We start from the raw sequence: 57,671 nt of genomic DNA on the forward strand, positions 1-57,671 counted from the left end.
AACCCTTTGAGGAAAGACTCGTTCAGCCATTTTTGGGGACTGCTGGTGGATTGAAGGAAATCATAGATTTTGTAGACTTGCTGGCGCAGACCTCGTTCATCCTTGCCACGTCCAGCAAAGTTTTTCACTAATCGACTAAATTTCTCTTTATTTTCACCTTGGTAATGCTCTTCAAAAACCTGATGAAAAACTTCGTTCTTTAAGAGTAACTGTTCACTTTCATTTTGCAAAATACGGAAGTTCGGTGCGATATCAATCAGATAGCCATGTTTGCCAAGGAATTTTTGCGTGAAGGAGTCCATGGTTCCGATGGCAGCGTTTGGTAGATCTGCCAACTGGCGTCCCAAGTGTTGTTTGAGATCAACATCATCGGTTTCTTGGATTTGTTGGCTGATTTTTTTCTCCAAGCGCTCTTTGAGTTCAGTAGCAGCCTTGACGGTAAAGGTCGAGATAAAGAGTTGGCTGATTTCCACGCCACGTGCTAATTGGTCCAGAATACGCTCTGCCATAACAAAGGTCTTCCCTGAACCAGCAGACGCTGAAACAAGGATATTTTGCCCTGCGGTATAAATGGCTTCGATTTGCTCGGCTGTTTTCTTTTGTTCCTTGTTCGAACTCGCTTCTGCTTCTTGCAATTTTTGAATCTCTTCCTCAGTTAAAAAGGAAATGGGCTTCATCGATTCAACTCCTCTCTCATTTTCTCAAACCAAGCTTGCTTGAGCTTTTCTCCAACCAGACGCTTGCCATCAGCTAAGTCCAACTTCTCTAGGAAACGTGCTTGTCCTAAGTGATAATTGGCTTCAAATCCAGTGATGGCTTGGTGTTGCTGAACGTACGGGGCAATACTTCTGCCATTCTCTGTGTATGGATTGATGGCAAACTGGCCTTGTAAAATCTTCTCAGCTGCCTTTTTGTACAGATGGGCATTGTAATCCAGTAAGAGCTGGAATTCCTCGTCTGTCAGCTGATTAGCCTTGTTTTTGTTATAAAACTCTCCCAAATGACTACTTTCTTTTTCTAAAAAGAGACCTTGGTATTTCATAGACTTGCTAACTTCTGCTACTGCTCCTGCCAGACTTTTAACAGCTAATAAAGATTGGACAGGTTCAGCCATTTCCAAGTACATAGCGCCAAAAAAGTTCTGCTCCCCTTCTCTTTTTAAGGCAGCAAGATAGGTTGGCAACTGGGAATTAAGCCCATTAAAGAAATGAGGAAACTGGAACTGAGTTAAACTAGACTTGTAGTCTACCACTCCTAACGCTCCATCAGCTTTCAGGCGGTCAATGCGGTCAACCTTGCCTCGCACATGGACACTCCGACCATTATCCAATTGAATAAAGGCTTGATCTTTACCACCAAATGCTGCTTCCTCTTGGATGGTTTCAATGGCTGGATTATGCCGAAGGATATGGCCCGTAGTTCGCGCGACATCAAGTAGAACTTCCTTGGTAAACTGGGCTTCCAAACTTTCTTGATAAATGGCTTCAAATTCCCGTTCTTGACTAGTTTCTTGAATAGCTTGCTCCAAACGCTGGTCAAATGGATTTTCAGCAGGTAGTTTCAAGGCATGCTCAAAAATGCGGTGCAAGAAATTCCCGTGACTGCGAGCATCTGGACGAAGCCGCAATTCTTCCTGCAAACCTAAGACATAACGGAGGAAATAACTGTATTCATTGCGGTAAAACTCAGTCAAACCAGACGTAGACAGGTAAAACTCTTTGTCAGCGGGATAGAGAGCCTGCAAGGTCTCTTTCTCTAATGGCTTGCTGCTTGGGCTAGTTGGGAGTGCTGGATTTGTAAGACCTTTTTGGTCAAGTTTTTTCCCCATCACACGCGCCAGAACCTTGACAAAGGTCAAATCTTGCTCAGTATTACTTGTCTCGCCCTGCTGATGATAGGCAACCAGACTAGACAAAAGGCTGTGATATGAACCCATATCATCCTTAGACAGACTTTTTTGATGAATCTTCTTCTCTATTCGGCTAAATCCAAAACTCACCAGTTCCTGAAGATAGGCCGATTCCTTGCTCTCATTTTCATTGAGGAGACTTGGAGCTGACAAAATCAACTGATTACGGGCAGCATTGACTAAGGAAAGCATGGTGTAGCGATTTTTCTTGAGGTTTTCACTACTTGCAATCAGTAATTGTGCTCCCTCTTCAGTCGCTTGGTTTAGGCTTTGTCTTTCTTCGTCTGTTAACAGGCTGGTGTTTTGCGCAATTTTTGGTAAATGATCCTGAGTCAGCCCAATGGCATAGACAAAATCAGCCGTTAAGGGCGCAATCAAATCGTAACTCTGCACCAGAACGGTGTCAACAGTTGCTGGAATGGTGCGATACTGGGACAAACTCATTCCAGAATGGAGCAAGGCTAGGAAATCCTCCAGACTAACTTGTGAACCAGCAAAAACCGTCGCAAATTGTTCTAAAACATGACAGAAGGCTTTCCAAACTTCGGCTTGTCTTTCCTGTTCAAGAGCTTCCATGGTAGCTGTCAATTCTTGCATCTGCTTGCTTAAAGCAGCATTTTTTAGAAAAGTATTCCACTTTTGCAAGAGATTTTCAGTCTTTTGCTTCCGACTGGCAAATAAGGTTTCAAGTGGTGACAAAATACGCAAACGAAGAGTATTTAAATGAACTAAATCAAATTTTCCATGGTGGGATTTAGTAAATGTTTGCTGAAAAGCTGGCAAGCCATTGATGCCAAGATAGCGGAGATATTGCTCAAAAGTATCAATATCCGCTTGGCTAAGGTCAGTATACAGACCAGTTCGGAGGAGATTAATCAAATCCTCCTGACGGAAACGGTAGCGTTTCAAACGCAAAATAGATTCGACATACTGGGTTAAGGGATGATGGGCCATGGATTCACTTCTACCAAGATAGAAAGGAATCTGGTACTGCTCAAAAATGGTTTTCAGCGATAACTGGTAAGAAGCCACATCACCCAAGAGAATACGAAAATTCTTGTAACTTAATTCTGGATGGTCATGTAATTTCTGACGAATAGCGCGAGCCACCAGCTCCAACTCCTCTTTTTGCATCAAACAAGACCAAATTTGCAGATTTTCACGGTCTTTCTCATCAACCTCCAATGTTAATTCTGAAAAGTCATAAGAAGACTCCAGCAAACGAGAGGCCTTGTCAAAACTATCCATTTTCTCATGTGTCTGAGAACGATCCTGAGCAGGTGTTTGGTATTTTGCCCCCAAATGATGAAGAAATTCCACACTGGCTTGATAGAGATTTCCTTCAGTAAACGGACTGGTATAAGCTTTCTTGCTTGCATAGGCCCCAATGACAATCTCGGCACCTTTTCGGTGGAGTAGATCCACTACACGCTCTTCCTCGGCAGAAAAACGGGTAAATCCGTCAATGACTAAGGCAAGTTGACTGAAATCACTACTTACCTTGTCATTCTCAATAGCCTCAATCAAATGAGATAACTGACTTCCCTGAGCCAACTGACCTTGATTGAGATAGGCTGTTACTTTCTCAAAAATCAAGAGTAAATCTGCTCGCTTATCCTCATCTGTCAGACTTTCCAAGTCCAAAAAGCTCATCTGAGCAGTCGTCATCTCATGATAAAGTTCAATCAACTGCTGGATAAATTGAGGATCCTGCTTAATTGCACCATAAACACGTAAGTCCTTGGGATCGAGTTCCGCAAGGCACTTATAAAAAGCCATCCCAAGCCCGATGTCATCTAGACTAGTTTTAGTCGGCAAGTCATTTAAAACCAGGTAACGAGCCATTTGAGTGAAACGCGTGACGGTAATCGCAAAAGAAGCCTGCTGGGACAAGCATTCCAGCACGGCGCGTTCTTTTTCAAATGAAAGAGAGTTGGGGGCGATGTAGAAGACCCGCTTGCCAGCAGCAACTAGCTCTTCTGCCTCTCTGGTTAAAATATCTGTCAAAGAAGTCCGAATATCAGTATAAAGTAATTTCATCTCTGCCTCGTTTGGTTTATCAAAGTTTCTTACTCTATTATAGCAAAGTTCGCTTCACAGTCCAAATCCAAAATTCTAGTTGACAATCATTTAATTAGCAAATCAATCATGCTTCATCATCCACTTTCATATGCTGAAAGATATGGAGGAAAAAGTCTTTGGAAACTTCAAAATGCCCATAACGGAGTCGAGAAGTATAGTCTTTCCATTCAGGATGTTGTCTGGCTATTTCTATGGAACAATCTTTGACTGGTAGATAATACTCGACATTTCTTCTAAAGGGAAAGAATCCTTCAAATTGCTCTACTTGATAGGCCTTGTCGTCTATAATTTTACCTACGGCCACAAAAGCCTGTAACTTATCTTGACCGTTCATATCGTATTTCGGACTATAGTATAAAAGATAGTCACCTTTTTTCATACGGTTTAAGGGGCCGCCCTTTCCATGACAGACCTGACAAAAATTCCCTTCAACTCCTCTTAAAACATGGTTCTTTGAAACAACTCCGACCCAATATCTAGGCATTTTTATCCTCCAACTCTACTAAAAAACGATTAAAAACTTCTCTATCGTTAGATAGTTTTTCAAAAAATTCTTCATCAACACCTTCTACTAAAGGCAAAGCTTGATTGACCTTCTCCGCACCAGAATTCGTCACTGAGACAAGTTTTGCCCGACTATCCTTTGGATGTTGATCGCGTCTAATGTAGTCTTTCTTCTCCAGTAGTCTAACAATCTGAGAAACCGTCATGACATCCATACCGGTGAACCGAGCAATATCAACTTGCGTTACATATTCCTCTCTATTAGACAAAAACAAGAGCGAGGTTAAAACGATAAATTGAGGCAAAGTGAGACCAACTGATTTCAAGACTCTTTTTAAATTACTTTCCCACTTGTTGTAGACTTTAATGAACAGAAGACCTGTAGACTCTGTTTCATCATTTTTGTAAATTGAATTAAAGTGATACTTTGACATTTTTTCTCCTAAAATATTAAGTATACATATTATATAAGATTTTATTTTCTTTTTCAAGAAAAGGAAGCTTGAATTTTACTATTCTGTCAGACATTTTATAGTCTATATGCTATAATAAAAGCAAAACACATAGAAAAGGAAGTCTTATGATTAAACTACTAGCCTTGGATATGGACGGAACCCTCCTTAACGAAGCCAAGGAAATCCCTCAAGCCCACATTACTGCCATTCACCAAGCCATTGAAAAAGGTGTCAAATTGGTTCTCTGTACAGGTCGCCCGCTTTTCGGTGTCCTCCCCTACTATAAAAAACTAGGACTTGACCTCCAGAACGAGTACGTCATAGTCAATAACGGTTGTTCAACCCACCAGACCAGTGACTGGAGTCTAGTGGACTGGCAAGAACTCAGTCCAGCTGACATCGAATACCTCTATGACCTAGCAGAAAAAAGCGACGTCCAGTTAACTCTTTTTGATGAGAAACATTATTTTGTCCTCGGTGGTAAGCCTAATGAAATTGTTCAAAATGATGCCAAGCTCGTCTTTTCAGACCTGACTGAAATCTCCCTTGAGGACGCGACTAGTGGCAAGTATCGGATGTTCCAAGGCATGTTTTTAGGAACAAAAGAGCAAACAGACGATTTTGAGCAGCGGTTTGCTGAGGAACTCTGTCAACGATTTAGCGGTGTTCGTTCGCAGCCTGTCATTTATGAAGCCATGCCACTTGGAACGACAAAGGCTACTGCTCTTTCTCGACTAGCAGAGATTTTGAAGATCGAGCCCTCAGAGATTATGGCCATGGGCGATGCCAATAACGATATCGAAATGCTTCAGTTTGCAGGACTGGGCATTGCAATGGGAAATGCCAGTGACCATGTCAAATCCCTTGCTAATGACGTTACAGCCAGCAACGAAGAAGACGGCGTTGCGCGTGCGATTGAGAAGTATATTTTATAATTGAGAAGCCCAGTTCATATCAACTGGGTTTGGTTTTTTTAGAATCACAAAACTTTAGAAACTCTTTAGAAACACTTGAGCTTTCTTTGATTTCTATAGCTTATACTAAAGTTAGAAAAATAAACTAAAAGGAGAAAATCATGAAAACAGTACTCGAAATTCATGGACTGACCAAACAATTTGGCCAACAAGCTATTCTTCAAGATCTTAGTCTAACCATAAAAGAGGGAGATATTTATGGACTAATCGGAAAAAACGGAGCTGGTAAAACTACTCTTATTAAAATCATTACACAATTATTGTTTGCGGACAAAGGTACAGTTTCCCTCTTTTCTAGCAAAGAACAAAATGAGTGGACCAAAGCTTTATCTCGAGTGGGTTCTGTTATCGAATCACCTGTAGCCCATAATCACTTAACAGCCTATCAAAATCTGAAATATTATTGTATGATTCGTCATATCCCAAATGCTGATAAGGTGATTCATGAGACTTTGGACTATGTTGGCTTGTCAGATACAGGGAAAAAAGTCTTTCGTGATTTCTCACTAGGAATGAAACAAAGGCTTGGCATCGCCATTGCCCTCCTATCCAAACCTGACTTCCTTATTCTTGATGAACCTATTAATGGTCTCGACCCAATTGGAATCAAAGAATTTCGTCTCATGATCCAGCGGCTCAATCAAGAAAAAGGCATAACCATCCTCATCTCTAGCCATATCTTGTCAGAACTCTATCTCTTAGCTAATCGCTTTGGTATTCTGGATCAAGGTAAGATTATCCGTGAAATCAGTAAAGCTGAGTTTGAAACACTGAGCGAGGATTATATTGTGCTTAAAACAAGCGACAAGGAAAGAGCTTGTCAGGTATTGAAAGAACAAATCAAGCTCCAGTTTAAGGTTGTAAACCCTGAAAATGAAATCCATATCTTTGGTAATGAACAAGATGTCAAACAGATTCTCAAGCAACTAACTTTGTCCGATGTTGCTATTGATGAGATTTACTTTGCCCGTCAAAACCTAGAAGAATACTTCACCCAATTGGTAGAATAGGAGAAAAATCATGATACATACCATTCAAGCAGATTTTTACCGTCTTTTCCGCTCCAAAGGATTCTGGATTACAGAATTCATTCTCTTTGTACTTATGTTACTGGGTGCTACTATTGGCGCTACAGGGCATCTAATGTCAGTTCAGGCAGCACCACCTGAGCTTCCTACCCATGGTTGGAATGGGATAGAAGCTCTAATCAACGCGTCAAATAACGGCTCAAACCTCGTTTTCCTCTGTATTATTCTAGTGTGTTTAGTTCTTGGGGTTGATCTAATCGGCAAGCTTTATAAAAATAGTTTGACAGTTGGTGTTTCTCGTACAGAATTTTTCCTTGCTAAATTCTTTGTACTAGCAAGTATCGCTCTCTTACAACTGATCACCAGTCTTGTGATTGCCTTTATTCCCGCGACTCTACTAAATGGACTTGGTACGATACCTGATGGTTTTGTTACTAATCTCCTCTTGACGATTTCCCTTCAATTTCTATGCCTACTCGCTTGGCTTTCGATTGTATCCTTTATTCTCTACCTAACTCATTCTTATCTTGCCGTATTTATTGGTTATCTGATTAGCTCTATCGTCCTTTCTATTCCAATTCTTGTTTTCCCAGACATTGAAATTCTACGATATTTAATTCTAGATTTTGCCTATGCTATGACTACTAATAGTCAAGCTATTCTCTATACCATCACGGTTTGCGTAACAGTCATACTTTTCTTCTCTTTCAGTGGACTGATTATTTTCAAGAAAAAAAGCTTATAAAAAGGACCTCCTCTAGGATATAGAGGAGGTTTCTTCTGTTAAAGATAGATAAAGACCGAAAACCATTCTCCATCAGTGGCTAGCTTCATTTCCGCTCCAAGAAGATGAACCAATTCCTCAGTAATATAGAGACCTAAACCAGAGGATTCTTCAGTATCCGACATATTTTCAGAATAAAAACGATTACTGAGATTGTCTATATTCTTGATAGATTTTTTGACAAGATTATCAATTTCCAAAACAAGCCTATTGTCTTCCTTTTTCAAAGAAAGTCGAGCCTTCTCCTTGCCGTGCTTGAGAACATTTCCAAGGAGGTTTTGTATAATTCGATCAAGCAAATCCTCATCAGTCGTCGTTTTCAATCCTGGTTCAACATTAAAATCAAGAACAATCTGTGAAGATTGAAAAACGTCGTAATAAGCTAAAGTCTTTTTCGTTATAAAAGTTGATAAATCAAGTTCTTCCAGTTTCGGTTTGACTGCTCCTTCCATCAAATGACGGTATTCGAGGAGGGCCTCCAACCGTTTGGAAACCAAATCCTGATGATGGGCTATTTTATTTAAGGTTTCTGAACTATTATCGGGGTGTTTTATTAGTTGCTGAGTATATCCTGAAGCGATTGTCAAAGGTGTCCGAATATCATGAGCGATGTTACTGATTGCCATATCTAGGGTGCGTTTTTCACGCTTCATGATTAGCTGATTTTGCTCCACTTCTTGAAATAGATTCTCAATTTGGTTATGTAGACGCAAAATGGTCTTTGAAAAGAAATTTACACCGATCCTCTTCATGCTACCAGAGCGAATCTTTTCTTCGATTTGTCTGCTTAAATCTTTAATTGCTATATGATAGCGAATCAAAGAAATCGCCAAAATAATGTTAGTAAGGAGTAATATTGATATCAAAATGTAATTCATTATTTGTCTCCTTTTAATCGAACACCAACTCCCCAAATGGTTTCAATGTACTCATGATTTGGATCCAGTTGATGCAGTTTTTTACGGAGATTGCTTAGATGGGTGTTGAGCGTATTGTCTCCTGGCAGGTAACTTTCTTCCCAAATCAATTCATAGAGTTCTTCTTTGGTGAAGATTTTTTTAGGATGCTGGAGTAACATTTGGAGAATCTGGCACTCTTTCTTTGCAAGGCGAATGGTTTCAGTTGCGTTACTTATTTCAAAACTATCCGCATCGAACTGGATATTTTTAAAGTTTTGTACAAGGTTATCAATTTCTCTTCGATCTTCTGACTGATGTTCACCACTTTGGCGTAATTGCACGGTGACTCTGGCAAAGACTTCGTCCAAATCAAAAGGTTTTACTACATAATCATTGGCACCATCTAAGAGATATTGGCTGATGAGCTTTTTATCACTCAAAGCAGTGAGCATAATGACTGGAGTCTGGCTAGTTTGTCGAATAGCTTGCAAGACTTGGTCGCCATTTTTCCCAGGGAGCATGATATCTAGCAAGACGAGATCGATGCCACCTTTGTCAAATTGCATGATACCTTCTGTCCCAGAAAATGCTTGAATCACCTCATGTTCCTCTGAAAGAAGGGTTCTTAAGATTTCCTGGATTTCATTATTATCTTCAACTACAAGTATGTTCGCCATAAACCTCGTCCTTTCTAAAACTATTATAACATGTTTTGTTGGGAATTCCAGATACAGAAAAACTCCTCTCACATTTTAAGCAAGAAGGAGCTAATGAATATTGAAACTATTTAACCAAATAAGCAATCAAAGTTATGATCCATAAATGTACTGGGTAGAAAATATAAAAGAAATATTTATTCCAACTGGTTTCTTGTCCTCGCTGTCCATTATAAAGTGCCATAAAAGGAAAGACAGTGATAAAGAGCCAGTCAGAATTGTAAAGCATCATTTCCAAGGTTTGGTACCATGTGTCGTAAATTTGGATGGAAGTCACTAACAAGAAGGCCCACAGAAAGGCATATAGGAGATTTCGCAATCCCTTGCGATTTCGACAAGAGTAACTAATCAAGAGAAATGGTAGCATGGTGATGCCACCCTCAGTAAAAAGGCAACCGAAAATCAAGAGCCCAGCAACTCCAATCCGACGCCACAACTTTTCTTTTTGATCCATCTCTTTTCGAGGAAAACCAAGCCAAAGCATGGTTACACCGATGGCCAAAGTAAAGAAAATATTATTATTTACCATTACTCCTTTAGATGCAAATAGGGCGTTGAGTAGGCTATTTCCAGCAAACATGATAAGTGCCCAACTCCAAAGACGGATGAGGTAGTTTTTCAAATTTCGAGTATGGATGAAGCCTTCCATAGCCATATACGCAAACCAAACTCCCACACAACGGGTCAAGGCGTGAAAGATACCTTCCCACAGAGGAGAAACGATCCCGGTAATATGCGGGATATGGTCTAGAACCATCACTGCCACCATCAGGTACTTCAACTGCGTCGCACTCCATTTTTTCATAATAAACCTCTTTCTTTTTGATCTACATAGAGTATAGCATACATTTCCACGTATAATCGTACACCCAGCTTACATTTAAAAAGCCTATCTTACATTTTTGTAAGACAGGCGTGAATATCAAAAATTTATGATGAAATTTACCTTCTAGTCCGTAATTCGTTGGTACATTTCGGGTCTTCTATCACGAAACAGTCCCCAGTTGAGGCGCTCGCTTGCTCCCTTATCAAGGTCATAAGTTGCTAACAGAACAGCTTCTCCTTGTCTTTCAGCTCTCTCTAGAATAGCTCCTGTTTCATCCGTCATAAAGGAGGAACCATAGAAGTCAAGACTAGAACTCTGTCCGCCATTTTCCTCACTAGGAGTGACTTCTTCCAAGCCATAGCGATTGGCTGCAATAACTGGGACAATATTTGCTGCTGCGTGCCCTTGCATGGTACGTTGCCAGTGACCACAACTATCCGTATCTAAGATAGGTTCCGAACCAATAGCTGTTGGGTAAAAGAGTAATTCTGCCCCATTCAACGCAAGACAGCGCGCTGTTTCAGGGAACCATTGATCCCAACAGATGCCGATCCCAATTTTAGCGTAGCGAGTATCCCAGACCTTGAAGCCTGTGTTACCAGGCGTAAAGTAAAACTTTTCTTGATAATAATGGTCATCTGGTATGTGGGTCTTTCGATAAACGCCCAGCACTTCTCCATCTGCATCAATGACGGCGATTGAGTTATACAAGACATTGCCATCTTTCTCGTAGAAACTGATGGGTAAAACGACCTTTAGCTCCTTGGCAATGGTTTTAAAATGCTGAATGGCTGTATTTTCTATCACCGACTGGGCATACTGGTAGTAGTCATACTGGCGTTCCTGACAGAAATAAGGGCGTTCAAATAATTCAGGCAAGAGAATGATTTGTGCGCCTTGGTCTGCAGCTTGACGTACTAAATGCTCTGCTGTTTGGATATTTGTCGCCACATCCTTGGCGCATTGCATCTGGATCGCTGCAACTTTAACATTTCTCATCTTTTTCTCCTATTCTGGGATTTGTTGGGTGATACAGTGAATATTGCCACCACCTAAGAGAATATCTCTGGCTGGAATTCCTACGACCTTACGGTCTGGGAAACACTTGCTGAGGATATCTACGGCCACTTGGTCGTTTTTATCTTGAAATTGGGGAACAAGGACAGCCTTGTTGGCAATATAGAAATTGACATAGGAAGCTGCAAGACGTTCACCTGCATAACGCTCTTCTTCCCCTTCTTCATAGATGTAGCCTGGCAAATCCTCTTCGGTTACAACTTGTCGAACTGCAGGGATAGGCAATTTATGAATGGTGAAGGGACGCCCTTTTGCATCCGTTTCCTTCTCTAAAAGCTCTAAATCAGCTGCTGACATGGCATACTGAGGATCATTTTGATCATCTGTCCAAGCCAAGACAAGCTCTGCAGGACCAACGAAAGCGGCAACATTGTCAACGTGTTCATTGGTTTCGTCCTGATAAATACCATAAGGTAGCCAAATAACTTTTTCAGCACCAAGGCACTCTAATAAGGTGTTTTCAATTTGCTCTTTAGACAGGTGGGGATTGCGTCCAGGACTGAGTAAGCAGCTTTCAGTCACAAGAATGGTTCCTTGACCATCGCTGTGTATGGCTCCGCCTTCCAGTACAAAAGGTTTAGCATTGTAAACAGGTATCTCTAAGAGTTTTGCAAAACGACTGGCTACTTGGTCATCCTCTTCATAATCTTGATAAAGACCATCGACAGCGCCACCCCAGGCATTGAAAGACCAATCGACTGCCAATTTTTCTCTTTTATCATTGACGAGAATGGTCGGACCTGTATCACGCGCCCAGGCATCATTTGTCGGGATATCTAAATAAACAACCTTGTCTCCAAGATAGGATTGGGCTTCAGATAGATGGTCCTGCTCTACCAAAAGATAAACTCTTTCCCCTTCTGCTATGGTCTTGATAATCTGGCTAAATGCTCTTTTGGCAGCCTTTCCTTGGAAGGGCCATGAACCTGGTCGAGTCGGCCATATCATGAGGGTACCATGATGGGGTTCGTACTCTGCTGGCATACGATAGCCTGCTTTTTTCGGAGTTTCTATCATGATAATCTCCCTTTAAAGTCTTGATAGCCGAAGGTTTTGACTAAGCTGCAGTCACCTTGCTCGTCCATGAGATAGAGACTTGGCAAGCCAATACCGTTAAAGGTATTATTTTTGACAAAGGAGTAAATAGCCATGTCTTCAAAGTAAAGTCTGTCTCCAATCTCAACTGGATTTTCAAAGCTATAATCACCAATCACATCACCCGTCAGACAGGTATTAGAAGAAAGTCTATAGGTATGGGCTTTTTCCTGAGCCTCAAAGCCGTTTCTCAAAGGTGGTCGATAAGGCATCTCAAGTACATCAGGCATATGGCAGGTCGCGGAGGCATCTAAAACCAAAATATCCATACCGTTTTCGACAATGTCCAATACTTCAGTTGCTAGATAACCCGCATTGAGAGCAATAGCTTCTCCCGGCTCGATATAGACTTCAAGATTGTAAGTTTCTTGGATACGCTTGATTTCAGAAATTAGCAAATCCACATCATAGTCTTCTCTAGTGATGTGGTGTCCACCACCCATATTGAGCCATTTGACCTCATGTAAATAAGGACCAAACTGCGCTTCGACTGCTTTCAAAGTTGTCTCTAAATCATCTGCCCCCTGCTCGCAAAGGGTATGAAAATGAAGACCATCCACCAAGTCCAGCAAATCACTAGGAATCTTGTCTATAGTGACTCCAAAACGGGATCCAGGTACACAAGGATCATAGAGCGCGTGATCACCTTGGGTAGAACATTGAGGGTTGAGGCGCAAACCGACACTGATACCAGCCTCTCGGCAACGAGGACCATGTTTACGCAACTGTCTCTCTGAGTTAAAGACGATATGGTCCGTTATCTCCAGCAATTCCTCCAAGTCTGCATCCTTGAAAGCAGGTGCAAAGACATGGACTTCTCCTGGGAATTCTTCTCTAGCTAGCTTAGCCTCATAGAGACCACTAGCCGTTGTACCTGACAGATACTGGCTAATCATGGGGTAGGTTTTGTAGAGAGAATAAGCCTTCTGGGCCAGTAAAACCTTGCAGCCCGCTTCTTCCTGAACTTGCTGTAAAATACGGCAATTGGCTTCTAACTTGGCCAAGTCAATGACGTAAGCTGGTGTGGGTACTTGTTCTAGCTTCATTAGTCCACCATTTGTGGGTTTTCTACCACAACCCATGGCAATCCGTACTCATTCAAAGCTTCCATGAATGGATCTGGATCCAACTCTTCAAGGTTGTAAACTCCAGGTTGTTTCCAAGTTCCGTTCATAACCAGTTTTGTCCCAATCATGGCTGGAACTCCTGTCGTGTATGAAATTGCTTGTGAACCAACTTCTGCGTAACATTCCTGATGGTCGCAAACATTGTAGATGTAGATGGTCTTTTCAACACCATCTTTGACACCTGTAAAGATACAACCAATATTTGTCTTACCAACAGTGCGTGGTCCAAGGCTGGCTGGGTCTGGAAGTAAGGCTTTCAAGAATTGGATTGGTACAATTTCTTGACCGTTAAAGTTAATGGTATCCGTACGAAGGAGTCCAACATTTTCCAAGCATTTCATGTGTGTTAGGTAAGATTGCCCAAAGGTCATAAAGAAACGTATCCGTTTGACACCAGGAATGTTTTTCGCCAATGATTCGATTTCTTCATGGTGAAGGAGATACATGTCTTTTTGCCCAACTTGAGGGAAATCATACTCACGCTTGATAGACATAGCTTCGACTTCGACCCATTTTCCATCTTCCCAGTAAGAACCTGGCGCAGAAACCTCGCGTAGATTGATTTCTGGGTTGAAGTTTGTCGCAAATGGATAACCGTGGTCACCTCCATTACAGTCTAAAATGTCGATATAGTGGATTTCGTCAAAATAGTGTTTGAGAGCATAGGCTGAAAAGACACTAGTCACACCTGGGTCAAAACCAGATCCAAGCAGAGCTGTCAAGCCTGCTTCTTTGAATTTTTCCTGATAAGCCCACTGCCATGAATAATCAAAGTAGGCTGTAAAACCAAGTTCCTTGCAGCGTTTTTCGTAGATGGCACGCCACTCAGGATCTTCTGTATCCTCTGCCTCGTAGTTAGCTGTGTCGATATAGTGAACTCCAGTCGCTAAACAAGCGTCCATAATGGTCAAGTCTTGGTATGGTAAAGCTACGTTCAAAACAGCTTCTGGCTTGTAGCTTTCAATCAAAGCAATCACTTCTTCAACCTTGTCAGCGTCAAGGGCAGCTGTCTCAATCTTTGTACTTGTTTTGCCTTCTAATTTAGCCTTCAAGTCATCGCATTTTGACTTGGTACGGCTAGCAATCATAATCTCTGTGAAGGTTTCGCTATCTTGGCAAATCTTCGAAATAGCAACTTGGGCAACGCCCCCACATCCAATAACTAGTAAACGACTCATTTTTTTCCTTCCTCTTCTTCTAAAATGTCCTCAACATACTTGGGCAACATAAAGGCCCCCACATGTAAGTTTGCAGTGTAGTATTCTGTGAAAAGCTGGCGTTTTTTCCAGCCTTCCTTGTCAAAATCTTTGACAGGGTGGTATTTTTTCGATGCAAATCCAAACAACCAATAGCCAGCTGGACTGGTTGGGATGTGCGCCTGATAGACCCGGCTGATTGGAAAGGCTTGATTGACCTTGCGGTGCATGCTTCGGCAAGCTGACTCATCCTCGTCAAAGAAGGGACTCCCATGCTGATAGATCATGATTCCGTCCTCTTTCAAGGCTCTGTAACTGTTTCCGTAAAATTCCTTGGTAAAGAGCCCTTCCGTATGTCCAAATGGATCTGTCGCATCGTTGATGATAATATCGTAGTCATCTTCGCAGTTTCGCAAAAAGCGTAGCCCATTTTGGTAGTAAATGGTAACACGAGGATCATCTAAGCCCGCAGCAAAGTCTGGGAAATACTCACGACAGACCTCAACCAACATCTCATCTGGTTCCACAATATCGATTTGCTCCAGTTCAGGATAGAGGGTTAATACTTGAGCAACACCACCGTCACCACCCCCAATAACCAAGACTTTCTTTGGATTCGGGTGGACAGCCATGGGAACGTGAACAGTCATTTCATTGTAAACAAAATCATCCGCATCTGAAAACAAGACATGCCCATTTAAAATCAGTATTTTTCCAAAAGCTGGCGTATCCAAGACTTCGATATCCTGCCATTCACTTTTACCAGCGTATAGTTGCTTGGCTGTTCTCAGGGACAATTTGACATCTGGAGTATGAACTTCAGAAAACCATAAATCCATCTAGTTCTCCTTTCTCTTAATGACGTTAATGTGATTGACCTCAGGATCTTCCGTCCCTTGGAGGGAACAACCACGTTCCTTGGCAAATTGGATATAGTCTACAATTTCTCGTGTAATTCGTTCACCAGGAGCCAAGATAGGAATCCCTGGAGGGTAGCACATGACAAATTCTCCACAGACTTGTCCAATAGATTCGTCCAGGGTTAAACTTCTTCTATTTGAGTAAAAGGCTTCCTGAGGAGACAGCACCAACTCAGGTTGGATATATTCTCCAGCTATCAAGTCCTTCCCATCTCGTGAGTAAAGTCTCTTGATATCCGCCAAAGCACCAACCAAGCGCTCGATATCTTGGATACGGTCACCAATCGAAATATAGGCCAAGATATTGCCGATATCACCAAACTCGATCTGAATGTCATATTCATCCCGTAAGAGGTCATAAACCTCGATACCGGTTAAACCAATCCCCTGAGTGTAGACTGATAACTTAGTCACGTCAAAATCACAAACCGAGACACCGTCTATTAACTCTTTTGAGTAGGCGTAGTAGCCACCGATGGCATTGATTTCACGACGAGCATACTCAGATAACTCAATAACTTTCTCAAAGGACTCTTTACCACGAAGGGCTAGGTTTCTACGAGAAACATCGAGACTTGCCATCAGCAGGTAAGATGCTGATGTAGACTGGGTCAGGTTGATAATCTGACGAACGTATTCAGGATTCATCTGCTCCCCGATAAGTAAAATGGAGCTTTGGGTCAGACTCCCACCAGACTTATGCATAGAGACCGCCGCCATATCAGCACCTGCATCCATAGCAGAAATTGGAAGTTTATCTGTAAAATGCAAATGCGCACCATGAGCTTCATCCACTAAAACCAGCATGCCAGCTTCATGAGCCATTTCCGTTAAACCCTTGAGGTCTGAACAAATTCCATAGTAGGTAGGATTGTTGATTAGGATAGCTTTAGCATCTGGATGTTCCTTAATAGCCTGGGCCACCCGTTCATTTTCAAGACCTAAAGCGATGCCAATTTTAGGATCCACACTCATCTCGATATAGATGGGTATGGCACCACATAGAACCAGCGCATTGATAGCAGATTTGTGGACATTACGAGGCAGAATAATCTTATCTCCCGCCTTGCAGGTGGAAAGAATCATGGTTTGAACAGATGAAGTTGTTCCCCCAATCATCAGAAAGGCATGCGCTGCACCAAAAGCATCCGCTGCTAGCTCCTCTGCATCTCGAATAATCGAAATAGGATGGCCGAGATTATCCAAGGGTTTCATAGAATTGACATCAATGCCAACACATTTTTCTCCTAACAGTTCGACAAGTTCTGGATTTCCTCGTCCACGCTTGTGACCTGGCACATCAAAGGGAACAATCCTTTTCTTGCGTAGTTTGACCAAGGCCTCGTAAATTGGGGCTTGGTTTTGATCTAACTTCTTCAAGACATACTCCTTTACCGTATTTTTAGCACCTCAAGAAGATAAAGGCGACTAAAGGTTGACTTATGAAAAAAGAGCAGGTTTTCACCTGCTCTGCAATCTTCTGACGTGTTTATTTTGGTTTCTGTTGAGTATGTCTGTTCCCGATGTTTCCTAACTCTCTAGTAGCAAATATTACGTACTTTATTGATCGTTTCACAAGATGACGTGTGCTTTCACCACACTAAAATTTATGAATTAGGACAAACGTCCTAACATCAACTTATAAAAGTAGGCTTTTAACCCTATCAATAATGTGGCTTTTTAACCACGCTTCGGCATTCAACCCTGCCTGTCCGTAGGCATTTTTTACTCGGGTTTATATTTGCTAGAAAACATCATCTCATTTTCTAAGCCTAATAACTATATCATGTTTATAAGAGCTTGTAAAGGATTTTGTGAAACTTTTTTAAAGAATTTTATTTTTTGTTCGTCAAATTCTGTTGAACTATAAAAGGAAATCGCTTTAAAACGTCATAGGAATAAGAAAAAAGAAACTACAACCATTAGCTGCTTCAATAATCTTAAAGTATAACTTGATATTGAAAATCAATTCTTTTCATCAGATTTCATAAATATTTCCAACTAGGAAGTGGGAATCAACTGCTCCAATTCTACTTCTGAAAGCTGTCCTTGATTGTAAAGTTTTCTAAGTAAGTCCTCATCTACGGTAATTGAATAGTAATCCGTCACAAACTCATGAAATTTCTCAAAACTGTCAAAGAAATAGGATAACAACCATTCGCCACCGTCCTGCTCTTTGTAGGTATTTTGATGCTCTTGACCGTCATACCAGATAAAGAAGGTTGTTTCATCTTTTTGCTCTTCTGAGTAAAGGTTTTGATACTTTTCATCTAGTCCTCTATAAAATCCGTCTATGATGTCTTGATTCCACTCGTCAGCAGCAAATTGACTTAAACTATTTTCATGATCAAAACCTTTTATGAGGATCATTTTATCAGTCAAAATCACATCTAGAGAATCACCAGAGCCATTGTCAATAAGGTAGCGGAGTCCATAGTTTTCCTCAGTCTTAATCACGAGTCTGAGCCAATCCTCACTTGGATCTGTCCGATACTCATCAATGACAAGTAAGGCATCTAAACGTGTCTTTGCATTTTCCCATTCAATTTTTCCCATCTCTTTAATCCTCCATCTTAAAGTTTAAAATCTATTATGCTTACAAATTCTATAACCAATTTCTATCTATTCCGTCCGACTATACTGTGGAATATTTCCTTCACCAGACAAATCATCAGGTGTACGATTTTCTACATGTGCATTCATCACGCACCTGACTAACAGTTGGTAAAAGTAGTTAACAAATAGTCACTAGGACATTTCCTTTGAGAGTTAAGATTTTCTTATAAAAGTCCTTCATTTTTACAAAACAGGTTCGAATATCATCCTTGATTTCTTTCTCTTCTTCAAGATAATCCCAAATATCGGGGTATAAATCTGCCTTCTTGCATGCTTCCATGCTAAAGTCTGCCAGAGCCCTATCCATGTCAAAATTCTCTAAAGCTTGAACAATCTCAGCTATCTTTGAGTGTTCAGTATAGGCTATATATTCTGACACATTTTCTAAAGGGGTCACTCCCAAGACAGCTTCTCTCAAGGGGTCGTCATCCATAAATTCTGAACTACTAAAACCTGTCATAACAAAGAGTAAGGCATCCCACATTTTGTCAATATCTATCAACGTATCATTTCCCTCAGGATAATCCTCTACCAAGTCAAGCAAATCCTCTTCCTGACATGAATACCGCTTTATTTGGTTTAATTCATTGTCAGATAGATATTGATAATTAGCAATCATTCCCATAATGTTTCCTCCAATTAGTTAGTCCCCTTTCTTGAAAAAAGCAAGAAATCTACTGTTTTTGGACACTCCTCCTTATTTCTCCTTCTCATCTTCTGTCACTTCCCAGACTTCTGACTGATAACCCTCGCCATCTATATCATAGCGCTGCATATAGCCAATAAATCTTTCCTTTTTATTTGCCTTACGAGGCTTGAGAATGTTTATAGCCCAGAATCCGATAAAAATGAGAACTAAAAGCGCTATTACAGTCTCCAAATTACTTCTCCTTTGCCTATCTTAATAACCTTTAACCCACTTTTCATTATCCATAATGAAAGGCTTAGCGAGTCCGTCACCAGTGTAATCAGCATACTTTGTAGCTAAATACTTGTAACAATCTTCCTTGCTCGCAAACTTAATAGCTTGATAAGGCTCTTCAAAAGTCAGTTTCTCTACAAATAAGAAACCCTCATCAGCTGGCACTAAAACACCAACGTGACCGACAAAAAGATACTCTCCATCCAAATTATCATGCAACACAACAGACAACATTCGAGCTTTATCATTGAATTGAAACTGTGAGAAGAATTTCTCCATCTTCTGCGCGTGAACTTTTACATCCATCGTTGCTTCCGTCGCTACCCTAGAAAATAGAATATCAAACTCTTCCTTATCTTTCGCATCAAATACTTTTCCCTTATCGATAGCATCGTTATCCACAAAAAGTAGCTGATCATTCTTTTCAAGCTTTGGAATTGTGACCGAATTTTTCAAGAGCGCATAGCTATTGATGCGGCAGTTGGTCCCGACAAAGTCACCCTTTTTTTGATTCCAGAGATTGCTGATTTTCTCTACGTCGTATTCTGTCTTCGTAAAGGAGACAAAATCCCCACTTAAGCCAGTAGAACCGACAGTCGCATTATAGTCTGTGACAAGATTGAAAAATGCCTCAACACTATTTGGGTCCAAGTGAGCTGATAAGAGAGATTTGACCTCTTCGGTACTAACCTGATTGTTCAGATTGGTATATGAAGCCGTCCAAGGAACTTTATCCGAACTGGTCTGTGTCTGGTTTGCAGCTTCAGTGCTCGTATTATTTTGGTGACAAGCAGCCAAACCAAGAAATAAGGGCAAACACAGTCCCAAGGCTACTACTTTTCTCGATCGTTTCATGAAATTTCCTTTCTAAAGCACAAGTCTCTATTTTTCTTTAAACACTCTTCACTAATCCCTCATCCGGTAATCCGTGACTTAGCTATATTATACTACATAAGTCAAAAAAAGACTGCACGAATCACCTATTCATAACAGTCTTTTTGAGTACGATTTTTATCGGATTATAAAACCTTTAGGCAATATCACCAGTTGCTGCTCCAATACTTGGCAATGACTTGCTAGAGCTACAGCGTCACTGTCTTCTAAAAGATAGTTTTCAGTTGATTGGTTAAAAATAGCTTGGACCTTTTGTCCATCATAATTCCATTCTAGAGTTAGAACATCCTGCTTGATTTCTTGCAGTCTATAAGTTCCATGTTGGATAATGCCTGAAGCATCCTTACGAAGCTGAATCAATTTCTTCATGAAATGAAGCATGTCATTACTGTCGGAAACACGTTCCCAAGGCATGACACGACGACAATCTGGGTCTGGTCCTCCACCTAACTCCAACTCAGTTCCATAGTAGAAACACGGTGTTCCCCTTTGCAAAAAGAGGCAGGCAAGGGCAGACTTAACAAGCTGGATATTTCCTTTGGCCGTTGCCAAAATGCGCTCCGTATCATGCGAATCCAAAAGATTGAACATCACTTCCGAAATCTGTTGTCTATAGTACATAGACTGGCTATTGATTTCATCGATAAATTGAGGTGTCTTCTTAGTCCCTCGCAAGAAATAATACTTGATACTGTCAGAGAGAGGATAGTTCATGACTGCGTGGAATTCATCTCCATTTAGCCAGGGCTGTGAAGTGTGCCAAACCTCTCCAAGAATATAAAGGTCAGGCTTTTTAGCCAAGACAGCCTTATGGAAATCTCTCCAAAATTGATGGTCTACTTCATTTGCTACATCCAGGCGCCATGCATCGATATCAAACTCTTCAATCCAGTAAGTCGCAACGCTTAACAGATAGTCTCTCACTTGAGGATTGGCCGTATTTAGCTTGGGCATATAGCTGGCAAAGGCAAAGGTATGGTAAGGGAGTTTTCTTGGGTTTCCCAGCTTATCCTTGGTCACGGGGAATTCTTGAACATGGAACCAGTCTTTATATTCCGACTTTTCACCATGCTTGAGAACATCCTGCCATTGTGGAGACTGGTCCCCGATATGATTGAAAACAGCATCCAGCATGATTTTCATGCCCCTCTGATGGGCTCCCTCCACCAGTTTACGGAAGATTTTCTTGTCTCCAAAATGACGGTCAATTTCGAAATAATCCGTCGTATTATACTTGTGATTGCTTGGGGATTCAAAAATCGGACAGAGATAAAGACCTGTAATGCCCAAGTCCTGCAAGTAATCCAGATGGTCAATAATGCCCTGTAAATCACCACCAAAGAAATCGCTCGTCTTTGGCTTGATAGAGGAATCCCAAGCTAGCGCACCTTCAGGTGAAATCTCAGGGTTCCCATTAGCAAAGCGTTCTGGGAAAATCTGGTACCAAACTGTATTTGATACCCAGTCAGGAACATAGCAAGCATCAATCTCGTGGATATAAGGAATTTTAAATCCATTTCCTTCATAATGAAGGTTTTCTAGCGTGTTTGCAACACATCCCTTATCGCCATACAAAATACTCTGACCTAGCTTATCTTTGAGTTCAAAAAGATACTGTAGTCGAGCATAGTCAACTGAAACTTCCGCTTGCCAATAATCAAATAAGGCATCAGAAGTTACTTTGATCATCGCCTTACTTGCTTCATAATGGTCCTCTAAAAAGATAAAAGTATCTCCATAATGCAAATGGATGCTTTCAATATCATCTTTCTTAGTCCGGATACGAATGTGCATTATCTTATCCTTATAAAGATAAGCATACTCCGACTCTGGTCTGTGGTAAATGGCTGTTAATTCCATTGTATCTGTCTCCTAGTTTACTTTGAATCGCTTTACGACGCAAACGTTTTCATAATTGTGATTCTAGTATACTACTTTAAAATTTTATTTTCAAGACTTGTCCGTAGTTTCGAGTGGATTGTTTTTGAGAATATAAAAAAGCAGTAAGACTTAATACCTACTACTTTCTGATTGATGATTTACAAATGCCTTTCCAGCCAAGCTATCTTTTTAAAATCTTTATTGTTATTGTGGTCATTTCGATAGGAATCTTGGGAAGAAGCTTTGTATATACTGAAATACTGTTCTAAACTTGGAACACGAAACGTGATGTCCTCGAGATGAATCAACTCTATAACTGATTCAGATACTCCTGCAAAATCAGGTAAGGAATCAATACTTCCAAACTCAACACTCAGACCATCTTTTTGGAATTCATGCTCATGAATATCTATTAAGGTATAGCCTAAGTGATTCATCACTTTCATTATCTTGTCCCAGTCATAAATCCTGAGATGATCAGGTGCTTCCCAACCTCTAGGGTCACCAGGCACATGAATGTCAATGTCAGACGGCTGCCATTCTTTATTTGAACGGTATTCAAAACCCAAAGACCCCATGAGTGTCGGAGTGATTCCGACTTGATTTAAATGAGAACAAATTATTCGGAATTCATCAAATAGAGAATTCATCCTTCCTCCAATCCTTGATAAAAACTTGATTTCTCAGTGAAAGACAAACTTGTTTCTACCTTCTACTCTTTCGGTTGTGAAAAGACTTCAATGTGCTGGCCCAGTACCTTAATCTCTACAGGTAAATTATCCGACTTATCGCCGTCAACATCTGACTCCAATTCACTATCTGAAGAGATCTTAATATTACGCGCTCTGATATACTCAATATTATCATTTCCGACAACATCCCCTTTTAGTAAGTCAGGAATGACGGATAATTTTGAGAATATAGAAGCATCTTTTAGAATCAAAATATTGGCGTAGCCATCTTTGTTTTCTTCAAAGATTTTCTTGTCAGCGAAGTAATTTGTCAAGAGAACCAAAACATGACTCGCTTCACCATCATAATTTCCATTTTCTGTCTCAACCTTAATGTTAAAGACCTGATCCGTCATCACAGACTTCATGGTATTTACAGCATAGGCTAAAATACCGAATTTTGTCTTATCCTCGATCTCCACATTGTGAATCGCCTCAGGTAGAGAACCGACACTAAAGATATAACCAAAATAATTGTCATTCGCTTTACCGATATCAATCTTATTGGTTAAGTTAAAATCGAGTTCATCAATCGCGCCATCGATGTCTTGATTGATTTCCAACAGTTTCGTAATGAGGTTGCCTGTACCGCCAGGGATAATCCCTAACTTCGGAGTGTAGTCTCTCTCAGCAATACCCGAAATGACTTCATTGACAGTCCCGTCTCCACCGAAAACAACCACTGCATCGTACTGCTCACGAGAAGCTTCTTCAGCAAAGTGTGTTGCATCCAGTGCTTTTTCGGTAATTTTGGTTTCCACGTGCTCAAAATAATCTTTGGCCTTATTCTCCAGCTTGACCTTATAATCCAAAGCCTTTTCCCCACCAGAGGTAGGGTTGATAATTAACATTGCTTTTTTCATTGATAATACTCCTTTAATAGTTACAAAAATTCTAGTAACTAATTATATCACTTGAGTTATGTAAACGCCATCCAAATGCTTGAAAAATCGAATCCACTAACTAGAATAGAGACGTTAATGTATCAAGCACTAACCTCAACTTAAACAAGAAAAAATACTTATTGTTAGCAATTCACTACTTTACTTTTTCGACAATTTTATATAATCCATTAAGTATAAAATAGCTGAAACAAATGCGAACACACTGGAAAATCCAGCTAATATTGGAATAAAACCAATAATCGATGCAATCAAAAGAAACTGATAAGTCTTCTTATTGACTTTTGATTCCTCATCATGAAGAAGGAATGCAACAAAACCAAAAAACAGCAATATTAAACAAGTTGAAAAGTAGATTCCATCCCAAGTAGAAAGTCTAACAAGCTTAGGTATCACCCAGTAAATGATTTCAAATTTCCACATTTTAGAAGAAAGGTAAGTAATCGTTAAAGCTCCAATTAAAGAAATAACTCCGTTTATTAGCAATAATTTATTTGATTTCACACTTAATTCTTTTTATCCTTTTCTGTACTTATCCATCGTTAATTAATAGATTCACTATTTAAAAATTCTTTAGACTTCCGTACGATGTAGAGCTGTTCATCTTCTTGAGAGAGTTTCTTAAACAACTCATTCGCCCTAGTCATATCTCCTTTTAATTTAGAGTTCAAGGCTTGATAGTAAGTGATTTCCAATTGTTGATATTTAAATTCGTTTTCCAAGTCTTCAAAGTAATCATTGGCTTGATGAGTAATTGTTAAATCGTAGAGCGCACTGCTCACGCATTTTGTTTTCTCAGCTAGAGAGAAATCTGAGATGGACATTTTGTTTAGCAAAAGATTAAGCTCGTCCTTGGTCAGGTTAGGATTTGCAAGAACTGTCGAGCGAACGAGGTAACTCTCAAAGAAATCCCTGTATTTCGGCTTCAGTTTTTGATTAGTCATTGCTTCAGAAGCCTCCTTAATGGCAGCATCGAAATCACCAATCATATAGGAATAGCCAACAGATGTTAGCGTTACATCCATTTGTATAATTGCTCTTTTCGCATCTTTGTTTAGCTCAATGTATTGCTTCCAAGATGGTAAATCTAAGTCCATATATAGTAACTTAGTACCACTTCTTAAATACCCTCTTCTGATTATCAAGATGGAAAGGAATAAGAGTGCATTTATGAGTAAAATATAAAGAAATTGAATAGACCTATCTTTCACCATCCAAGCTACAAAAAGAATGAGAAGAACAGCCAAAACAATCACGACTTTTCTATAAAATCCATATTTCTTGCGTATTTCTAAATAATTCATTTTTACTCCTTTTCTAAATTATAAAATGTCATTACGAGAGCAGTTCTGAACCTTAAATGAGTCATTGACTAACAAAATGCTCTCTAATCAGTTCCCTAATTTTTTCTGATAGAATAGCCCAATGTGACCTGCAAAATAGGATCATAAACAGCTTTCATCTTAATTTATAACTTCTCTATTCTATCAAAAATAATCTCTTGCTTTTCGACACTTTCTCGGAGTGGTGACATGCCTAAAATCACTGTAAAAAATCCCAATAATAGAATACTATTAATAACAAGTAAGGCTCCCTCTGTTCCATTAACAGTATATAGATAAAATACAAAACATCCAAGAGTCGGAACAAGGATAAAAGGAAGAAGTTTGTAATGTTTTAATTGACGTTTATTTCCAACTGGTTTAAAGGTTATTTTATAATTTGTAACGTTATTCTCAAGTCTTTTTTGGACGCTATGACGAGCTCTTATGGCAATGAACCAGAAAGCAAGATAAGCTAGGGAAATGAATAGGCCATATAAGCCTATCTTTAAAGGAAGGTTATGACTAATCCCATTGTTTCTAAAAAAATTTGTCACAAGCCGATAGCCAGATCCCCCTATTGCTGTACCAATTGCAATCCCAATTGATTTACTCATAGTTGGAGCTACACTCTCAAAACGCATATCTCTTTTATCTAACTTTTGCATTTTTGCAGTAATTTCATCGGGAAGAGAACCCCAGAAATAGGATTTTGGTCTAACAGTCGTCAAATCTAGAATATACTTTTCTCCCTCTACTTCTACTATTTTGAAAAATACTTTATTCGTTTCTTTAAATTTTACCTTCATAGTCACCTTTAAATCCTTCTCAGAGTTAAAAAACTCTTTTCAATAACATTCCTAAATCGTTAGCCCCGTTTTTTAATAATAGTTAAACCAATTTTGACAGACATCTCTTTCGATGTTAACTGTATTGTGATCCCATAATTTGTTTTATCTGAGTAATTTACCCTGATTTGGCATGTAGTTTCCTCTGGTAGATCATATTTGATTTTCAGTTTCTGAAAGAGTTCAGACTGAGTTTCTGGCTGGTAGATAATTTCACTAAGCTCTGTTGTTCCAGTTCTTAACGTTCTTTTTACATTCAAGGAGTCAAAAACATCTCTTTTGACAACTAAGTTAAGAATTTCTTCATCAAATAAAGGATCTATCGCTGAATCGTAATGCAACTTGCCATTAGAATAACTAACGGGAACCGTTTTTTTATTTTCTCCGATTTGTATTCTATAGTCGCCCTTACCATCTGCCTTGGTAATGTCTAGGTCGATTTCACATCTTTTGACTTCGTCACCATTTTTTATATAGACGCTGCTTTTATAAGCTTCCAGCCCATTAAAATCCTTCTGCTCTTGTTCCAAAAATTTAAACATAGGATCAAACGTTTTTTCAAACTCGTACTGTTCCCTTGTTCTGTTTTTGGGAATGGTTTCACCACCCAAACTACAAGCATTCAATGAAGATGCTGTCATAAGAATAACAAGAACCCCAGTTACCCATAAACACCATTTAAACTTTTTCATATTTTACTTAATCCTTTTTTCGAGTCATAACAGTAAGATTTTTTCAAAAATTTATAAATGTTTAGTTAAACTTACACTAGTTCTACGTCGACTCCAGCTTTAGCAAAAGTTTCCTTAACTTGTTCAAAATTACTTGACATGATTGTCGCTTGTTTTAAATTTGGGAACTGCTTTAATTCAACCAAACTAACCTCATTCAAATCAAAAGTACTATCCTCACCATCCCACTGAGGAATCAGATTCATAAAAATTTCATTACCGCCATCCATATCAATCTCTTTTACAAGACTTGCATACTTCTGTGAAATCTGAAGATTTTTAAAGTATTCTAAGGCAGGCTCTACAAGTTCTGTACTTTCTGTATCAATATCCAACTCGCTAAATTCCTCTGAAAAATCAAAAATATCAAAAGCTGGCTTTAAAATATCTAAATCATACATCAATACTTGGATAATAGCTAGTTTAAAATTCAGATTATCAAAATGAAGATATTTTTCTTGAACAACTTTTGGATTTGATTTTTGACGTTCATGCTTGATTTCTGGATAGTAAGAAATGGTGAGTGGATATCTCATTACATCTGGTCTTCCATTAAAATTGGTTCCATGAGGGGTCCATAAAATAAAATTGAAATCCCCAGTTCTGTGTCTATCATAAAGAAAATAGGGAGGCTTCCCATCAGTGGATACTACGGCTTGACAAGGCATCTTGGGTAATTCTTCTTCTCCAAACATAGGTTTTACAACATCACCATAGTAGAAACTGATTGTAGAAAGTAGATGCTCATCATCAATATAGACCCTGCATTTCTTTAAATGATTCCGGATAGAAGACGAATGTTCAAATACAATACCAGCATTGTCGTAAACGTACTTTATGTATTTACTTTCTTTTTTGACAACCTGATCAGGCTTTCCTAACACGGCCTCAATATCTTTCAAAGATAAAGGAAAAGACAAGCTGGTTCCGTTCATTACCATTGAATTGTCATGAAAATTGATTTCGAGGTTTTTAGGATCTTTCTTTTTAAAAAAATTAAACATTCGATTCTCCTATTTATAATTTGTTTATCTAAATGCATCAAATCTATTTTTCTAACGTTAGAAAATTTACTGTATAAAATAAGGTTTTGCCGTATTTTTCGTCCGTAGGATTAAAAAAGCAGGAAGCCTTCTGAAAATTAATTACTCTTCACTAATAGACTTACCGCCTCAACGTGGCGCGTCCGCGGAACACAAAAGGTTTGGGGAGTTCAAAGCTCCAGTGGAGCTTTGAAGCCTTCTTACCTTAAAATGAAAAGGTGAGAGGATTAATTCCGTTTCACTAACAAGCTTACACACAGCGGTTCGGATTTACCGTATCATCCGTGAAAAAACAATCCTCACGAAATAATGGAAAGTCTTTTGTTTTAATATTGTTCCATTCGTAAACTGAACCTACAATATCTCCAATAATAGCTCCTAGCATGATATTCCTCCTTACAAACTAATGGATAGATTCGTAGTCTCATTCCAACCCAAGCCACTTTAACTGTTTTGCAATAAATCTTGATGGTCAATGGCCCATTGAATCCACTCTGACCACTCCACCGCCAAGTGAATTTGGTGGTCTTTTACAATAGAATTAGGGCATAACGCCGGAAACTCGACACAAGTGATCGCCTCAATTCCCTGTTCTACATTACGGAATTGATGTCTCACTCCTCCAATAATGGTCCCGTCTTTTAGTTTTGCAATTCCGACGATTTGATACGGATACTCTTCATCCCGAGGCGTTTGAATTCCCTCTTCTTCGTTAAACTGAATAAAGAATTGCATTGGGAAAGGAGCATTCCCTGTTTTTTCAATAACCTCTAGTACCTCTTCTCGGGGCACTAAGGCGTAGTGTTCTGGACAAACGGACAAATTGACTTTCAAATTTTCGGGTGTATTTAGAAACGTAACGTGATCAATCACCTTGCCTAATGTTTCTACATCAATTCCTTCTGCATAAATTTTAGTCATGGCCTTTTTTCTTCTTTTTCCAGATAGTGTAGTCGCAATCTTTAGACTGATGTCGCCTAATTTCAGTTGATTCTGAATTTTTGCGACAATCGCATCATATCCTAGCTCCACCTTTTTCTCGATTAACGCTTCACATAATTGTTCCGTTGACGCTTCCCCATCATAAGAAAGTCCCAAGTTTTTATAAACTGAAATTACGTGTTTTCTTTTCCATTTTTCTAACGCTTTAGCATCAAAACTTTTTTCATTCATTAGAATATCCATTTTTCTCACCAACTTTCTTCACGCTTAATCTATCTTTCCTCTATAAACTTTTTAAAGAAAATAGAGGCTATCGCTCCACCCACTAAACTAAGAGTTGCTTATTTACGATACTCCTCTATTTTGTCGCTATGTTCTTTCAGAAGCTGTTTGGAATAAACTTTTTCGTTCTTTGAATTTCTAACTTCTTTCCAAAGAATAGAAGCTACTTTTAGTTTATCCGAGTAATTACGATTATTTTCGTCTGCACAGAAATCCTTTAGAAATTGATTCCATTGACAAACCGAATGATCATACTTGGCATAATCTGAATTTCCATAATAAACTTTTAACATATCTTGAATGGTAAAACTTAAATCATGTTCTCTTTTTACTTTTCTCCAAGCAGTGGCCATATCAGCAGTAAATTTAAAGGGGGAAACACCTGTTAAAGTTGAGAAATATTCTCTAAAGTGTGCATTAAAGGAGAATCCACATTCAAGTAAGGGCGTATCTAAGGTAACGACTTCTACTCGTTTCTTATTTCTTTTTACTGATGATTTTTTAATCAAATTGCCCTTAAAGTACTGCTCAATAATATGATTGAGTTCTTGTTTTGTACCTCTATTTTCAAGCCCTAATGACTTGCATATCTGTGAAAGTTCATCCCGATACCAATAGTATTTATTAAATTCATCAAAGGATGTGATTTTATCAAACTCAGGTCTACTCTCTATCAATATAACACCTCCTTAAAAACAGTTTAGGTTTTCATTTCTAAATAATGGTATTTTGGTTTCTTTATTTTGAGGATTAGCAACGTTTCACTAACAAACTCACGCACTCAGCGGTTCGGACTTAGCGTATCATCAGTGAAAAAACAATCGTCCCTAAATAAGGGAAAATCCTTCGTTTTAATATTGTTCCATTCATAAACTGAACCCACAATATCTCCCACAATTGCTTCTAGCATAAGATTTCTCCTTTTAAGTTTTTACAATGCACTCTCAACTTCTCTAATATTCTTTTTTCTCCATAATTAAAATAGATATTTTTATAGCAATTCCTATGATAACAATACTAACAAAGACTATTCCAAGAAAAATTATTACCCTCGAATTCTTTAAGAAAAACTCCACAACTTTAGTCAGTAAATCTGATTTTGCTTTAAAAAGACTAGATAGAGCAAATGCTGTAAAGTATGTTATAACCATGATAAGCCTACCTTTTTCGGCACCGTACTTTAGGATAAAAGGAAGTTGAATAGCTGATATCAAAATACTTGCAACTAATGTAATTAGTGAGATAAATATGATGCTGTCTATTAACATCTCATTTTTTATTACCAATTGAACAAATAAACATACTGAACCGACTAACCCAAAAACAAATGCAAAAAACAATTTACTTAGTACAAAGCTACTCTTTTTTACAGGCATTGAAAAGGCAAATTGTTCAAATTTCGATTTCGTATCATAACCAAAAGCGATTGCAGTTAAAATTAACGGTATCATTGTACAAATAAGCGGTATCATAAAAATTTCATTTTCATATACCCCATACACAATGAGTGCAATACTGAGAGTAATTGTTAATAGTAGTGTTTTCTTTAAAGTAGCTATATCTTTTAATATCAATGCAGTCATTATCTTTTACCTCCTTTCACAAAATATATCATAATATCTTCGATAGACGGTTTTTGTAATCTGATTCCATCTGGAACAAGATTTCTTTTAACAAGTAACTCTTGTCCAAATGAGTGTATTCTTCTTCCAATTATGGCTTCCTCGTCAAGATTTTCAACTTCTTCATTAGATAAAGTGCAGATACCATAGTTTTCTTTGAGTTCATCCTTTGGTTCAACAAAAAGAACTTTACCATCATTGATAAAAGCAATATAATCTGCTACCTTCTCTAAATCTGATAGGATGTGTGACGATATTAAAATTGTATGATTTTCATCTTGCATAAAGTCAAGAAGAAAATCTAAAATTTCTTCCCTTACTATCGGATCCAAACCACTCGTAGCTTCATCCAATATAAGAATTTCTGCATTATGAGATAAAGCTACTGCCATCGATAATTTCATTCTCATTCCACGAGAATAGCTTTTAACAACCTGTTTTTCTGATAAATTAAATTTCTTTTTTAGTTGATAGAAAAAATCTCTATCCCATTTTGAATATACCCTTGAACAAAATTTTTCCAAATCAATAAGTGTCATCTCTTCTGGTACTAGTAAGTCATCAAACACTACTCCAATTTTATCTTTTAATTCAATGCTATTAGGATTATCATAACCTAAAATTTTAATTTCTCCTAAATCTTTCTTAAGTAATCCTAACAACAATTTTATAGATGTACTTTTTCCTGCTCCGTTTTGACCAATGTATCCGACGATAGCCCCCTTAGGAATAGACAAATCTATCGGTCCTAATGTAAAGCCATCAAACTTTTTAACCAAATTTTTGATTTCAATAGCATAATTACTCATATTTTCCCTCCATATAACTACTAAACATCTCTACCAACTCATCATTGGTGACACCTCCAATCGCTGAAAGCTCAACAATATCTTGCATCTTTGATTCGATTCGTTTCAAATATTCTTCTCGAATAAGCTCTTTATTTTGAGTTGCAACAAAATTACCTTTACCTTGAACTGAATTAATGAAACCATCAAGTTCTAGTTCATCAAAAGCTCTTTTAGCAGTTATCATACTCACTCGAAGTTCTTTAGCTAAGAATCTGATTGATGGTAATTGCTCGCCAACCTTTAATTCTCCCGAAATAATCTGAGCCTTTATTTGATTTTTTATCTGTAAATAAATCGGATTATCACTTGAATTATCAATCTGTATATTCACCCTCCATATCCTCCTAACTATCCAACTGTCATCTCTGTTTTATCTGTTTATATTATACCATAACAGTAATATAAGTTCAATATTTAACAATCTATATGAGCAATATTATCATTTAAATTGATTGCTTTTCATTTGTAATTTTTAATATAACAAAAAGCCTTACAATTAAGGCTTTTATAATTTTTTGCTACAAAGTTTTAATGTTTTTACTAGCAACAGCGCAGGTCATGACAGTATCATCTGTGAAAAAACAATCCTTCCGAAATAATGGAAAGTCTTTCGTTTTGATATTGTTCCATTCGTAAACTGGACCTACAATGTCTCCAACTATTGCTCCTAGCATACGTTTCCTCCTTATGGCATATCAGATTCGTTACACATTTCTAATGAATCACTCTTTAAAAATGGCACTACCAAATCAATCCACTCTTGAGGCAGGTAAGCTGATAAATAGCCGTGGTTATATCCCTTTGCTTCATACAAAAATGTATTTGAATGTAGCTGATGAAATAATTTCGCTGATTCTTTCACACAGTTCAATTCTTTTTCACCATAAATATACAGAACCTGAGCCTTGCTAGCAGAAATCATATCTTTCAGCTTGTAACATCCCATATAGTTTTTGTAAATGGTCACCAATGTTTTGATAGGCGTCCTTGGCAAATCCTCCAAATAATAAGCTTTTATTTCCTCTGGATAAGCCAGTTTAGGATAAAGTTTGTTCATCATGCTTAACTGAAGTTTGCAAGAGAATTTATTGAACATCAATTTACCAAATAGAGACACTAGAAAGATGCTGATTTTAGCTAACCTTGGTTGAGGAATGCAGAGGCTTCCATCTATGATGGCCTTCTCAGCAATTTCACTGTCTAAAGACAAAAGCTCCATGGCAATTTGACCACCAAGTGAAACACCACCGATTGCAAATAATTTCCCACCACAGTTTGCTTTGATATAGTCTAGAATCTCCAAAGCAGAATCTTCAGTAGAAACATAATCAAGTTGATATTCCTCGCCGTGGCCATTCAAAGTGGGTAGAATAATACGGTATTCTTCTGACAAGATTCGTGCTTGACGAAGATAATTCCACCAAGAACTTCCACCACCATGTATCAGTAAAATAGGAGGCAAATTCTTATCACCAAATTCATGGAATTTCATGTTTAAACTCCTTACTGTAGAACTTTCACTAGCTACACCCATGTTTAATCAGCTCGTACAAGCAGTGATGTCTCATCAAATAGAAAAGTCTCTAACATTGATTATCTAGAATGACTACACGTTACTTTCAATAATGGATATCCTGATCTAAATTTTAAAATGTTGTTTCCTTACTAATTCTATTACTCGCCAATATAGTATAAATCAAATAACCAATAAAAATGATAATAAAAATAAGATTAATTTTTAACACAAAATAGAGATTTAACAAATTTGCGAATGCATGAAATAATACACAGTATCCCACAGATTTCGTTTGACGGTAAAGAAGCCCTAAAACAAAACTTAAAAATAATGTATATATAAAAAATAAAATAAAAGGAAATCCTTGATGACTTTCTCCAACTATAAACCATAAAGGCAGATGCCATATTCCCCAAATTGATCCTACAATCAAATTAGATTGCCAATAAGTATATTTTTTATCAAGTAATGGTTGTAATATTCCTCTCCATCCGAATTCTTCATGTCCACCACCAAAAAAAATTAGTTGTATAAAGAATAATGGCATCAGATAAATTGATACTCCGTTTAATTCTAAGGAAGATACAGAAAATAGTATCAAAATTGCTAACATATGATAAATGAAATAAATACTACTATTTTCTATCTTATTAAATAAAAAATGTTTAAATTTTATATTATTACTTTTTAAATAAAAGCCACTTGCAATAGCTGGTCCAAGTGCACCTACTATATGTAATGTTCTACCTATAATCGTTTCTAATCCCAAAATATGAGATTGAGTAAACATAGCAAGAAGCCCCCAAACTATATAAGTAATGCCAAATGTACAATAAAGATAATTTTTTAAATTCCTTTTATCAATTTCTGTCATTTTTTTCTTCCTAATCTTGATTATTTTATGAATAATATTTTTACTGCTTCTTAGTTGCTATCGATTATAACTACCTATATTCTATCATAAAAACACAAAAAAGCCTTACAATCAAGGCTTTTCACTATTCATTTCGTCAATACTTTAGTTTCGTAGATTCAGATTCGCATGATTAAAACTAGTCAATTTTCTCAATAATGTTTCCAAGTCTATCCAATACAAGACAGGAATGATCATTTAGTGGAATTATGGGAACACTGACGAGTTCTTCTGCTCTATCCTTATTAGCTTTATCATTCCAGGAATCATAATGGACACTAATTAAAAACTGACTAAAGAGTCCTAATCCATTTTTTATCTTTATCTGATAATCTGAATTATCATTAGGTGAGACATAGACTTTTTCTCCTAATAATAGGGCTCCTGCAGAAAACCCTATAACTTTTGCCCCTTTATTAAGCATACGATCGATATAATTTTTGAACTCCTGATTGACATAAGTAGCTATATATTTTTCCGTATTTCCTCCACCAATGATGATTAGATCAGCATCTAAATAGCTATCAAAATCAATCTGCTCAGTGTCCAAAAGTAAGTAATCAGTGTTTAGATTAGGAAATTGACTTTGGAAAACTTCCGTGTACTTTTTCATATAGGGTTGCCAATTATCTCGAAAAACTGTAAAAATAATAATTCTTTCAATCTTGCTTGATAATACAATTTTATCAACAATGCTATATTTCGTTATTGGGGGATTCCCACCCATCAAAAAAATTTGTTCTTTCAAGTTAACACACTTTCTAAAGAGACATAAAATTTAAACAAGTTTATTCACGTTTCTAAATTATAATTTCTTCTTAAAGTGAATAATTCTATTTGCCTCCTGAAATCCAATATTGAGATGAAATCTTATAGAATCCGTATTCGTTAAAGTACAGTCACTTGCAAATTCCTTACATCCTTTATTTTTCGCCCATTCCTCACATTTTGTACAGAGATTTTTAGCAATATTCTTTAAACGATATTCCTCGTAGACAATAATCCCTTCTAAGAATCCAACAGGACTATATTTACAACCTTCAACATAATCAAATCTGAGTGAACATAGTGCTAGACCTACAATTGTGTCACCTTCAACTTCAGTAAAGATTGCAGTATTTTTGCCATTCGCATACCTTTTTACTTCATCAATAGCTTCTTTATCGGTCAATTGGGGCCATAATTGTTTCATTAGTTTAGCCGTTTTTATAAAATCTTTTGTAATTCCATCCATATTGATGTTCCTCCGAAAATTACAAGCAAATGTTTCGAATCATGCTGTTACTTTGTTACTCATTGATTGATACCAATACCATCCCCTTCTACTTTTCGACTGTCTCAGATCGGAAGAGCAGAACCATGCACTCAGCGGTTCGGACTTACCGTATCATTTCGTCGGTTTCCCTCCTCATTCTACGAGTACTATCCCATGGGCGGAGCATCTACTTCTACTTCGCTGATGCCTCAGCTCGTACAAGCAGTGATACCGCCTCAACATGTGGAGTTAGTCAACATCTATATTATATAACAAAAATGAGTGAGTTGTTGTTTAAAATTAAACTGTAGAATGAAAATATTTAAAAAAAGTAGATCACTTTTAGAAGTGTCCTACTTGTATTATTTTCATTTAAAAAGGTATAAATTCTCAACAAAAGGGGGTTACTCCCGCGCCTGCGGGAAGGACAGAAAAGAAATGCCGCCAAATCAAAGTTTTATTTTTGAAATTTATTAGAAAATACCCACTCTTTTTTTACTTACAATTATTTTAATAAAAAAAGAACTTACCTGTCAAACAAAACGTTAATTTATAGCATCTTTGTCTATTTTAGTTATAATGTTTATCAAATCTGATTTGAGCATTTCTTTTGCTTATCTTATCAAGACCGCGATAGCCCCGATTGGCACTTCCGCTTGGTCATAGGCTTTCTGGGCTTCCTTCAACGCTTCCCGCATAAAGAATTCTTATTGCTGAAGTTCCATGTTCTTACTGATAGACGCGCTTTGTCACAACTAGACTATGCGGTCTCTCAAACTCCTTATCTAAGTAATTTTGGTACGTCCCTGGGGAAATAAATCCACGGGCGCTTAAAATATCCGTTCCTGCTGTTCCGACAATCGTATCGGCTAGCAGTACACAGTTGGTACTCATCACAAAATACGTCTTGAATTTTGAAGAGGTGAATTTATATAAGAGTGCATCTGCTTCTTGTTTTAGCTTGTAGGCATACATTGGTTCTTCTTTGTCAATTCCTGGGTGCTTCGGTTTTACCATTTGCGGTGGATCCCAAGGCACTGTCAGCGACATCAGTTTGGCGATTTCCTTATCGATGGCCGCAAGTTGTTCGTCCGACAAGGCGAGGCCATAGCCAAGTAAGGTCTTATGGTTTTCGCGTTTACAAAATTCGATGTATTTTTCACGGTCGGCACTGAAAAGGACCCCGTCCCCCATCGATCCAAAGAGGCGCTCTGAATTCGTATCGTAGTTCCCAAATGAAATAATGCGTCCCTTATAACATAGGTCGACATGCCCCATGGCTCCAAACCCGTCTTTTGTGACGTGAATAAACATCTCTAAGTTTGGTTCTGCATTTTCTTTGGCACGGTCGTAAATTTCAGAAGCTGTTTCGCCTTCATTTAGTTCAAGGGCATCATTGATTTTTTGTAAGGTTGCTCGAGGAATCAGTGCAGCAAACACGAGCGGCATCCCACGACGCAAGCGTCTGCGAAGGACTTTCTTTCCAACTTCGGCCTCGAAGAACCAGCCGTCCCGAATATTGCTAATTCCAAGCCCGATGAAATAGAGCGAAAGGAAGAACATTTGCAAGTTGCCGTCGCCCCCAAGCGCAATTAAAGTAACTACCCCTACAACTGAAAGCCAAATCGTATCAAAGAGCAAGCGAAATCGCGGACGAATTCGGTCTTTACGATAAATATAGTAGGTCACACCGCTAATACCAGCATTCATAACCTGGTTAAGTCCCATCAAGAAGCTTACAATCGAAATCGGCAATGATAGGAAGAATTGGTTTCCTGCTAAAAATCCGTAAAGGAAAAATTTAGTAATATTCAGCCATAACGGGTCTTTAGCCGCCGCCTTACTAAACCAACGGAATAAGAAATTCCATAGTTCATAAATCCATAAGAATGTTAAAAACAGACGTAACATCAATTCTGGGACGCTTGGTCCGAATATAAGGAGCAACATCCCAACAACAAGGAACGCAATCCCTTCAAAGAGGAGCTTTCTCCCCGTAATTCCTAAGTCGCTAATTTTCTTCATCAATAATACCTCCTACAGCTACCACTGAAGCAGCTTGTTCATGTTTCTCCACCCATTCTTTCACGAAACGGTAAATCACGGCAAAAATTGGTATGAAGAAAATCATTCCTACTAAACCAAAGAGATTTCCACCGATTAACGCAGCAGCAAGGGTTAGAATCGTTGGCAAACCAACGGAACTGCCGACAACCTTCGGATAGACGACATTTCCTTCCACTATTTGAACGATCATAAAGACGACAAGTGAAATGAGTGCTTGAATTGGGCTTTCTGTAAAGGTGAAAAGCATTCCAATTCCGCACGCCATAAACGGCCCGATATACGGAATGAATGAGAGTACTCCGGACAGCACCCCAACAAGTCCTGCATATGGCAACCCTACAAGAGAGTATCCAGCAAAAATCATAACCCCAACGATTCCCGCCTCGATGATTTGACTCATCAAGAAACGGTCATACGTATCCACGATGACTTCCCCAACATAAGTAATGTGCTCGATTTTATCTTTTGGCAAGACCACATTAAGAATGCGAAGCGTTAAACGTGCGAGCATTTCCTTACTTGCGAGAATATTAATCATGAAGAAAATCCCCATAATTACAGAGAACACATTTGAGAAGAGCCCTGAAATATTCGTTGTAAATCCGCCAAGGAATGTAATGACAGACGATACGATATTGCTTTGACTTAGTGAGTCGGTAATCTGACTCACTTCACTGGATTGCATTAATTTTGAATGTTGTACAAAATCCGCAACCACGAATAGTAAGTGATTTACACTATCGCCCAGTTGCGACACGGTTTTAGCAATCATCGGCGCAATAATCCAAATCAACAGCGAAATAATCAGAAGCAGAATCACAATAATGCTCAGGATTGCGACACTTCTACGCAGCTTTTGCGGGAAGTTTATCTTCTCCAACACTTGTTCAATTCGCTTCATTGGCACGTTTAAAATAAATGCCAAAATCATCCCTAAAATAAGCGGGAACATCATCCCAATAAATTCGGAAATCCATGTGAGGATGGCGCTAAAATTCAAGACGACAAGTAACGAAACAGCCGCCAGAGCAATCATCACTGCCCAATCTTTTCTAATCTTATCCATACTATAATTCCTTTTTTAATTGTTCTAAGAGCGCATTGCATCCCAATGTCACATCGCGGTACGTCGCATCAAAGTCTCCTGTATACCACGGATCGGCAATATCGCGTGCAACTCCTGCCACTTCTAATAAGCGAGCCCGTTTACGTGTTCTTCCGACTTGACGAAGCCTTACCGTAACCGTTCCTTCAGAGTCACAATACTTGTTAGCATTATCCACAAGGAGAGTTACAAGTTCAAAGAGAGACTTTTCCTCGGCTTTCACATGGATATCTGGGGTAATATCCATAACGAAGGATTTGCCATCTCGGACGACAGGTCCCTTAAAGTCCTCGGCTGCATCCTCTGTAATATAGGAAAAATCCACATCTTGAAGAACAATGTCCGGCTGCTCCTCCAGACGAGATAAAGCCACAAGAGATTTAATTAGATTGGTCAAACGTGTCACCTGGTCGTTAGTAGACTTGGTCCATTCGTTTTCTCCAGTCATGAGTTCCTGTAGCTCCGTATTAGCAGAAATAATAGCTAACGGGGTTTTCAATTCATGACCGGCATTGGTGATAAAACGCCGTTGCTTTTCATATTCTCTTCTAGCAGTGTTTGGCAATAAGGTCACGGACTTTATGCATTGCTTTTCCTGGCTAAGTATGCGATTATCTCACTATTAATAGCAGCAACATGATTTCTGATGAAATTACTATCATCACTATATCCAGGATGCCCATTAAGCGAATAGAAAACAATAAGCATCAGAAAAGGTAGGGAAATTAAAAAAATAATCAGCTTATTGGATTTTAACACGGGGCTCCTCGTTACTTTTTTACATGTTTACAACTCCTCAATTTTAATTAAGGATAAAATCTTGTAGTACTCTGGAATTTGTGACATTCTCATAAACACAAAACCAAACCAGGATATAAGGCCATTCACAATCAATAATGCCCCCTTCGGTACCATTACTAGTTCCAATTTTAAAATATCCTTACAAAATGACTGTAAAAGTGATGGTGTCATCTTTGTAGGAGGCAAAGAGACGCCCTTTAAATAATTTGACCATGCTTTGAGCCATGGATAGGCCTATGCCAAAACCTTTAATTTCCTTGTTATTATGAGATTCTTCGATACGATAAAAGCGCTCAAAAAACTTACTATAATCGACTGTCTTACCATCTTTATAGGTATTTGACACTTCTAAGCGAGCCCGTTTACGTGTTCTTCCGACTTGACGGAGTCTTACCGTAACCGTTCCTTCAGAGTCACAATACTTGTTAGCATTATCCACAAGGAGAGTTACAAGTTCAAAGAGAGACTTTTCCTCGGCTTTCACATGGATATCTGGGGTAATATCCATAACGAAGGATTTGCCATCTCGGACGACAGGTCCCTTAAAGTCCTCGGCTGCATCCTCTGTAATATAGGAAAAATCCACATCTTGAAGAACAATGTCCGACTGCTCCTCAAGCCGAGATAAAGCCACAAGCGAATTGATTAGAGTGGTCAATCGTGCCACCTGGTCGTTAGTAGACTTGGTCCATTCGTTTTCTCCAGTCATGAGTTCCTGTAGCTCCGTATTAGCAGAAATAATGGCTAAAGGTGTTTTCAATTCATGACCAGCATTAGTGATAAAACGCCGTTGCTGTTCATAATTTCGAATGAAGGGGCGAATGACAATTCCTGATAAGGCACTGACAATGATGACAAAAAAGATAAAGGCAAACAGTGATAAAAGAATAGAAAGATTGAACAAGGATTGGGAAGAATTATAATAATAGGTCGTGTCCAGAAAGACTACCAAAATCTTATCTTTACTGACCTTGCTAACTTGATAGCTAAGATTGATATTTTTTTCTCTAATCGTTCCAAGATTATTGGTCAAGCGACAAACTTTCAGGGCATATCTAGCCGCTTCCTCGTCGTTTATTAGAGACGTATGACTGGTATCCTGGCTAACAACCTTATCACCCGACAAGGTCACGCTGAAAAATTGAAAACTGTCCGAAGGAATCTCAAGTCCTTGATTGGTCTCAATTTCTGTGGTTTTTCCAAAGCTTCCATTATTTTCCGTGAGTGTGTTGAGGACCTTGCTAATTTCCTGCTCCGTCTGAAAGGAACTCACAGCATTGATGATTCCTACCGTAAAGATCAAGATAAAGAGGATAGACAAAGAAGCAATTGTTATAAACTGAAGTCGTAAACGTCTAAACATGGACTACTCCTTTCTAAATTTGCAGAAGGCAGAAGTCACCACCCTTTTCACCAAGAATACTGATATCAGCTTGAATAGCTTGCAATTTCTGGCGCAGATAGGAAATATAAACCCAGACAATTGACTCGTCCACATCTTCCTCATCATCCCAGATAGTTTTAAAAAGGTGATCAGTGGTTAATTGCTTAGCAGGGTTGAGCATGAAGTGGGCCATTAACTTGGTCTCTCTACTTGAAAGTCTTATAGCGTTGCCAGCTACCAACTCCTGCTCCTCTTGGTCCAAGCGAACAGAACCAAGGGTCAAAATTTTGGCAGTAAAGGTTTCACTAACACGACGCTCTAGCGACCGCAGACGAGCCAAAAGTTCCTTTAGGGAAATCGGCTTGGTCAGGTAATCATCTGCCCCAGCATCAAGTCCTGTCACACGATCATCAACTTCAGCCATGGCCGTCAACATAATGACATGAGTAGTATTCCCAGAGGAGCGAATCTCTTTCAGGGCCTCAATACCTGTTTTGATAGGCATCATAATATCCATAATGATTACTTGATAGGCATTCTGTGCAGCTAGGTCGACTGCCTTTTGACCATTAAAAGCCTGATCAACTTCAAAACCTTGATGCTCAAGTGCCGCCTTGTAAACTCGAGATAAGGCTTCCTCGTCCTCAGCCAATAAAATTTTCAGAGCCATTCTAGTCACTTCCTTCTTGAATTAAGTTACGGATGGTCTGCATGGTCAGGTCACATGAAGCTAATTCATCTGCACAGCGCTTAAGCTCACGGGTAATCATTTCTGAATTCTTGATGTCATGTTTATACTTCATCTGATGCTCCAAACTGGCCCACGAGTCCTGAGCGATGGTCCGAAGCTGAACCTCAACAAAATAGGTCCCTTTATCATTGCCTAGGACATCTGGAAAATTTGTCTCCATTTGTAAAATGAGGTGATAAGAGCGATAGCCGTTAGGCTTGGCAGTTGAAATATAATCCTTCTCATTGTAGACCATGACACCAGGAATAGCCTTGATTACTTCGATGATCTTGTAAATATCATTGACAAAACCACAAATAATACGGATTCCAATGCTGTCACGAATTTCCTTAAGGGCAGACTGGCTGGTCTCAGGCAAATTCTTCCTACGACACTTTACACGCATGGAGTCGCTTTCCTTAATCCGTGAAATGAAATGTTCATAGAGTTTAAAACCTGTTTCTTTTTTGCTAGCAATATTAGCCGCAATAATGGGGTCTGTTATTTCTTGTAAAATTTTGGGGAGGTATTGAGCATACTCCCCATAAATATTTTGATTTGACATATACACCTTCTCTAATAGCTTTTCTTCATTATAACATAGATTGGCTTAAAAATAAGGAATGAGCATGAGATTGTGACTATGACTTTTATGCCCACCAAATCCAAACTTACTTAGTCCATCATTAACAAGCATATCACCGTATCTAATCAACAGGGCTAGGCATTCCTCTCTTGAACAACCATCAATATAATAAACATCCTTATGGGATTCCTTGATAATATTCTTTGCTATCAGTTTTTCTCTATCAATACTGACAGGCAATTCCAAAAAAAAAAACAATGGCTCGTCATGAATCGCAATAAAGTGTTGAAAAACCTCTAATATTTTTTCTGCGTGTACATTCGCCGTCAAATGATGTTCAGTTAACTTTGTAAATGATTCAAACAGGTTTTCTACCAAGCTAACTTGGTGACCTTTTACTAAATTCAACATTATGCGTCCTCCAGAGAATTTAAACAATATCCAAATTTATAATCTCATTATACCATTAAAACCCGAAAAAGACTGAAACTTCCCAGTCACAGTCTTTTATCTGAAAGCTAATTCATTCGACTATAAAATGTGATAAGGACTATATTCAACTAATTCAATTAACTTTTTTCAACATGCAATAGTATCTGCTGATTAATGTTATAAAACTTTTGAATAGATAAAATACTTCTTCTTTATGTTTATTAGTTTATGTGTTTGTACGGATGAACGTATTTTATCATAAAAATTTTCATAGTAACAGTTTCAAAAGAAAGCCAAGACAGATCCGACTTTAATTCCATAGAACGATTTCAGATTGAGTTAGTTATCATAAAACAGAGTGGCTACGTTTCTATTCCCACAAACTCCTTGTCAATGGAAACAACACTGTATCCCCTAGGGTTTATGGAAATAGATTGAGAACCTATCAGGTTAGCATATTAAGACACACAACTTGTATTCTCACTCTGATACTTATCCCCTTTATAACAAAAAGCCTTGCAATCAAGGCTTTTGATTATCCCTTTCGTTATAAGGTTTCTAGGCTTTTACCAGCAAAGCTACACACTCAACATGATGCGTCTGCGGAAACAAGTCCACCGGCTGGACTTTCTTCAAGTCATATCCTAATTCTTGGTAGAGTTTGATATCACGCGCCATGGTGGCGACATTACAAGAGATATAGGCAATACGATTAGCTCCTGTTTGAGCGCTTGCCTTGATAAAGCTTTCAGTGAGTCCTTTTCTCGGTGGGTCCACTAATATAACACTTGGTTGAATACCGTCTTTGAGCCAATTCTTCATGGCATTTTCTGCTGTGTCACAGACATAGTGAGCATTTGTAATATTGTTTAATGCAGCATTCTTCTGGCTATTCTCTACTGCTTCTGGAATCACTTCAACACCGTAGACTTCTTTGACATGCTTGGCGACTGATAAACCTATCGTTCCAATTCCTGAGTAGGCGTCAATCACCACATCATCTTCTCTCAACTCTGCAAAGTCAATAGCTGTTTGATAAAGTTTCTCTGCCATTTCAGTATTTACTTGATAAAAAGCTGGTCCAGCGATTTGGTAGTTATTTTCCAACATCTGATCCGTAATATAGCCTTGACCATAAAGAGTCTTCCACTCCTTACCAAAAATCGCATTGGTATTTCGGTCGTTGATATTTTGCATGACAGACACAATCTCTGGGAACTGCTTGATGACTTGTTCAATCAATTGCTCCACTCGGAAAACTTTCGGACGAGTTGTTACTAAAATGACCATGATTTGTCCTGAATAGTGCCCGCGACGCACCACAAGATTCCGAATTAAGCCAGACTGCTCCTTTTCATCATAAGGTTTCAAATCAAAACGACGGAGCAAATCGCGTAGAGCTACTACGACTTGGTCAATAACAGGATCCTGGATAAAGAAATCTTCAAGGGGCATAAGGTCGTGCGAATTCTTACGGAAAAAGCCAGTTTCCAAGACACCATTCACTCGACGAACGGGCACCTGTGCCTTATTTCGATACTTGACTGGATGGTCCATACCAAGCGTTTCCGCAACCTCTACATCAGCAATTCCTGCAATCTTGTAGAGACTGTCTTTGACTTGCTTACTTTTAAACTTGAGCTGCTCTGGATAGGCAAGATGCCCCAAGTCAGCGATTCCTGAACGTAGATAAGCTAGGTCAAGGTCTTGGTTACGATGCGGTGAATGTGTAAGGTATTCTTCAACTTTCCCATAGCCAATCTTTTTATTGACTTTAAGGACTCGCATGAGGATTTTCTCAGTTGGTAGAGCATTTTCTACAAAGAAAACCAAACCATCTACCTTGGCAACTCCTGCCCCTTCATGGGTCAAATCAACAATTTCAACTTCAACAATATCATTTTTCTTTAACATATTTTTCACTTTCTATCGGCCGACAAAAAAGACGGCAACATTTCTGTTACCATCTATTATATCATGAAATGACCTAAGCACCAAAACTCTTGAAGAAGTTGACAATAGCTTGCCAAATGGAGCTAAAGAAGTTACCCCCCTCTTCTAGCGCTTTATTGGCATCAAAGTTGAGGTTGATATTCTTAAAACTATCTCCAGCTTGAGAGACAATGCTTTCCTTGAGGTCATTTAGGGTTTTCGTGAAATCAGCATTGTTCAAAATGTCACTCTTTGAAAGGTTTAATGCAAAATTGATGATGATATTGACCTGGTTTCCTGTTATAACCTGATCGAGTTTGTAGTTTTTTAGTGTGTCTTCTACAATTTTGCGGACATCTTCTTCTGTCAGATTGCCTTTGGCTTCTTTTGCCTTTGCGATTCCTGCCTTGATATCTGCCAAAGCCACATTGAGTTTATTGGCATCGTAACCTGACTTGTCCTTATTTTCAGCATTGATATCGGACAAGGCTTTTAGCTCCTCTTGAGCTAGATCTTTATTGGCTTGCGGTACTTTAGCACCATTGGCCTCTAACGAGTAGTAAATCCCAGCAAGGGCGCTCTCACCTGTAACTGGAATAGGAGCTGCAACTGTGATTTTGGCATGCTCCACTCCCAGCGTCACTGCTGCGTTACGGTACATATCCTGCGTCACCTTGGTGATATTTTCAGGCGTTTCAATCTTGACCTCTAGAGGCGACTTATCACCTAGCTTTTGAATCTTGGCTGACGAATAGAGCTGTAGACTAGCATCATTAGCCACATTCATGATTTTCGAATAGATATCAGGTGTCATAGTTTTGATATCTTTGGTGTCTTTTGATGCGTCATAGCCAAGTTTGCTAAGAGTTTGATTTTTCTGGTCTTCAGTTAGGGAAGAGCCAAGAACATATTCAGGTTGTACATAGGTTTCATCGATTACTTTTTGAACATCTGTTGCTGCGTGGACACTCGTCATAGCTGTTGCTGCCCACAATACTGCAGCGCTTGTTAGAAAGAATTTCTTTCTCATAGGGTATTCCCTCCTTTACCTTTCTAGGGTAATAAAACAATCTTAAAGAAAGCTTATAGCGAAAAACATCTGGTCAAACCAGATGCTTAAAAGAAATTAAAGAATTTCATGATATACAGGTTAAAGCGTACCTGTCTCGAGTAGTAATAATTTCCACCATTTTCATAGAGTTCTGCACCATGAAAGATAGAAATTGGGTTGATGTAGGTGTAGGTCTTCCCAGTGGTATTTCCAAGGATAGGAGCGACCGTTTCTCGGGAGTAACGCTTGGCTAGTGCCAGAGTATTTTCCTTGCCATTCTGAGCGATAAAGTCGATATAGGCAGGCCCGAAATTATAGGCTTGAACGGCAGTCCAGACATCTACTCCTTTGCTCTGTGCAAGATAAAGATTATCTGTTAGAGTTTGAATTCCTTGTCGAATACTAGCGGCATCATCATTAATGGTATTGGTTGTACCACTAGCGGACTCACTAGACTGCATGACGTCCCGCTCTTTTCCTTTCGTTTCGGTATAAATCATAGCGAGCACCAACTCTTCATTTGCTGGAGTATCTCTTTCGCTCAAGATTTCTCGAACCATAGGTTGGTAGGTCATGACTTGCTTTACATCCTGACGAATGTGATAGGCTTTGTATCCAGCAAAAAGAAGGACTGCTAGCACTAGCATTCTTCTTATAAATTTAAACATTATTTACTTTGAATGTCCTCGATATTTTTGATTAAGATAGAATAGGTTCCATTGTCATTTTGGATAAATTCAACAGACTCCGCGTCCTGGTAGACATTATTTGGAACGATGAGTTCGATTCCGTTTGACAAGGAAAGTTTTTGGTTTTCAAATTTCTTGAGCTGACGACTGGCATCAATTTCATCAAACTGGACTGGTTCTGGTACAGCTTCCTTGACTTGGTCGATAAAACTTAGACGAGCTGTCAGGTTGTTATCAAAAAGGTCGTTAGCCAATTTTTCAGGCGACAATTCATTGCTTTCTTCAAGATTGTTGAAAATAGCTGATTTGACCTTGGATTGAAACTGAAAATCATCCGTGTTAAAGGACTCCGCAATTCTCTGGGCTGTTTTCTCCAGTTCCTTGATGGATTTCTTGGGAGAGATCTTAGGGGCGACAGCTAGGAGATTTTCTGAAAAATAGTTCAAAAAAGTCCCATTGTACTTGATGCGTTTTTCTATCAGGTGGTACTTGCGACTTTGAAGATTGACGACCAAGGCCTCATCAGCCCCCGTTCCAAATCCCGGCAGGTTATTCTGAGTCAGCTTGATTGGATTATCAACTTCTCCTCCAAGGTGGGTCAAGGTTTCCCGTAGAGCAATTCGCAAGAAAGCGAAATGTTCCACGCCTTCTTTAGAAAACTGAACAAAAATCAAGTCATTGGTCTTGAGATTTTCTGAAATACTGAATTCCTCTTTCCAGAGATTAGCCAGTGTTACTGATGTCTCCAACAAATCATCTGTGATGTGATTGAAGAAGGGATTTTCTTCCTCGAAAATCCCAGTCTTAGCTTCATCCGAATACACGCGTTCAATTTTTTTGCGCAAGTATTCCTCGATTTTTGGAGTAATATTGAGAAACTTATCCGCTAGGAACAACTCCGTATTATCTGGGCTGAACTGATGGATAATAGCTTTCTTAATATAAATGTCCATAAAAGTATTAGTCCTCGTATAATGGGAAGGCATCTGTCAACGCTTTGACTTCACTTCTCACTTCTTCTAATACAGCTTCATTTTCTGCATTCTTAAGAGTTTTAATGATGAGTTCAGCCACTTTACGGCATTCTTCTTCACCAAATCCACGTGCAGTGATGGCTGCTGCTCCGATACGAATCCCACTTGTCTTGAATGGTGACAAAGTTTCGTAAGGGATTGAGTTTTTATTTAGGGTAATATTAACCTCATCCAGCAAGTTTTGAGCCACTTTTCCGTTTTCAACAACCTTAGTAACATCGACTAAGAAGAGGTGGTTTTCAGTCCCGCCAGAAATGATACGGAAGTCAGGGTCTTGCAAGAAGACAGCTGCCATAGCCTTGCTGTTTTTGATGACATTAGCAGCATATTCCTTGAAGGCCGGATCTAAAACTTCTTTGAATGACACCGCCTTAGCAGCGATAACATGCTCCAAAGGTCCACCTTGGATACCAGGGAAAATAGCTGAGTTGATTTTCTTAGCTAGGTCCTCATCATTGGTCAAAATCAAACCACCACGAGGTCCACGAAGGGTTTTGTGGGTCGTTGTCGTTGTGATATGAGCGTATGGAACTGGACTTGGATGTAGACCAGCAGCAACCAAACCAGCGATATGAGCCATATCTACCATGAGCTTAGCCCCGACAGCGTCTGCGATTTCACGGAATTTTGAGAAGTCGATAATTTGAGAATAGGCTGAAGCACCTGCTACGATTAGTTTTGGCTTCACTTCTTGGGCTTGTTTCAAGATGGCATCAAAGTCCAAGAGTTCTGTTTCAGGATCCACACTGTAAGAAACAAAGTTGTAGGTTTGACCAGAGAAGCTAACTGGAGCGCCGTGGGTCAAGTGTCCACCTGCAGCCAAATCCATTCCCATAACCGTATCACCTGGCTCAATCAAGGCCATGTAAGCAGCACAGTTGGCTTGGCTTCCTGAGTGAGGTTGGACATTGGCAAATTTTGCACCAAAAATTTCTTTCGCGCGTTCAATAGCTAAAGTTTCTACAACGTCAACCACATCTGTACCACCGTAATAACGGCGTCCTGGGTAACCTTCAGCGTATTTATTCGTCAAGATAGACCCTTGAGCTGCCATAACGGCCTTAGAAACTACGTTTTCGGAAGCAATCAACTCAATGTTGTTTTGTTGGCGTTCTTCTTCTTTGGCAATAGCATTCCAGAGATCAGCATCGTAGGCTTTAAAATCATCTTTGTCAAAAATCATAGGTCTTCTCCTTTATAGTGTAACTGGTCCTTTAGTTTGTTTTTACAAGAAAGAAAATAAACTAAAAGATGCGAATAAACCGTTTCTGCACTTTATCACAAGTATAACCAACTTTTTCATAAAATGCATGAGCTCCCAGACGATGATCAGCAGAGTTTAAGCGGATAAACCCATAACCCCGTCTTTTTGCTTCTTCCTCCAACCCTTGCAGTAAGCTTTTACCGATACCTCGTCCTTGTGCTTGAGGCGAAACCGCTAAGCCTAAGATATTAAATCCTGCTTTGGAATAGAGGGATTCGTAAACCTCGGCATGGACATATCCAAGCAAGATATGACTAGCTTCATCCTCATAACCAAGTAGGAAATGATGGGAATCCTGAGACAGTCTAGCTAGTTGACTAGCTGTAGCCTCTGGACTAAAAGAATAGCCCAAAGCCTCTTGGTTAATCTCACATATAGCATTCACATCTGTTGCTTGCAAATCTCTTAGCATCTCATTCCTCCTCAAAAGAAATCTCTGGCAACCGAGCAAGAATATCTTCTCGTTTAATTGCGCCTTGGCGCAAGATTTTCACCTTGTATCCAGACAAATCCAAAATCGTCGAATCCTGTCCAGTTAGAAAAGCGTCGTCCTCCAAACCCAGAACCTCTTGGTCAAAATCCTCTAGAATTTGAGCAAAGGTCACTCCACTTGCCTGACCCGAAATATTGGCAGACGGCCCAATCAAAGGACCTGTCTCTCGAATCAAATCAAGTGTAATGGGGTGACTCGGCATCCGAAATCCAACAGTTGTAAGACCAGAATTTACCCAATAGGGAACTCTGTCATTAGCTTCGAGGATAATGGTCAAGGGACCTGGTAAAAAGGTCTCTACAAGCTTTTGTAGATAAGTTGGCTGTTTCTTTGAAAAGTGCAAGATGTCCTCTAGAGAAGCAACATTAAGATTGAGCGCCTTGTCTCTAGGACGATGTTTGAGTTGATAAACATGGTCGACAGCTTTTTCATCTAAGGCCTTAGCAAAGAGGCCATAAACTGTCTCTGTAGGCAGAACAACAGCTCCGCCCTTTTCCAACTCTTGTCTAATCCTGTCCATCATCAACTACAACCATCCTATCTTGACCAAATTGGTCCTTGAGTGTTCGTACCCGTTTTTCAGGAAGATGTTTCCTAAAAAGCGCAGGAACACTTTGACCTTGCTTGTATCCAATTTCAAGGTAAATCTTACCACCATCTGTGAGATAGTCTTTTGCATCTTCCGCAATTCTGCGGTAAATAGCTAGGCCATCCTCATCTGCAAAGAGAGCTAGATGAGGCTCCGAATGTAAAACATTCAAGCCAACTTCTGACTCATCCTCGCGAGCGATATAGGGTGGATTGGATACAATTATATCATATTTTTCAGAAATTTCTGCAAAACAATCAGATTTTTTAAAAAATATATTAAGATTTTGATTTCTAGCATTATCCATTGCTAAGTCTAGTGCATCTTGTGAAATATCTGCTGCTGTCACTGACCAATCTGGTCTGTTTTTAGCTAATGCAAGAGCTATGGCGCCACTTCCAGTCCCAATATCTAGGACATTAAGATTTTCCTCAGGATTTTCTGTTAGGATGAGTTCCACCAACTCTTCTGTTTCTGGACGAGGAATCAAAACCCGCTCATCCACTTTTAACTGCATTCCAAAGAAATCTGCCTGTCCGATGATATACTGAGCTGGTTTATGGGTCGCTAACTGCTGGTAAACTTCTTCTACAAATTGTTTTTCTTCCTCTGTTACTTCTTGCTGGAGGGCAAAGACGAAATCTGTAAAAGAGATTTTTTTCAGGCTACGATAGACAAAAGAGAGGCTTTCAGCTTCCTCTCCTTGTCTTATCAACTCTTCTTCAAAATCTGAAAATAATTGAGCTAGTTTCATTATTTGTTTAATTCTTCTAATTTCTGTGTTTGATCGTAAAGGACCAAAGCGTCTACAACTTCATCCAATTTACCAGACAAGATGGTATCTAGTTTTTGAAGGGTCAAGCCAATACGGTGGTCTGTAACACGGTTTTGTGGGAAATTGTAAGTACGGATCCGTTCTGAACGGTCACCAGTACCGATAGTAGACTTACGTTCAGCGTCTTGTTCATCCTGGGCAATTTGTGCAAAGTGGTCAGCAACACGCGCACGGATGATTTTCATAGCCTTCTCACGGTTCTTCTGCTGGGTACGTTCTTCCTGCATCTCAACCTTGATATTGGTCGGCAAGTGAACAATACGAACGGCAGTCGCAACCTTGTTGACGTTCTGACCACCAGCACCAGATGCGTGGTAGATGTCAACACGAAGGTCTTTGGGATCAATATCGTACTCTACTTCTTCTACTTCTGGCATGACAAGGACAGTCGCTGTCGAAGTGTGGACACGGCCTTGGCTTTCTGTCACAGGGACACGTTGAACACGGTGAGCACCAGACTCATACTTAAGTTTAGAGTAAACGGACTGACCTGATACCATGGCAACCACTTCTTTGAATCCACCGACACCGTTCATAGAAGCTTCCATGACTTCAAAGCGCCAACCTTGGGCTTCAGCGTATTTCTGATACATTGTTAGAAGGTCTCCCGCAAAGAGAGAAGCTTCGTCACCACCAGCAGCACCACGGATTTCAAGGATGATGTTCTTGTCATCGTTTGGATCCTTTGGAAGGAGCAAGATTTTTAGTTTTTCTTCATATTCTTCTTTTTCAGCCTTGGCGTCTTTGAGTTCTTGCTTGGCCATTTCTTCCAAGTCCACATCTCCGCCTGATTCTTTAATCATCTCTTCGGCATCGACGATGTTTTGAAGGACTTGTTTGTACTCACGGTAAGCTGTTACCGTATCACGAGTAGAAGCTTCTTCTTTCGAAAGCTCCATGAAACGCTTGGTGTCTGAGACGACATCTGGGTCACTCAGCAATTCTCCTAGTTCTTCATAACGGTCTTCTACAGCTTGTAGTTGATCATAGATGTTCATTTTTCTTTATTCTCCTTATTGATTTCAGGGGCAAAATAATGTTTACGACAGACTGAGATATAGGTTTCATTTCCACCAATCTGGATTTGTTCGCCTTCATAGGTAGGTTTCCCGTCTAGAGTTCGTAGAACCATGGTAGCCTTTTTCTTACAATACTGGCAAATGGTCTTAATCTCGTCAATCTTGTCTGCTAAAAGCAAGAGGTGTTTTGAACCTTCAAACAGTTCATTGCGAAAGTCATTCTTCAAACCGAATGCCATGACAGGGATGTCTAATTCATCGACAACACGAGCTAGGTCGTAAACATGGTGACGCTTGAGAAACTGGGCCTCATCGACTAAGACACAGTAGGGTTTGACTTCCAAATCTCGGATTAAGCCATAGATATCTGTATCATCTTCAATCGCAAGAGCTGGTCGCTTCATGCCGATTCGACTGGATACATAACCAACACCATCACGTGTATCCAGAGCAGAGGTAATGATGACAACACCTTTTCCTTGCTCTTCATAGTTATAGGCCACCTTGAGAATCTCAATCGTCTTACCAGAGTTCATGGTCCCATAACGATAATACAACTGTGCCATGCTTCTATTTCACGTCCATTTCTAAATTTTTGCTACATTCTAGTATATCATAATTTTCTGAAGCTTTAAATGGCAAAATATGGTAAAATATAAAGAAATAAAGAATCCACGGAGGAAACCATTATGCCATTTGTACGCATCGATTTATTTGAAGGTCGCACGCTCGAGCAAAAGAAAGCTCTTGCTAAGGAGGTTACTGAAGCAGTTGTCCGCAACACAGGAGCACCTCAGTCTGCTGTTCATGTCATTATCAACGACATGCCTGAAGGAACCTATTTCCCTCAAGGTGAAATGCGTACCAAATAAGCAAGCTTAAGCAAATTTGCTTAGGCTTTTTCAATCTTTAAGTAGCTTCCATTGAAGAAATAACCTAAATTTGTTACAATTTGAAGAGATGTTTGGATACATATCCTAAGAAAAGAAATACAAAAGGAATTAGTATGATTACACGTGAATTTGATACCATCGCTGCTATCTCTACTCCACTAGGTGAAGGGGCCATTGGTATTGTCCGTTTGAGCGGAACAGATAGTTTTGCTATTGCGCAAAAGATTTTTAAAGGCAAGGATTTGAGTAAGGTTACCAGCCATACTCTTAACTACGGGCATATTATTGATCCTTTGACTGGTAAGGTCATGGACGAGGTTATGATTGGAGCTATGAAATCTCCAAAGACCTTCACTCGCGAGGACATTATCGAGATTAACACCCACGGTGGGATTGCCGTCACCAATGAGATTCTCCAGTTAGCTATCCGTGAAGGAGCTCGATTGGCTGAACCTGGTGAATTTACCAAGCGCGCCTTTCTAAACGGTCGTGTAGATTTGACACAGGCTGAGGCGGTGATGGACATCATCCGCGCCAAGACAGACAAGGCTATGAATATTGCAGTTAAGCAATTGGACGGCTCCCTTTCTGACCTCATTAATAATACCCGCCAAGAAATCCTCAATACACTTGCCCAAGTCGAGGTCAATATCGACTATCCTGAGTATGATGATGTTGAGGAAGCTACTACTGCTGTTGTCCGTGAGAAAACTATGGAGTTTGAGCAATTGCTAACTAATCTCCTTAGGACAGCACGTCGAGGTAAAATCCTCCGTGAGGGAATTTCAACTGCCATCATCGGTCGTCCCAACGTTGGGAAATCGAGCCTGCTCAACAACCTCCTGCGTGAAGAAAAGGCCATCGTTACAGACATCGCTGGTACTACCCGTGATGTCATCGAAGAATACGTCAACATCAATGGTGTTCCTCTCAAATTGATTGATACAGCTGGTATTCGGGAAACAGATGACATCGTGGAACAAATCGGTGTCGAACGTTCTAGAAAAGCCCTCAAGGAAGCTGACTTGGTACTACTAGTACTAAATGCCAGTGAACCACTGACCGCCCAAGATCGCCAACTCTTAGAAATCAGCCAAGATACCAACCGCATTATTCTACTTAATAAAACGGATCTTCCTGAAGCGATTGAAACTTCGGAACTACCTGAAGATGTCATCCGTATTTCAGTTCTTAAAAACCAAAACATTGATAAGATCGAAGAGCGTATTAACGATCTCTTCTTTGAAAATGCTGGTTTGGTCGAGCAAGATGCTACTTACTTGTCAAATGCCCGTCATATTTCCTTGATTGAAAAGGCCGTTGAAAGCCTACAAGCAGTTAATGAAGGTCTTGAGCTGGGTATGCCAGTTGATTTGTTGCAAGTTGACTTGACCCGTACTTGGGAAATCCTAGGAGAAATCACTGGAGATGCAGCACCAGATGAACTCATCACCCAACTCTTTAGCCAATTCTGTTTAGGAAAATAAGAAAAATCCATGATCGTTCTTTCAATCATGGATTTTATTGTCTTCATTAGTAATCTGGTCTAAGGACACCTGTTACGGTTGCCTTAGTTGCTTCGTAGTCACCATCTACAACAACCTTGATGATGCGTTTAGCATCTTCTTCTGGTGCTGGAACTAGAGGTAATCGAGTTGGTCCAGCTTCAAATCCCATATAGTTCAAAACAGCCTTAACTGGAGCAGGACTTGGATAAGAGAAGAGGGCGTTGACCTTAGGAATGAATTTACGTTGAATAGCTGCTGCTTTCTTCATATCGCTTTCTGCAATGGCAGTGAGCATCTCGTGCATCTCATCTCCATTTGTATGGGAGGCAACAGAAATAACCCCATCCGCACCAAGGTTCATGGCATGGAAGGCATCTCCATCTTCACCTGTATAAATCAAGAATTCTTCTGGCTTGTGCTCAATCAAGTAAGCCATATTGGCCAAGCTGGTACATTCTTTAACACCGATGATATTTGGATGGTCAGCCAAACGAAGCAAGGTTTCTGGAGTTAATTCAACAACTACACGCCCTGGAATGTTATAGATGATAATAGGTAAGTCAGAAGCATCTGCAATCGCTTTAAAGTGCTGATACATTCCTTCTTGAGAAGGTTTGTTGTAGTATGGTACGATAGCAAGTCCAGCAGCGAAACCGCCAAATTCTGCTACTTCTTTGACAAACTCAATCGAGTCACGTGTATCATTGGTACCTACACCCGCAATCAAAGGAACACGTCCATTAACAATCTTTTGTACAGCTGCAAAGAGTTCCAACTCTTCATCGTGAGTCAAAGTTGGACTCTCAGCAGTTGTTCCAGCTAGGAGAATGCCGTCTGTGTGATGGGCCAATAAATGCTCAATCAAGGCTGGAATGGCATCAAAGTTGATGGAACCATCCTCATGGAAAGGGGTAATAAAGGCTGTGATGATTTTACACTCTTTTAAATCTTGATAAGACATGAGAAACACCTCTCTATTTCAAAGAAGGAGTTCATCTGAACTCCTAAACGATATGACTATTTTAATTCAAATTTCAACTCAGCTGTTGGACGAACCAATCCACGTTCGTGAAGCGTTTCTGCGATCTGAACTGAGTTCCAGGCAGCACCTTTGAGAAGGTTATCTGAAACAACCCACATGTGGATTCCTTTTTCAGCATCCAAGTCTTTACGGATACGACCAACAAAGGTATCACGTGAACCAACTGCATTGATGGCTTGCGGATAGATTTGATGAGCTACATCATCTTCAAGAACTGCACCTGGAAAGGCTGCGATAGCTGCTTTCACTTCTTCGATTGGGGCCACTTCTTTTGTTTCAATGTAAACAGACTCAGAGTGAGCTGACAAGACGGGAATACGCACACATGTTGCAGACACTGCGATGCTGTCATCTTCCATGATTTTCTTCGTTTCCTTGGTCATCTTCATCTCTTCGTAAGTGTAATCATTGTCCGTGAAGACATCGATTTGTGGAAGAGCGTTAAAGGCGATAGGATAGTGTTTCTTGTCACCACCTGAAGGCAAGATTTCTGCATGCAAATCACGAGGATTCACACCGTCATTCAAGACTTCACGAAGTTCACGTTGTGTTTCAAGAATCGCTCCCATACCAGCACCTGAAACCGCTTGGTAAGTTGAAACGATGATACGGTCCAAGCCCCATTTTTGACGAACTGGCTCAAGAGCCACCATCATTTGGATTGTTGAACAGTTAGGGCAGGCAATAATCCCGTTGTGGGCATCAAGTGCATGAGCATTGACCTCTGGAACAACCAAAGGAACATCTGGATTTTGACGGAAATAAGATGTGTTATCTACTACTACCGCTCCAGCTTGAACTGCGTATGGTGCATACTTAGCTGATGTCGAACCACCTGCTGAGAAGAGTGCAATATCAACACCCTCAAAAGCTGTCTCAGTTGTTTCTTCAATCGTAATATCTTGGTCTTTAAATTTCAAAGTCTTGCCTGCTGAACGTGCAGAAGCAAGGTAACGAATTTTATCGATTGGAAGTGTTGATTCTTCCAACATTTTTATCATCTGAGCTCCGACAGCACCTGTCGCGCCAACTACAGCAACTGTATATCCCATAAATAACCTCTTTCGGAATTTTCTAAAAATTTCTATAATAGATGTATTATACTACTTTTTCAAGAAATTGAAAAGCATTTTTGGGTTATATTTTCTGAAAATTAAAAATCCCTAGTCATTGACCAGGGACTAAGAGGCATCTTCATGTGATGAGCAGGTTCACACAACTCATCAAGGTCCGCTCCTGCGTTATGACCTCCTTATGCTCAATAGCAGTCCGAAGACTGCCTATCGACTCATCGCATCTACTATTCTACTAGATAGAGTCACTTTTGTCAACAGACAAAACTCTTTGCTTCATTTATACAGGTAGATAAGAAAAACCTTGGTCTCCCAAGGTAACTTTGTTTCTATCATGCTAATTGCCGGGATTGAACCGGCGACCTCATCCTTACCATGGATGCGCTCTGCCAACTGAGCTAAATCAGCTTACCTAAAAAGTATACTATAGTTCTATGTTCTTGTCAAGCGCTCTCTTTTAATTTTATGGAATGAAAAAAGCTAGATTTATCAAGAATCTAGCTTATAAACTTCTTATTTTGTTAGATCGATTCGCTGTCCCAATTTACCAATCAAAATCGCACCTACGATAAGTGATGCAAACTCACCAATTCCAGTAGAGAACCATGTGAACAAGAAGGGAGCTTCTGTCAAGATATGAAGTTCAGCTGCAATGGTGATCATTGAAATAGAGAAGAGGATTGAAAAGAAGAAATGATCTTTTCGAATCAATCCGTTAAAGAGGTAATCTTTGCTGTATTTTGCAAAGAGCCATACACCTAGACTAAGGAATACCAGGGTAGAACCTCCACCGACAAAGACATCTATTAGGCCAAAACTACTAAATAAATTAGCAATCATACATCCAATTGTCACACCGATGATATATTTAGGGTTGTAAAAGGCCAAGAAATTCAACATTTCTGAAATACGGAACTGATACGCCCCAAAACTAAGAACATTGATTGGTGGCGTAATAGTCAAAACTACATAGATCGCAGCAACGATAGCGATGTCTGCCATGTCACGAACAGTTAATTTTTTCATGTTTTCTCCTTTAGCGGTTTCCCGCGTAAAATATGCTTGGTGAAAGAAGCTAAGCACCAAGGGTTGATTGAATCAACCTTACTAGTATAGCACATTAGCCCGCTTTATGCTATACTAAAATCATGAAAAGACTAATAAAAGCTTTCTTTGATAACGAGATTCTCTCCTACCTATTTTTCGGTGGTGCTACGACTTTGATTTCTATTGTATCACGTTTGGTTATTTACCATATCAGCCACCAGGAAATCCTCGCAACTGCCCTCGCAAATATTATCGGGATTCTCTTTGCCTTTCTCACAAATGATACAATTGTCTTTAAACAAGAGAGAAGGAATTGGCTAACTCGCCTAGCTAAGTTTTTCTTAGCTCGTCTCTCTACTCTTGGACTGGACCTTCTTTTAACTTATATCTTTGTTACAACTTTCCCTGATATTATTGGCCAGTTTGTCGAATTTAATATAGATAGGGTTAATACGATTGAAACTATTCTAGCACAAATCTTGATCATCATTTTAAACTATATTTTCAGCAAAATCTATATTTTTAAAGGGGGCAACTGACCACTTTGAGCGTTCAAGTTGCTTTTTGTCACAATTTAGGATATAATAAATCAGAAAATTAGGAAAGGAATTTATGAAAATGTTAAAGGATCTTAAAGCATTTTTGCTTCGTGGTAATGTTGTTGACCTTGCTGTCGGTGTGATCATTGCCTCTGCATTTGGTGCTATCGTTACTTCATTTGTTAACGATATCATCACTCCACTTCTATTGAACCCAGCTTTGGAAGCTGCGAAAGTACAAAACATCGCTGAGCTTGCATGGAATGGTGTTACATATGGTAAATTCTTAAGCGCTGTTATCAACTTCCTTGTTGTGGGTACAGTTCTCTTCTTCGTTATCAAAGGTATTGAAAAAGCTCAAAACCTTCGTAAGAAAGAGGAAGTGGTTGAGGAAGCACCTGCTGCTCCAACTGAACTTGAAGTTCTTCAAGAAATCAAAGCTCTTCTTGAGAAAAAATAAAACAGATAAAGGATCTAGCTTAAAGCTAAATCCTTTTTTCTTTACTCTTTTGGTAATTTCCCAGCCTTTTCGAGCATTTTCTTAATTAAGTACGGCATCTTCACATTTTCACGGCCTTTTTTCTCAATGAGCTTTTTGACAAATTCTGGCATCTGAAGGTCGTCTGTCTCCTCCATGATGTCCTTAGTAGTTGCCGAAGGAGCTAACTCATCAAAAGTTTCTTCTTCTGGGAGAA

63 protein-coding genes, 1 tRNA gene, 2 pseudogenes and 1 riboswitch (2 of these 67 running past the window's edge) are annotated in these 57,671 nt (G+C 39.3%); of the genes and pseudogenes, 7 read left to right on the forward strand and 59 right to left on the reverse strand.

The window, feature by feature from the left end; genetic code table 11:
- The 4 genes from addA to DG474_RS04995 all read right to left on the reverse strand — a co-directional run.
- On the reverse strand, positions 1-677 hold the 5' portion of the coding sequence (gene addA / locus DG474_RS04980; RefSeq protein ID WP_255777561.1) for a helicase-exonuclease AddAB subunit AddA. It extends 2,977 nt beyond the left edge of the window; only the first 677 of its 3,654 coding nucleotides appear in the window; the start codon lies at positions 675-677; its stop codon lies beyond the left edge, outside the window.
- Positions 674-3,949, reverse strand: coding sequence for an ATP-dependent nuclease subunit B (gene rexB, locus DG474_RS04985; protein WP_200371432.1), 3,276 nt, complete (start codon positions 3,947-3,949; stop codon positions 674-676). Before rexB ends, addA begins: the two co-directional genes overlap by 4 nt.
- Positions 3,950-4,055: 106 nt before the next feature.
- The gene (locus tag DG474_RS04990) at positions 4,056-4,475 is read right to left on the reverse strand and encodes an EVE domain-containing protein (RefSeq protein ID WP_049478249.1); all 420 of its coding nucleotides are present in this window, start codon (positions 4,473-4,475) and stop codon (positions 4,056-4,058) included.
- Positions 4,468-4,929 carry a MarR family winged helix-turn-helix transcriptional regulator gene (locus DG474_RS04995; RefSeq protein WP_000049667.1) on the reverse strand — a complete coding sequence of 154 codons (462 nt, stop codon included), beginning with the start codon at positions 4,927-4,929 and terminating at the stop codon, positions 4,468-4,470. Before DG474_RS04995 ends, DG474_RS04990 begins: the two co-directional genes overlap by 8 nt.
- Positions 4,930-5,075: 146 nt before the next feature.
- On the opposite strand from DG474_RS04995, the gene DG474_RS05000 reads away from it, so the two are divergent.
- From DG474_RS05000 to DG474_RS05010, 3 genes are all read left to right on the forward strand, one after another.
- Positions 5,076-5,885, forward strand: a complete 810-nt coding sequence (locus DG474_RS05000) for a Cof-type HAD-IIB family hydrolase (RefSeq protein WP_195594153.1) — start codon at positions 5,076-5,078, stop codon at positions 5,883-5,885.
- A gap of 140 nt (positions 5,886-6,025) precedes the next feature.
- Entirely contained in the window at positions 6,026-6,934 is a 909-nt protein-coding gene (locus DG474_RS05005; RefSeq protein WP_255777562.1) for an ATP-binding cassette domain-containing protein, read from the forward strand.
- 10 nt (positions 6,935-6,944) lie between these two features.
- Complete coding sequence (locus DG474_RS05010; RefSeq protein ID WP_000581970.1) at positions 6,945-7,697, forward strand: ABC transporter permease; 753 nt, start codon at positions 6,945-6,947, stop codon at positions 7,695-7,697.
- 38 nt (positions 7,698-7,735) lie between these two features.
- Here the strand turns inward: DG474_RS05010 and DG474_RS05015 are convergent, their stop codons facing one another.
- The 50 genes and pseudogenes from DG474_RS05015 to DG474_RS05260 all read right to left on the reverse strand — a co-directional run bounded on the left by DG474_RS05015 (position 7,736) and on the right by DG474_RS05260 (position 51,440).
- Positions 7,736-8,614, reverse strand: coding sequence for a sensor histidine kinase (locus DG474_RS05015; protein WP_049478252.1), 879 nt, complete (start codon positions 8,612-8,614; stop codon positions 7,736-7,738).
- Entirely contained in the window at positions 8,614-9,312 is a 699-nt protein-coding gene (locus DG474_RS05020; protein WP_001284150.1) for a response regulator transcription factor, read from the reverse strand. The genes DG474_RS05015 and DG474_RS05020 overlap by 1 nt, the downstream gene beginning before the upstream one ends.
- Positions 9,313-9,418: 106 nt before the next feature.
- Positions 9,419-10,156, reverse strand: coding sequence for a TraX family protein (locus DG474_RS05025; protein ID WP_255777563.1), 738 nt, complete (start codon positions 10,154-10,156; stop codon positions 9,419-9,421).
- 144 nt (positions 10,157-10,300) lie between these two features.
- Positions 10,301-11,176, reverse strand: coding sequence for an N-carbamoylputrescine amidase (gene aguB / locus DG474_RS05030; RefSeq protein ID WP_255777564.1), 876 nt, complete (start codon positions 11,174-11,176; stop codon positions 10,301-10,303).
- Positions 11,177-11,185: 9 nt separating this feature from the next.
- Positions 11,186-12,271, reverse strand: coding sequence for an agmatine deiminase (aguA, locus tag DG474_RS05035; protein ID WP_084921877.1), 1,086 nt, complete (start codon positions 12,269-12,271; stop codon positions 11,186-11,188).
- Complete coding sequence (gene nspC / locus DG474_RS05040; protein ID WP_255777565.1) at positions 12,268-13,395, reverse strand: carboxynorspermidine decarboxylase; 1,128 nt, start codon at positions 13,393-13,395, stop codon at positions 12,268-12,270. The genes aguA and nspC overlap by 4 nt, the downstream gene beginning before the upstream one ends.
- On the reverse strand, positions 13,395-14,654 hold the full coding sequence (locus tag DG474_RS05045) for a saccharopine dehydrogenase family protein (RefSeq protein WP_000088775.1): 1,260 nt from the start codon (positions 14,652-14,654) through the stop codon (positions 13,395-13,397). Before DG474_RS05045 ends, nspC begins: the two co-directional genes overlap by 1 nt.
- Positions 14,651-15,511: a polyamine aminopropyltransferase gene (gene speE, locus DG474_RS05050; RefSeq protein WP_000366713.1), complete on the reverse strand. Its 861-nt coding sequence runs from the start codon at positions 15,509-15,511 to the stop codon at positions 14,651-14,653. Before speE ends, DG474_RS05045 begins: the two co-directional genes overlap by 4 nt.
- Entirely contained in the window at positions 15,512-16,972 is a 1,461-nt protein-coding gene (locus tag DG474_RS05055; protein WP_255777566.1) for an aminotransferase class I/II-fold pyridoxal phosphate-dependent enzyme, read from the reverse strand.
- Between the two features lie 621 nt (positions 16,973-17,593).
- Positions 17,594-18,148, reverse strand: coding sequence for a hypothetical protein (locus tag DG474_RS05060; protein WP_215804667.1), 555 nt, complete (start codon positions 18,146-18,148; stop codon positions 17,594-17,596).
- Positions 18,149-18,326: 178 nt separating this feature from the next.
- Positions 18,327-18,833, reverse strand: a complete 507-nt coding sequence (locus tag DG474_RS05065) for a YfbM family protein (protein ID WP_247929695.1) — start codon at positions 18,831-18,833, stop codon at positions 18,327-18,329.
- Between the two features lie 72 nt (positions 18,834-18,905).
- Positions 18,906-19,088 (reverse strand): hypothetical protein, encoded by a 183-nt coding sequence (locus DG474_RS05070; RefSeq protein WP_000450745.1) that lies wholly within the window; start codon positions 19,086-19,088, stop codon positions 18,906-18,908.
- Between the two features lie 21 nt (positions 19,089-19,109).
- Complete coding sequence (locus tag DG474_RS05075; RefSeq protein WP_125388999.1) at positions 19,110-19,985, reverse strand: DUF4300 family protein; 876 nt, start codon at positions 19,983-19,985, stop codon at positions 19,110-19,112.
- Positions 19,986-20,141: 156 nt separating this feature from the next.
- The gene (locus DG474_RS05080) at positions 20,142-21,884 is read right to left on the reverse strand and encodes a glycoside hydrolase family 13 protein (RefSeq protein WP_255777567.1); all 1,743 of its coding nucleotides are present in this window, start codon (positions 21,882-21,884) and stop codon (positions 20,142-20,144) included.
- 179 nt (positions 21,885-22,063) lie between these two features.
- Positions 22,064-22,555, reverse strand: a complete 492-nt coding sequence (locus DG474_RS05085; protein ID WP_255777568.1) for a phosphoribosylanthranilate isomerase — start codon at positions 22,553-22,555, stop codon at positions 22,064-22,066.
- Between the two features lie 62 nt (positions 22,556-22,617).
- Complete coding sequence (locus DG474_RS05090) at positions 22,618-23,499, reverse strand: diacylglycerol/lipid kinase family protein (protein ID WP_255777569.1); 882 nt, start codon at positions 23,497-23,499, stop codon at positions 22,618-22,620.
- Positions 23,500-23,679: 180 nt separating this feature from the next.
- Positions 23,680-24,042, reverse strand: a complete 363-nt coding sequence (locus tag DG474_RS05095) for a hypothetical protein (RefSeq protein WP_255777570.1) — start codon at positions 24,040-24,042, stop codon at positions 23,680-23,682.
- 38 nt (positions 24,043-24,080) lie between these two features.
- Positions 24,081-24,842 (reverse strand): hypothetical protein, encoded by a 762-nt coding sequence (locus tag DG474_RS05100; RefSeq protein ID WP_255777571.1) that lies wholly within the window; start codon positions 24,840-24,842, stop codon positions 24,081-24,083.
- A gap of 164 nt (positions 24,843-25,006) precedes the next feature.
- A complete protein-coding gene (locus DG474_RS05105) occupies positions 25,007-25,669 on the reverse strand; it encodes a DUF443 domain-containing protein (RefSeq protein WP_000865033.1) in 663 nt (220 codons plus the stop codon).
- A 59-nt stretch (positions 25,670-25,728) separates the two neighbouring features.
- Positions 25,729-26,400: a hypothetical protein gene (locus tag DG474_RS05110; protein WP_000713811.1), complete on the reverse strand. Its 672-nt coding sequence runs from the start codon at positions 26,398-26,400 to the stop codon at positions 25,729-25,731.
- 71 nt (positions 26,401-26,471) lie between these two features.
- Positions 26,472-27,443, reverse strand: coding sequence for a DUF6892 domain-containing protein (locus tag DG474_RS05115; protein ID WP_000481649.1), 972 nt, complete (start codon positions 27,441-27,443; stop codon positions 26,472-26,474).
- A gap of 289 nt (positions 27,444-27,732) precedes the next feature.
- Positions 27,733-27,867, reverse strand: a complete 135-nt coding sequence (locus DG474_RS05120) for an ADP-ribosylglycohydrolase (RefSeq protein ID WP_080702748.1) — start codon at positions 27,865-27,867, stop codon at positions 27,733-27,735.
- A gap of 59 nt (positions 27,868-27,926) precedes the next feature.
- Entirely contained in the window at positions 27,927-28,667 is a 741-nt protein-coding gene (locus DG474_RS05125) for a hypothetical protein (RefSeq protein WP_042902290.1), read from the reverse strand.
- A gap of 98 nt (positions 28,668-28,765) precedes the next feature.
- Positions 28,766-29,383 carry an SAP domain-containing protein gene (locus DG474_RS05130; RefSeq protein ID WP_255777572.1) on the reverse strand — a complete coding sequence of 206 codons (618 nt, stop codon included), beginning with the start codon at positions 29,381-29,383 and terminating at the stop codon, positions 28,766-28,768.
- 104 nt (positions 29,384-29,487) lie between these two features.
- On the reverse strand, positions 29,488-29,616 hold the full coding sequence (locus tag DG474_RS05135; RefSeq protein ID WP_255777573.1) for an ADP-ribosylglycohydrolase: 129 nt from the start codon (positions 29,614-29,616) through the stop codon (positions 29,488-29,490).
- Positions 29,617-29,659: 43 nt separating this feature from the next.
- Entirely contained in the window at positions 29,660-30,289 is a 630-nt protein-coding gene (locus tag DG474_RS05140) for an ABC-2 transporter permease (RefSeq protein WP_000125752.1), read from the reverse strand.
- Entirely contained in the window at positions 30,289-31,137 is an 849-nt protein-coding gene (locus DG474_RS05145) for an ABC transporter ATP-binding protein (protein ID WP_045617090.1), read from the reverse strand. The genes DG474_RS05140 and DG474_RS05145 overlap by 1 nt, the downstream gene beginning before the upstream one ends.
- Complete coding sequence (locus DG474_RS05150) at positions 31,130-31,510, reverse strand: GntR family transcriptional regulator (protein WP_001025469.1); 381 nt, start codon at positions 31,508-31,510, stop codon at positions 31,130-31,132. The genes DG474_RS05145 and DG474_RS05150 overlap by 8 nt, the downstream gene beginning before the upstream one ends.
- 211 nt (positions 31,511-31,721) lie before the next feature.
- Positions 31,722-31,853: pseudogene (locus tag DG474_RS05155) on the reverse strand (ADP-ribosylglycohydrolase); the annotation flags it as partial.
- An 11-nt stretch (positions 31,854-31,864) separates the two neighbouring features.
- A complete protein-coding gene (locus DG474_RS05160; protein ID WP_255777574.1) occupies positions 31,865-32,671 on the reverse strand; it encodes an alpha/beta hydrolase in 807 nt (268 codons plus the stop codon).
- Between the two features lie 154 nt (positions 32,672-32,825).
- Complete coding sequence (locus tag DG474_RS05165; protein ID WP_247936165.1) at positions 32,826-33,569, reverse strand: CPBP family intramembrane glutamic endopeptidase; 744 nt, start codon at positions 33,567-33,569, stop codon at positions 32,826-32,828.
- A 178-nt stretch (positions 33,570-33,747) separates the two neighbouring features.
- Positions 33,748-34,356, reverse strand: a complete 609-nt coding sequence (locus tag DG474_RS05170; protein ID WP_255777575.1) for a Type 1 glutamine amidotransferase-like domain-containing protein — start codon at positions 34,354-34,356, stop codon at positions 33,748-33,750.
- Between the two features lie 57 nt (positions 34,357-34,413).
- The gene (gene aac(6'), locus DG474_RS05175) at positions 34,414-34,842 is read right to left on the reverse strand and encodes an aminoglycoside 6'-N-acetyltransferase (RefSeq protein WP_255777576.1); all 429 of its coding nucleotides are present in this window, start codon (positions 34,840-34,842) and stop codon (positions 34,414-34,416) included.
- Positions 34,843-35,592: 750 nt separating this feature from the next.
- Complete coding sequence (locus DG474_RS05180) at positions 35,593-36,618, reverse strand: hypothetical protein (RefSeq protein ID WP_255777577.1); 1,026 nt, start codon at positions 36,616-36,618, stop codon at positions 35,593-35,595.
- Between the two features lie 256 nt (positions 36,619-36,874).
- Entirely contained in the window at positions 36,875-37,996 is a 1,122-nt protein-coding gene (locus tag DG474_RS05185; protein ID WP_204703542.1) for an AI-2E family transporter, read from the reverse strand.
- 117 nt (positions 37,997-38,113) lie between these two features.
- Positions 38,114-38,582: pseudogene (locus DG474_RS05190) on the reverse strand (sensor histidine kinase); the annotation flags it as partial.
- 393 nt (positions 38,583-38,975) lie between these two features.
- Complete coding sequence (locus tag DG474_RS05195) at positions 38,976-40,199, reverse strand: sensor histidine kinase (protein ID WP_255777578.1); 1,224 nt, start codon at positions 40,197-40,199, stop codon at positions 38,976-38,978.
- Between the two features lie 13 nt (positions 40,200-40,212).
- Positions 40,213-40,890, reverse strand: a complete 678-nt coding sequence (locus DG474_RS05200) for a response regulator transcription factor (RefSeq protein WP_255777579.1) — start codon at positions 40,888-40,890, stop codon at positions 40,213-40,215.
- 1 nt (position 40,891) lies between these two features.
- Positions 40,892-41,515, reverse strand: coding sequence for a GTP pyrophosphokinase (locus tag DG474_RS05205; RefSeq protein ID WP_139724020.1), 624 nt, complete (start codon positions 41,513-41,515; stop codon positions 40,892-40,894).
- Positions 41,516-41,560: 45 nt separating this feature from the next.
- Complete coding sequence (locus tag DG474_RS05210; protein ID WP_255777580.1) at positions 41,561-41,947, reverse strand: hypothetical protein; 387 nt, start codon at positions 41,945-41,947, stop codon at positions 41,561-41,563.
- Between the two features lie 579 nt (positions 41,948-42,526).
- Positions 42,527-43,882, reverse strand: a complete 1,356-nt coding sequence (gene rlmD, locus DG474_RS05215; RefSeq protein WP_255777581.1) for a 23S rRNA (uracil(1939)-C(5))-methyltransferase RlmD — start codon at positions 43,880-43,882, stop codon at positions 42,527-42,529.
- 73 nt (positions 43,883-43,955) lie between these two features.
- Complete coding sequence (locus DG474_RS05220; protein WP_255777582.1) at positions 43,956-44,930, reverse strand: DUF1002 domain-containing protein; 975 nt, start codon at positions 44,928-44,930, stop codon at positions 43,956-43,958.
- Positions 44,931-45,016: 86 nt separating this feature from the next.
- Positions 45,017-45,619, reverse strand: a complete 603-nt coding sequence (locus tag DG474_RS05225; protein ID WP_255777583.1) for a lysozyme family protein — start codon at positions 45,617-45,619, stop codon at positions 45,017-45,019.
- Positions 45,619-46,593, reverse strand: coding sequence for a nucleoid-associated protein (locus DG474_RS05230; protein WP_255777584.1), 975 nt, complete (start codon positions 46,591-46,593; stop codon positions 45,619-45,621). The genes DG474_RS05225 and DG474_RS05230 overlap by 1 nt, the downstream gene beginning before the upstream one ends.
- Before the next feature lie 7 nt (positions 46,594-46,600).
- On the reverse strand, positions 46,601-47,857 hold the full coding sequence (gene glyA, locus DG474_RS05235; protein ID WP_255777585.1) for a serine hydroxymethyltransferase: 1,257 nt from the start codon (positions 47,855-47,857) through the stop codon (positions 46,601-46,603).
- Positions 47,858-47,918: 61 nt separating this feature from the next.
- Entirely contained in the window at positions 47,919-48,350 is a 432-nt protein-coding gene (locus tag DG474_RS05240; RefSeq protein WP_255777586.1) for a GNAT family N-acetyltransferase, read from the reverse strand.
- 1 nt (position 48,351) lies between these two features.
- Positions 48,352-48,954, reverse strand: coding sequence for an L-threonylcarbamoyladenylate synthase (locus DG474_RS05245; protein ID WP_255777587.1), 603 nt, complete (start codon positions 48,952-48,954; stop codon positions 48,352-48,354).
- Positions 48,938-49,774 (reverse strand): peptide chain release factor N(5)-glutamine methyltransferase, encoded by an 837-nt coding sequence (gene prmC / locus DG474_RS05250; protein ID WP_255777588.1) that lies wholly within the window; start codon positions 49,772-49,774, stop codon positions 48,938-48,940. The genes DG474_RS05245 and prmC overlap by 17 nt, the downstream gene beginning before the upstream one ends.
- Entirely contained in the window at positions 49,774-50,853 is a 1,080-nt protein-coding gene (gene prfA, locus DG474_RS05255) for a peptide chain release factor 1 (protein WP_255777589.1), read from the reverse strand. The genes prmC and prfA overlap by 1 nt, the downstream gene beginning before the upstream one ends.
- Positions 50,850-51,440 carry a thymidine kinase gene (locus DG474_RS05260; protein WP_255777590.1) on the reverse strand — a complete coding sequence of 197 codons (591 nt, stop codon included), beginning with the start codon at positions 51,438-51,440 and terminating at the stop codon, positions 50,850-50,852. The genes prfA and DG474_RS05260 overlap by 4 nt, the downstream gene beginning before the upstream one ends.
- A 123-nt stretch (positions 51,441-51,563) precedes the next feature.
- On the opposite strand from DG474_RS05260, the gene DG474_RS05265 reads away from it, so the two are divergent.
- A complete protein-coding gene (locus DG474_RS05265) occupies positions 51,564-51,746 on the forward strand; it encodes a 4-oxalocrotonate tautomerase (RefSeq protein WP_001117401.1) in 183 nt (60 codons plus the stop codon).
- A 134-nt stretch (positions 51,747-51,880) separates the two neighbouring features.
- The gene (gene mnmE / locus DG474_RS05270) at positions 51,881-53,254 is read left to right on the forward strand and encodes a tRNA uridine-5-carboxymethylaminomethyl(34) synthesis GTPase MnmE (RefSeq protein ID WP_049505773.1); all 1,374 of its coding nucleotides are present in this window, start codon (positions 51,881-51,883) and stop codon (positions 53,252-53,254) included.
- A gap of 46 nt (positions 53,255-53,300) precedes the next feature.
- On the opposite strand, the gene dapA is transcribed toward mnmE, so the two are convergent.
- The 4 genes from dapA to DG474_RS05290 all read right to left on the reverse strand — a co-directional run bounded on the left by dapA (position 53,301) and on the right by DG474_RS05290 (position 56,416).
- On the reverse strand, positions 53,301-54,236 hold the full coding sequence (gene dapA / locus DG474_RS05275; protein ID WP_255777592.1) for a 4-hydroxy-tetrahydrodipicolinate synthase: 936 nt from the start codon (positions 54,234-54,236) through the stop codon (positions 53,301-53,303).
- Positions 54,237-54,292: 56 nt separating this feature from the next.
- Positions 54,293-55,369 carry an aspartate-semialdehyde dehydrogenase gene (locus DG474_RS05280; RefSeq protein ID WP_000542494.1) on the reverse strand — a complete coding sequence of 359 codons (1,077 nt, stop codon included), beginning with the start codon at positions 55,367-55,369 and terminating at the stop codon, positions 54,293-54,295.
- Between the two features lie 356 nt (positions 55,370-55,725).
- Positions 55,726-55,798, reverse strand: a tRNA-Thr gene (locus DG474_RS05285).
- A gap of 105 nt (positions 55,799-55,903) precedes the next feature.
- Positions 55,904-56,416, reverse strand: coding sequence for a QueT transporter family protein (locus DG474_RS05290; RefSeq protein ID WP_255777593.1), 513 nt, complete (start codon positions 56,414-56,416; stop codon positions 55,904-55,906).
- Positions 56,414-56,510, reverse strand: a riboswitch (PreQ1 riboswitch). Its footprint overlaps the gene before it by 3 nt.
- A gap of 28 nt (positions 56,511-56,538) precedes the next feature.
- Between DG474_RS05290 and DG474_RS05295 the strand changes: the two genes are divergently transcribed.
- Together DG474_RS05295 and mscL are read left to right on the forward strand one after the other, a co-directional pair.
- Positions 56,539-56,976 carry a GtrA family protein gene (locus DG474_RS05295; protein ID WP_255777594.1) on the forward strand — a complete coding sequence of 146 codons (438 nt, stop codon included), beginning with the start codon at positions 56,539-56,541 and terminating at the stop codon, positions 56,974-56,976.
- A gap of 79 nt (positions 56,977-57,055) precedes the next feature.
- Positions 57,056-57,436, forward strand: coding sequence for a large conductance mechanosensitive channel protein MscL (gene mscL / locus DG474_RS05300; RefSeq protein WP_025170998.1), 381 nt, complete (start codon positions 57,056-57,058; stop codon positions 57,434-57,436).
- A 41-nt stretch (positions 57,437-57,477) separates the two neighbouring features.
- Here mscL and hemH read toward each other — a convergent pair whose 3' ends face one another.
- Positions 57,478-57,671 carry the final stretch of a ferrochelatase gene (gene hemH / locus DG474_RS05305; protein WP_002882395.1) on the reverse strand. Its footprint extends 901 nt past the window's final position, so only the last 194 of its 1,095 coding nucleotides appear in the window; its start codon lies off the right edge, out of view — the gene reads right to left on this strand; the stop codon is at positions 57,478-57,480.

Source organism: Streptococcus oralis (assembly GCF_024399415.1).
GTDB lineage: Bacteria > Bacillota > Bacilli > Lactobacillales > Streptococcaceae > Streptococcus > Streptococcus oralis_CS.

Bases quoted from the DNA above. Each gene is read 5' to 3' on its own strand.
- rexB (WP_200371432.1), bottom strand. From the start codon at position 3,949: ATGAAATTACTTTATACTGATATTCGGACTTCTTTGACAGATATTTTA.
- DG474_RS04990 (WP_049478249.1), bottom strand. From the start codon at position 4,475: ATGCCTAGATATTGGGTCGGAGTTGTTTCAAAGAACCATGTTTTAAGA.
- DG474_RS04995 (WP_000049667.1), bottom strand. From the start codon at position 4,929: ATGTCAAAGTATCACTTTAATTCAATTTACAAAAATGATGAAACAGAG.
- DG474_RS05000 (WP_195594153.1), top strand. From the start codon at position 5,076: ATGATTAAACTACTAGCCTTGGATATGGACGGAACCCTCCTTAACGAA.
- DG474_RS05005 (WP_255777562.1), top strand. From the start codon at position 6,026: ATGAAAACAGTACTCGAAATTCATGGACTGACCAAACAATTTGGCCAA.
- DG474_RS05010 (WP_000581970.1), top strand. From the start codon at position 6,945: ATGATACATACCATTCAAGCAGATTTTTACCGTCTTTTCCGCTCCAAA.
- DG474_RS05015 (WP_049478252.1), bottom strand. From the start codon at position 8,614: ATGAATTACATTTTGATATCAATATTACTCCTTACTAACATTATTTTG.
- DG474_RS05020 (WP_001284150.1), bottom strand. From the start codon at position 9,312: ATGGCGAACATACTTGTAGTTGAAGATAATAATGAAATCCAGGAAATC.
- DG474_RS05025 (WP_255777563.1), bottom strand. From the start codon at position 10,156: ATGAAAAAATGGAGTGCGACGCAGTTGAAGTACCTGATGGTGGCAGTG.
- aguB (WP_255777564.1), bottom strand. From the start codon at position 11,176: ATGAGAAATGTTAAAGTTGCAGCGATCCAGATGCAATGCGCCAAGGAT.
- aguA (WP_084921877.1), bottom strand. From the start codon at position 12,271: ATGATAGAAACTCCGAAAAAAGCAGGCTATCGTATGCCAGCAGAGTAC.
- nspC (WP_255777565.1), bottom strand. From the start codon at position 13,395: ATGAAGCTAGAACAAGTACCCACACCAGCTTACGTCATTGACTTGGCC.
- DG474_RS05045 (WP_000088775.1), bottom strand. From the start codon at position 14,654: ATGAGTCGTTTACTAGTTATTGGATGTGGGGGCGTTGCCCAAGTTGCT.
- speE (WP_000366713.1), bottom strand. From the start codon at position 15,511: ATGGATTTATGGTTTTCTGAAGTTCATACTCCAGATGTCAAATTGTCC.
- DG474_RS05060 (WP_215804667.1), bottom strand. From the start codon at position 18,148: ATGGGAAAAATTGAATGGGAAAATGCAAAGACACGTTTAGATGCCTTA.
- DG474_RS05065 (WP_247929695.1), bottom strand. From the start codon at position 18,833: ATGGGAATGATTGCTAATTATCAATATCTATCTGACAATGAATTAAAC.
- DG474_RS05075 (WP_125388999.1), bottom strand. From the start codon at position 19,985: ATGAAACGATCGAGAAAAGTAGTAGCCTTGGGACTGTGTTTGCCCTTA.
- DG474_RS05080 (WP_255777567.1), bottom strand. From the start codon at position 21,884: ATGGAATTAACAGCCATTTACCACAGACCAGAGTCGGAGTATGCTTAT.
- DG474_RS05085 (WP_255777568.1), bottom strand. From the start codon at position 22,555: ATGAATTCTCTATTTGATGAATTCCGAATAATTTGTTCTCATTTAAAT.
- DG474_RS05090 (WP_255777569.1), bottom strand. From the start codon at position 23,499: ATGAAAAAAGCAATGTTAATTATCAACCCTACCTCTGGTGGGGAAAAG.
- DG474_RS05100 (WP_255777571.1), bottom strand. From the start codon at position 24,842: ATGAATTATTTAGAAATACGCAAGAAATATGGATTTTATAGAAAAGTC.
- DG474_RS05105 (WP_000865033.1), bottom strand. From the start codon at position 25,669: ATGAAGGTAAAATTTAAAGAAACGAATAAAGTATTTTTCAAAATAGTA.
- DG474_RS05110 (WP_000713811.1), bottom strand. From the start codon at position 26,400: ATGAAAAAGTTTAAATGGTGTTTATGGGTAACTGGGGTTCTTGTTATT.
- DG474_RS05115 (WP_000481649.1), bottom strand. From the start codon at position 27,443: ATGTTTAATTTTTTTAAAAAGAAAGATCCTAAAAACCTCGAAATCAAT.
- DG474_RS05120 (WP_080702748.1), bottom strand. From the start codon at position 27,867: ATGCTAGGAGCTATTATTGGAGATATTGTAGGTTCAGTTTACGAATGG.
- DG474_RS05125 (WP_042902290.1), bottom strand. From the start codon at position 28,667: ATGGATATTCTAATGAATGAAAAAAGTTTTGATGCTAAAGCGTTAGAA.
- DG474_RS05135 (WP_255777573.1), bottom strand. From the start codon at position 29,616: ATGCTAGAAGCAATTGTGGGAGATATTGTGGGTTCAGTTTATGAATGG.
- DG474_RS05140 (WP_000125752.1), bottom strand. From the start codon at position 30,289: ATGACTGCATTGATATTAAAAGATATAGCTACTTTAAAGAAAACACTA.
- DG474_RS05145 (WP_045617090.1), bottom strand. From the start codon at position 31,137: ATGAGTAATTATGCTATTGAAATCAAAAATTTGGTTAAAAAGTTTGAT.
- DG474_RS05160 (WP_255777574.1), bottom strand. From the start codon at position 32,671: ATGAAATTCCATGAATTTGGTGATAAGAATTTGCCTCCTATTTTACTG.
- DG474_RS05165 (WP_247936165.1), bottom strand. From the start codon at position 33,569: ATGACAGAAATTGATAAAAGGAATTTAAAAAATTATCTTTATTGTACA.
- DG474_RS05185 (WP_204703542.1), bottom strand. From the start codon at position 37,996: ATGGATAAGATTAGAAAAGATTGGGCAGTGATGATTGCTCTGGCGGCT.
- DG474_RS05195 (WP_255777578.1), bottom strand. From the start codon at position 40,199: ATGTTTAGACGTTTACGACTTCAGTTTATAACAATTGCTTCTTTGTCT.
- DG474_RS05200 (WP_255777579.1), bottom strand. From the start codon at position 40,890: ATGGCTCTGAAAATTTTATTGGCTGAGGACGAGGAAGCCTTATCTCGA.
- DG474_RS05205 (WP_139724020.1), bottom strand. From the start codon at position 41,515: ATGTCAAATCAAAATATTTATGGGGAGTATGCTCAATACCTCCCCAAA.
- DG474_RS05210 (WP_255777580.1), bottom strand. From the start codon at position 41,947: ATGTTGAATTTAGTAAAAGGTCACCAAGTTAGCTTGGTAGAAAACCTG.
- rlmD (WP_255777581.1), bottom strand. From the start codon at position 43,882: ATGTTAAAGAAAAATGATATTGTTGAAGTTGAAATTGTTGATTTGACC.
- DG474_RS05220 (WP_255777582.1), bottom strand. From the start codon at position 44,930: ATGAGAAAGAAATTCTTTCTAACAAGCGCTGCAGTATTGTGGGCAGCA.
- DG474_RS05225 (WP_255777583.1), bottom strand. From the start codon at position 45,619: ATGTTTAAATTTATAAGAAGAATGCTAGTGCTAGCAGTCCTTCTTTTT.
- DG474_RS05230 (WP_255777584.1), bottom strand. From the start codon at position 46,593: ATGGACATTTATATTAAGAAAGCTATTATCCATCAGTTCAGCCCAGAT.
- glyA (WP_255777585.1), bottom strand. From the start codon at position 47,857: ATGATTTTTGACAAAGATGATTTTAAAGCCTACGATGCTGATCTCTGG.
- DG474_RS05240 (WP_255777586.1), bottom strand. From the start codon at position 48,350: ATGCTAAGAGATTTGCAAGCAACAGATGTGAATGCTATATGTGAGATT.
- DG474_RS05245 (WP_255777587.1), bottom strand. From the start codon at position 48,954: ATGATGGACAGGATTAGACAAGAGTTGGAAAAGGGCGGAGCTGTTGTT.
- prmC (WP_255777588.1), bottom strand. From the start codon at position 49,774: ATGAAACTAGCTCAATTATTTTCAGATTTTGAAGAAGAGTTGATAAGA.
- prfA (WP_255777589.1), bottom strand. From the start codon at position 50,853: ATGAACATCTATGATCAACTACAAGCTGTAGAAGACCGTTATGAAGAA.
- DG474_RS05260 (WP_255777590.1), bottom strand. From the start codon at position 51,440: ATGGCACAGTTGTATTATCGTTATGGGACCATGAACTCTGGTAAGACG.
- DG474_RS05265 (WP_001117401.1), top strand. From the start codon at position 51,564: ATGCCATTTGTACGCATCGATTTATTTGAAGGTCGCACGCTCGAGCAA.
- mnmE (WP_049505773.1), top strand. From the start codon at position 51,881: ATGATTACACGTGAATTTGATACCATCGCTGCTATCTCTACTCCACTA.
- dapA (WP_255777592.1), bottom strand. From the start codon at position 54,236: ATGTCTTATCAAGATTTAAAAGAGTGTAAAATCATCACAGCCTTTATT.
- DG474_RS05280 (WP_000542494.1), bottom strand. From the start codon at position 55,369: ATGGGATATACAGTTGCTGTAGTTGGCGCGACAGGTGCTGTCGGAGCT.
- DG474_RS05290 (WP_255777593.1), bottom strand. From the start codon at position 56,416: ATGAAAAAATTAACTGTTCGTGACATGGCAGACATCGCTATCGTTGCT.
- DG474_RS05295 (WP_255777594.1), top strand. From the start codon at position 56,539: ATGAAAAGACTAATAAAAGCTTTCTTTGATAACGAGATTCTCTCCTAC.
- mscL (WP_025170998.1), top strand. From the start codon at position 57,056: ATGTTAAAGGATCTTAAAGCATTTTTGCTTCGTGGTAATGTTGTTGAC.